General features: G+C 64.5%; 42 protein-coding genes and 1 riboswitch (2 of these 43 running past the window's edge). Of the genes, 14 read left to right on the forward strand and 28 right to left on the reverse strand.

Annotation, left to right across the window (positions count from 1 at the left end; all coding sequences use genetic code 11):
* Positions 1-499 carry the 5' portion of a sulfite exporter TauE/SafE family protein gene (locus CLU91_RS05555; protein ID WP_100873352.1) on the reverse strand. 263 nt of this gene lie to the left of the window's left edge, so the window shows 499 of its 762 coding nt (coding positions 1-499); it begins with the start codon at positions 497-499; its stop codon lies off the left edge, out of view.
* 150 nt (positions 500-649) lie between these two features.
* Between CLU91_RS05555 and CLU91_RS05560 the strand changes: the two genes are divergently transcribed.
* The gene (locus tag CLU91_RS05560) at positions 650-1,579 is read left to right on the forward strand and encodes a LysR family transcriptional regulator (RefSeq protein ID WP_100873353.1); all 930 of its coding nucleotides are present in this window, start codon (positions 650-652) and stop codon (positions 1,577-1,579) included.
* Positions 1,580-1,621: 42 nt separating this feature from the next.
* Here the strand turns inward: CLU91_RS05560 and CLU91_RS05565 are convergent, their stop codons facing one another.
* Entirely contained in the window at positions 1,622-4,057 is a 2,436-nt protein-coding gene (locus CLU91_RS05565; protein WP_100873354.1) for a DNA internalization-related competence protein ComEC/Rec2, read from the reverse strand.
* A gap of 367 nt (positions 4,058-4,424) precedes the next feature.
* Here CLU91_RS05565 and CLU91_RS05570 point away from each other — a divergent pair, with 367 nt between their 5' ends.
* Positions 4,425-6,413, forward strand: a complete 1,989-nt coding sequence (locus CLU91_RS05570; RefSeq protein ID WP_100873355.1) for a helicase-related protein — start codon at positions 4,425-4,427, stop codon at positions 6,411-6,413.
* A gap of 3 nt (positions 6,414-6,416) precedes the next feature.
* Here the strand turns inward: CLU91_RS05570 and CLU91_RS05575 are convergent, their stop codons facing one another.
* The 7 genes from CLU91_RS05575 to CLU91_RS05605 form a co-directional block, all read right to left on the reverse strand.
* A complete protein-coding gene (locus CLU91_RS05575; RefSeq protein WP_100873356.1) occupies positions 6,417-6,890 on the reverse strand; it encodes a T6SS effector amidase Tae4 family protein in 474 nt (157 codons plus the stop codon).
* 1 nt (position 6,891) lies between these two features.
* A complete protein-coding gene (locus tag CLU91_RS05580) occupies positions 6,892-7,278 on the reverse strand; it encodes a Rap1a/Tai family immunity protein (RefSeq protein WP_157814613.1) in 387 nt (128 codons plus the stop codon).
* Positions 7,279-7,485: 207 nt separating this feature from the next.
* Positions 7,486-8,718 (reverse strand): PQQ-dependent sugar dehydrogenase, encoded by a 1,233-nt coding sequence (locus CLU91_RS05585; protein WP_100873358.1) that lies wholly within the window; start codon positions 8,716-8,718, stop codon positions 7,486-7,488.
* A gap of 7 nt (positions 8,719-8,725) precedes the next feature.
* Positions 8,726-9,523 carry a TatD family hydrolase gene (locus CLU91_RS05590; protein ID WP_100873359.1) on the reverse strand — a complete coding sequence of 266 codons (798 nt, stop codon included), beginning with the start codon at positions 9,521-9,523 and terminating at the stop codon, positions 8,726-8,728.
* 9 nt (positions 9,524-9,532) lie between these two features.
* Positions 9,533-10,258: a lipoprotein-releasing ABC transporter ATP-binding protein LolD gene (lolD, locus tag CLU91_RS05595; protein ID WP_034788536.1), complete on the reverse strand. Its 726-nt coding sequence runs from the start codon at positions 10,256-10,258 to the stop codon at positions 9,533-9,535.
* A 16-nt stretch (positions 10,259-10,274) separates the two neighbouring features.
* The gene (locus CLU91_RS05600; RefSeq protein ID WP_100873360.1) at positions 10,275-11,534 is read right to left on the reverse strand and encodes a lipoprotein-releasing ABC transporter permease subunit; all 1,260 of its coding nucleotides are present in this window, start codon (positions 11,532-11,534) and stop codon (positions 10,275-10,277) included.
* Between the two features lie 117 nt (positions 11,535-11,651).
* Positions 11,652-12,929, reverse strand: coding sequence for a lipoprotein-releasing ABC transporter permease subunit (locus tag CLU91_RS05605; RefSeq protein WP_100876595.1), 1,278 nt, complete (start codon positions 12,927-12,929; stop codon positions 11,652-11,654).
* Positions 12,930-13,089: 160 nt separating this feature from the next.
* On the opposite strand from CLU91_RS05605, the gene CLU91_RS05610 reads away from it, so the two are divergent.
* The 6 genes from CLU91_RS05610 (at position 13,090) to CLU91_RS05635 (ending at position 20,867) form a co-directional block, all read left to right on the forward strand.
* Positions 13,090-14,142 (forward strand): hypothetical protein, encoded by a 1,053-nt coding sequence (locus CLU91_RS05610; protein WP_100873361.1) that lies wholly within the window; start codon positions 13,090-13,092, stop codon positions 14,140-14,142.
* On the forward strand, positions 14,139-15,839 hold the full coding sequence (gene recJ / locus CLU91_RS05615; RefSeq protein WP_100873362.1) for a single-stranded-DNA-specific exonuclease RecJ: 1,701 nt from the start codon (positions 14,139-14,141) through the stop codon (positions 15,837-15,839). The genes CLU91_RS05610 and recJ overlap by 4 nt, the downstream gene beginning before the upstream one ends.
* A 588-nt stretch (positions 15,840-16,427) precedes the next feature.
* Positions 16,428-16,514: riboswitch (cyclic di-GMP riboswitch) on the forward strand.
* Positions 16,515-16,596: 82 nt separating this feature from the next.
* Complete coding sequence (locus CLU91_RS05620; RefSeq protein ID WP_100873363.1) at positions 16,597-19,221, forward strand: S53 family peptidase; 2,625 nt, start codon at positions 16,597-16,599, stop codon at positions 19,219-19,221.
* 134 nt (positions 19,222-19,355) lie between these two features.
* Entirely contained in the window at positions 19,356-19,793 is a 438-nt protein-coding gene (locus tag CLU91_RS05625; RefSeq protein ID WP_071076812.1) for an MbcA/ParS/Xre antitoxin family protein, read from the forward strand.
* A gap of 2 nt (positions 19,794-19,795) precedes the next feature.
* A complete protein-coding gene (locus CLU91_RS05630) occupies positions 19,796-20,494 on the forward strand; it encodes an RES family NAD+ phosphorylase (protein ID WP_100873364.1) in 699 nt (232 codons plus the stop codon).
* 52 nt (positions 20,495-20,546) lie between these two features.
* Positions 20,547-20,867: a DUF2288 domain-containing protein gene (locus tag CLU91_RS05635; RefSeq protein ID WP_100873365.1), complete on the forward strand. Its 321-nt coding sequence runs from the start codon at positions 20,547-20,549 to the stop codon at positions 20,865-20,867.
* On the opposite strand, the gene CLU91_RS05640 is transcribed toward CLU91_RS05635, so the two are convergent.
* The 7 genes from CLU91_RS05640 to CLU91_RS05670 all read right to left on the reverse strand — a co-directional run bounded on the left by CLU91_RS05640 (position 20,864) and on the right by CLU91_RS05670 (position 41,538).
* Complete coding sequence (locus CLU91_RS05640) at positions 20,864-23,005, reverse strand: TonB-dependent receptor plug domain-containing protein (RefSeq protein ID WP_100873366.1); 2,142 nt, start codon at positions 23,003-23,005, stop codon at positions 20,864-20,866. The genes CLU91_RS05635 and CLU91_RS05640 overlap by 4 nt on opposite strands.
* A gap of 170 nt (positions 23,006-23,175) precedes the next feature.
* Positions 23,176-34,686, reverse strand: a complete 11,511-nt coding sequence (locus CLU91_RS05645) for a YDG domain-containing protein (RefSeq protein WP_100873367.1) — start codon at positions 34,684-34,686, stop codon at positions 23,176-23,178.
* Positions 34,687-34,730: 44 nt separating this feature from the next.
* The gene (locus CLU91_RS05650; protein WP_100873368.1) at positions 34,731-36,398 is read right to left on the reverse strand and encodes a ShlB/FhaC/HecB family hemolysin secretion/activation protein; all 1,668 of its coding nucleotides are present in this window, start codon (positions 36,396-36,398) and stop codon (positions 34,731-34,733) included.
* Positions 36,399-36,720: 322 nt separating this feature from the next.
* Positions 36,721-37,443, reverse strand: a complete 723-nt coding sequence (locus tag CLU91_RS05655) for an ABC transporter ATP-binding protein (protein WP_100873369.1) — start codon at positions 37,441-37,443, stop codon at positions 36,721-36,723.
* A 10-nt stretch (positions 37,444-37,453) separates the two neighbouring features.
* Positions 37,454-39,397: a branched-chain amino acid ABC transporter ATP-binding protein/permease gene (locus tag CLU91_RS05660; RefSeq protein ID WP_100873370.1), complete on the reverse strand. Its 1,944-nt coding sequence runs from the start codon at positions 39,395-39,397 to the stop codon at positions 37,454-37,456.
* Between the two features lie 7 nt (positions 39,398-39,404).
* Positions 39,405-40,295 carry a branched-chain amino acid ABC transporter permease gene (locus CLU91_RS05665; RefSeq protein ID WP_100873371.1) on the reverse strand — a complete coding sequence of 297 codons (891 nt, stop codon included), beginning with the start codon at positions 40,293-40,295 and terminating at the stop codon, positions 39,405-39,407.
* Positions 40,296-40,380: 85 nt separating this feature from the next.
* Positions 40,381-41,538, reverse strand: coding sequence for an ABC transporter substrate-binding protein (locus CLU91_RS05670; RefSeq protein WP_096235813.1), 1,158 nt, complete (start codon positions 41,536-41,538; stop codon positions 40,381-40,383).
* Between the two features lie 367 nt (positions 41,539-41,905).
* Here CLU91_RS05670 and CLU91_RS05675 point away from each other — a divergent pair, with 367 nt between their 5' ends.
* Together CLU91_RS05675 and CLU91_RS05680 are read left to right on the forward strand one after the other, a co-directional pair.
* On the forward strand, positions 41,906-42,814 hold the full coding sequence (locus CLU91_RS05675) for a hypothetical protein (protein WP_100873372.1): 909 nt from the start codon (positions 41,906-41,908) through the stop codon (positions 42,812-42,814).
* A 24-nt stretch (positions 42,815-42,838) separates the two neighbouring features.
* Positions 42,839-43,261, forward strand: a complete 423-nt coding sequence (locus CLU91_RS05680; protein ID WP_100873373.1) for a hypothetical protein — start codon at positions 42,839-42,841, stop codon at positions 43,259-43,261.
* Here the strand turns inward: CLU91_RS05680 and CLU91_RS05685 are convergent.
* Positions 43,258-43,746 carry a tetratricopeptide repeat protein gene (locus CLU91_RS05685; protein ID WP_100873374.1) on the reverse strand — a complete coding sequence of 163 codons (489 nt, stop codon included), beginning with the start codon at positions 43,744-43,746 and terminating at the stop codon, positions 43,258-43,260. The two genes, CLU91_RS05680 and CLU91_RS05685, sit on opposite strands and share 4 nt — an antisense overlap.
* Positions 43,743-45,776: a bifunctional 2',3'-cyclic-nucleotide 2'-phosphodiesterase/3'-nucleotidase gene (locus tag CLU91_RS05690; RefSeq protein ID WP_100873375.1), complete on the reverse strand. Its 2,034-nt coding sequence runs from the start codon at positions 45,774-45,776 to the stop codon at positions 43,743-43,745. The genes CLU91_RS05685 and CLU91_RS05690 overlap by 4 nt, the downstream gene beginning before the upstream one ends.
* 91 nt (positions 45,777-45,867) lie before the next feature.
* Between CLU91_RS05690 and CLU91_RS28200 the strand changes: the two genes are divergently transcribed.
* From CLU91_RS28200 to lysS, 4 genes are all read left to right on the forward strand, one after another.
* The gene (locus CLU91_RS28200) at positions 45,868-46,062 is read left to right on the forward strand and encodes a hypothetical protein (RefSeq protein WP_198521519.1); all 195 of its coding nucleotides are present in this window, start codon (positions 45,868-45,870) and stop codon (positions 46,060-46,062) included.
* Positions 45,979-47,083 (forward strand): peptide chain release factor 2 gene (prfB, locus tag CLU91_RS05700; RefSeq protein WP_138829122.1). Its coding sequence is split into 2 segments (ribosomal slippage): positions 45,979-46,059 and positions 46,061-47,083, totalling 1,104 coding nucleotides; the frame shifts between segments, so codons are not numbered across the junction. Before CLU91_RS28200 ends, prfB begins: the two co-directional genes overlap by 84 nt.
* A 2-nt stretch (positions 47,084-47,085) precedes the next feature.
* A complete protein-coding gene (locus CLU91_RS05705) occupies positions 47,086-47,787 on the forward strand; it encodes an HAD family hydrolase (RefSeq protein ID WP_100873376.1) in 702 nt (233 codons plus the stop codon).
* Positions 47,788-47,805: 18 nt separating this feature from the next.
* Entirely contained in the window at positions 47,806-49,335 is a 1,530-nt protein-coding gene (lysS, locus tag CLU91_RS05710; RefSeq protein WP_100873377.1) for a lysine--tRNA ligase, read from the forward strand.
* Between the two features lie 72 nt (positions 49,336-49,407).
* Here lysS and CLU91_RS05715 read toward each other — a convergent pair whose 3' ends face one another.
* From CLU91_RS05715 to CLU91_RS05760, 10 genes are all read right to left on the reverse strand, one after another.
* Entirely contained in the window at positions 49,408-50,409 is a 1,002-nt protein-coding gene (locus CLU91_RS05715) for a Gfo/Idh/MocA family protein (protein WP_100873378.1), read from the reverse strand.
* Between the two features lie 12 nt (positions 50,410-50,421).
* Complete coding sequence (locus tag CLU91_RS05720; RefSeq protein ID WP_100873379.1) at positions 50,422-51,447, reverse strand: porin; 1,026 nt, start codon at positions 51,445-51,447, stop codon at positions 50,422-50,424.
* A gap of 35 nt (positions 51,448-51,482) precedes the next feature.
* Positions 51,483-52,442 carry a 2-hydroxyacid dehydrogenase gene (locus tag CLU91_RS05725; protein ID WP_100873380.1) on the reverse strand — a complete coding sequence of 320 codons (960 nt, stop codon included), beginning with the start codon at positions 52,440-52,442 and terminating at the stop codon, positions 51,483-51,485.
* Between the two features lie 20 nt (positions 52,443-52,462).
* Complete coding sequence (locus tag CLU91_RS05730; protein WP_100873381.1) at positions 52,463-53,410, reverse strand: sugar kinase; 948 nt, start codon at positions 53,408-53,410, stop codon at positions 52,463-52,465.
* Entirely contained in the window at positions 53,407-54,153 is a 747-nt protein-coding gene (locus CLU91_RS05735; RefSeq protein ID WP_100873382.1) for a sugar phosphate isomerase/epimerase family protein, read from the reverse strand. The genes CLU91_RS05730 and CLU91_RS05735 overlap by 4 nt, the downstream gene beginning before the upstream one ends.
* Positions 54,150-54,884: an amino acid ABC transporter ATP-binding protein gene (locus CLU91_RS05740; RefSeq protein ID WP_100873383.1), complete on the reverse strand. Its 735-nt coding sequence runs from the start codon at positions 54,882-54,884 to the stop codon at positions 54,150-54,152. Before CLU91_RS05740 ends, CLU91_RS05735 begins: the two co-directional genes overlap by 4 nt.
* The gene (locus tag CLU91_RS05745) at positions 54,871-55,521 is read right to left on the reverse strand and encodes an amino acid ABC transporter permease (RefSeq protein ID WP_100873384.1); all 651 of its coding nucleotides are present in this window, start codon (positions 55,519-55,521) and stop codon (positions 54,871-54,873) included. The genes CLU91_RS05740 and CLU91_RS05745 overlap by 14 nt, the downstream gene beginning before the upstream one ends.
* A gap of 1 nt (position 55,522) precedes the next feature.
* Positions 55,523-56,215: an amino acid ABC transporter permease gene (locus CLU91_RS05750; protein WP_100873385.1), complete on the reverse strand. Its 693-nt coding sequence runs from the start codon at positions 56,213-56,215 to the stop codon at positions 55,523-55,525.
* Between the two features lie 90 nt (positions 56,216-56,305).
* Positions 56,306-57,112 (reverse strand): transporter substrate-binding domain-containing protein, encoded by an 807-nt coding sequence (locus tag CLU91_RS05755; protein WP_100873386.1) that lies wholly within the window; start codon positions 57,110-57,112, stop codon positions 56,306-56,308.
* A 207-nt stretch (positions 57,113-57,319) separates the two neighbouring features.
* A protein-coding gene (locus CLU91_RS05760) for a LacI family DNA-binding transcriptional regulator (protein WP_100873387.1) crosses the window boundary here: on the reverse strand, positions 57,320-57,671 show its 3' end. The gene runs 698 nt beyond the window's last position; 352 of the gene's 1,050 nt are visible here — the last part of the coding sequence; the start codon falls outside the window, past its right edge — the gene reads right to left on this strand; the stop codon is at positions 57,320-57,322.

Here is a 57,671-nt window from a genome sequence, read left to right on the forward strand (position 1 = left end):
CGCGGATGAACAGGAAAATCAAAAAGCTGCCCGTGCCCGGCCCGAACAGGCCGTCATAAAAGCCGATGGCGCCGCCGATGACGATGGCGAGGATGCGTTCGCGCGGACCGATGGGACGCGCTTCACGCGTCGTGCCGAAATCCTTCTTGATGAAGGTGTAGATGGCCATGATGATGATCAACACCAGCACCATGGGGCGCACTACCTGCTGCGGCACATACGACACGGCGGCCGCGCCGATGAAGGACATGACGAAGGCGCTGGCCACGGCGGGCAGCACCAGCAGCCACGGAATGTTGACTTTGCCGATAAACGAGCGGGCGGCAAACGTGGTGCCGCAGGCGGACGCCAGTTTATTCGTGCCCAGCAACGACGTCGAGGCCATGTTCGGCATCAGGTTGAACAGGGCCGGCAGCTGTATCAGCCCGCCCCCGCCCACGGCGGCATCGATCAGGCCGGCAAAGAAGGCAAATAAACACAGCAGCGAGATGGTCAGCATGATAGGCAGTATGGAATGGGCGACAGCGGCAGTATAGGCGCCGTGGATTTTTCCGGATGCAACTTCAAATTGCGGAAAACGCAATCAGGCGTAACGCTTGACGGAATGCACCCAGTACGGTCTACTGGCCTCTTTTGCCGGGAGTCACCGATGTCGATGAAACTGATGTGGGAGATCCGCGCGTTTTGCACCGTGGTCGAAAAGCGCAGCTTCATCCACGCGGCGCGCATGCTGGGACGCTCGCCGTCGGCCGTCACGCGCGCCATCCAGTTCCTCGAAGACGCGATCGGCGCCGAGCTGATCCTGCGCACGCAAAAGCAGTTCACCCTGACGACGGCCGGCGAAACGTATTACGCGTCGGCCAGGCACTTGCTGGAAACGCAGGCCGAGGCGGAAGAGCAATTGGCGGAATTGAGCAACTCGCCGCAAGGCTGGGTGCGCCTGTCGGCGCCGGAAATTCTGTCCCTGGGCTTTCTGCCAAAAGTGGTGGCGCAATTTTCGCGCGACTACCCGAACGTGTCCGTGGACATCCATTTCTCGGACAAATCGATCGATCCCATCCAGGAAAAGCTGGACTTCGCCATCCGCGGCGCCTTCCCCCAGTCCAGCGAGCTGATCGGCTATCCGCTGTGGAACTACCGCCGCTACATGTACGCCTCGCCCGACTACATAGCCCGCATGGGTGCGCCCGACGAACCGGAAGAGCTGGCCGGCCACGACATCATCATGCACTCGGCCCCCCGCATCCTGCGCGACTGGCATTTCGTCTCGGCTACGCGCAACGTGCGCTACCAGGTGCAGCCGCGCTTTCGCTTCACCTCGGGCATCGCCACATTTCAAGCGGCCCTGGAAGGCGCCGGCATCGTGCGCCTGGCCAGCTGGCTGGCCGAACCTGCCGTGGCTGCCGGCACCTTGCGCCGGGTCTGCACGGCATACCGGCTGACCTCGTCAAAGGAGCTGGACCCGAGCATCCATGCCGTGTATGGCACGTCGAAGATGGCCAAGGGGGCAAGGTTGTTTCTGGAATATGTGCGGCAGCGGGGGGGGGAGATACCGGATGAGCGGGTAATTAGCATCTGACAGGGTCTGCTGGACGCGTTCAAACCCCGACTCCACGATGTGTTAGCGCCCCTGCCAATACCGCGGCCGGCTGTCCCGATACCGCGTCACAGCTATCCCCTCCCCAAACTCCAGCACCACCGCCCCCGTCACATCCGTGCGCAACCGCGCAATGCCCATCTCGCCATAGCGTGCATACACTTGCGCCTTCGGATGTTTATAGCGATTCCTGTGTCCGACCTGGAAAATCGCCAGGGCAGGATGGACAGCGTTTAGAAATGCCGGTGTCGACGAGGTGCCGCTGCCGTGGTGCGGCGCCAGCAGCACGTCGGCGGCCAGTTCGCCCTCCAGCGAGCGCGCCAGCAATTGCGCCTCCTGCGCCGCCTCGATGTCGCCAGCCAGCAAGATTGCATGCTTGTCGGCCGTGATCTTCACGGTGCAGCTGCGGGCGTTCGGCGTCAAGCTGATGTTCGTGTGGCTGGCGGGCAATGGATGCAGCATGGCGAAGTGCACGCCTTCCCAGGTCCAGTTCTGGCCCGCTATGCAGTGCAGATACGGACGCCGGGCTTGCCGCCGGGCCTCGACGGCCGGGTGGCCGTCGAACAGGGACGAAGCCAGCCAGCCCACGTCTATATTTTCCAGCAAGGATACGGCGCCACCCGCGTGATCGAGGTCGCTGTGGGAAATGATCACGCCGTCGAGCTTGCTGATACCCCGTGCGCGCAGATACGGCACGATGACACGGCTGGCGCCGTCGGAATCGAGACTGTAGGCGGGCCCCGTGTCGTACAGCAGTCGGTGATCGTGGGTTTCCACCAGCACGGCCATGCCTTGTCCCACATCAAAGGCCGTGATCCACATCTGGCCAGGTGGCGGGCTGGACGGCAATGCCGTCAGCAGCGGCAGCCAGCCCAGCATACCGGCCCAGCGCTGCGGCCATCCGCGCGGCGCCAGCAGCCAGGCCGTGCCGAACAATGCCCAGCAAAAACTCCACATTGGGGGCGCGGGCGCCGTCCACACGGCAAAGCGGCGCGCACCGAGCCAGTCCAGCACCTGCGCCAGCATCTGCACGATGGCATGCGCCAGCAGCAACAACCAGTCGCACAGGGGCGCCGGCAGCAGGCTGCCCGCCAACGACAAAGGCGTGACGAGCAGACTGATGATGGGGATGGCCAGCGCATTGGCCACGGGGCTGACCAAGGACACTTGCGAGAACAGCAGCATCGTCAACGGCACCAGCCCCACCGTCACCACGTATTGCGTGCGCGCCCCCAGCGCCACGGCCGCGCGCAGGCGACGCCAGCGTCCGGCCTGCGGCGGCAGCGGTGCCGTGGTGCGGCCCGCCGTCGCGTACAGCATGGTGGCGACGGCACCGAACGATAGCCAGAAACCGGGCCACAGCACGGCCCACGGGTCGAGCAGCACGACCACACCGAGCGCCAGGCACAGGATATGGCCGATGCTGGTGATGCGTCCCATCCACAAGGCCAGCGCCACCACCAGCAACATATATAAAGTGCGCTGCGCGGGCACGCCGAAGCCGGCCAGCAGCACGTACAAGAACGCGGCCAGCGCGCCGGCCAGCGCCGCCACCTTTTGCGCCGGCAAGCGCAAGGGCAGTTGCCAATCGGTAAAAAACGAGCGCCGCCACAGCGCGCCTGCGCCCAGCGCGAACAGGCCCGCGATCATCGTAATGTGCAAACCCGAGATGGAAATCAAATGGCTCACGCCCGTGCGGTTGAACACTTGCCAGTCCGACTGGGGAATGGCGCGCTGGTCGCCCACCACCAGCGCCACGATCACGCCCGCATACTGCTTGCCGTCCAGGCTGCGCAAGATACGTGCGCGCAAGGCCGCGCGGCTGGCCTCCACCACGTTGCCAAAGCCCGGCACGAAGGCAGCCAGGCGCACGTTCGGCGTATCGGCGCGCGGCTGCGGCCGCACATAGCCCGTGGCGCGCACGCCCTGCTCCAGCAGCCACGCTTCATAGTCAAAGCCCATGGGGTTCGCATTGCCGTGCGGACGCTGCAGCCGCACCGTGAGGCGCCAGCGCTCGCCCGGCTGCACGTCGCCGACATCGTTCGTCACTGCATCGCGAAAGCCCGCGTACCAGGACAGGGCGATCAAGGGCGGTACCTTCGCCCCAAACGCCTTTTCCACTGCAAAGTTAAAACGCACGCCCTGCTCGAAGCGGTACGGCAGGCTGGCGATGGTGCCCGTGACAACAATGTCCTGCCCTTCATCGGCCAGCGCCAGTTGCGGCGCCATGGCGGCCTGGGCCAGCCAGGCGGCCCAGTAAAAGCCGAGACCCGCGCCAGCGGCAAGCGCAACAATGGAACGCCAGCCGGAGCGCCAGCGCGCGTGGCGGCGCAGCGCCAGACTAACCGTGAACCCCAAGCCAGCGATCAGCCACAGCAGCACGCCGGCATGGGGCGGCAAGCTGGCCTGCGTTTGCAACCAGGCGGCGCCAGCGGCAAAGCCGAGTATCAGGGTGCGCATGGGAGCGTGACGTTTGCCGGATGTGATAGGGGCTTAAGTACTATGCCCCTGCCCTGCCCTAACCATCTGATCTTGCGCAACGGTGCGTTGAAAAACGATAGCTGGCACCTAAGTACCCCCAATATATTATTGTGATTGCTGATTTCCATAACCGGCGCTGTGCGGTGTTGCACGCAGCTAGCAGTGCTCGCACTGCGTCACTGCAGGCGCCTTGCACAGCATCCGCTTCTGTTCTTCATGAATTCACAATAACTCCCGAGGATTACTTAGTTTTCACCATGCACCAGCATGCATAAAACCTGGCCACCACCGCCCGCCCCCATCGACGGTATAATCGGCCTCGCTTACTTCAACACCCAGGCACGACATGACTTCCTCCGCACTTCCTCCCGACACCTCCACCGACATTTCCGACAGCAGCGAAGACAATAACGACGCCACCCTGGTCGCGGAACTGGGGGAACTGGCCGAGCATATCCGCCTCGTCAAGATGGAAGGCCGCGTCTTCGTGCGCTTTTCCGGCGTGGTCAAGGCCGGGCATCTGGTGGTGCCGTATGCGCTGGTACCAAGCCAAGGCGTGCTGGCGCGGCCGGCCAAGTGGCGCAAGATGGACCGCGAGGCCAAGCTGGCCCTCGTGCGCGAACGGGCTGGCGCGGCCGTCTTCGAGGAGCTGCGCCAGCACGTGATGGATTTCGTCGCCGATATCGCGGGTCTGAGCGAGGACGTGGACACGGACCCGATGGTTTTCCTGCACACCTTGGCCGACATGCAGACGTCGGAGCCGGCCGGCATGGTCTTCGACCGCATCCGCCAGCGCTTCCATCACGCCATCGAGCGCCAGCAGGAAGAACAGCATGCGGCGCGCACGCGCCAGAGCATCAACCTGGCCGAGTATCCGGCTTCGTTCGAGATGGCGCGCCGCCTGCCGCGCCGCTTCATCGCGCTGCTCGGTCCCACGAATTCCGGCAAGACGCACCGCGCGATGGAAGCGCTGGCCAAGGCAAAAAGCGGCATCTACCTGGCGCCCTTGCGCCTGCTGGCCCTGGAAAACTATGAACGCCTGCAGGAAGCCGCGCCGCATGGAAAACCCTTGGCCGTGAGCCTGATCACGGGCGAGGAACGCCGGGTCGTTGACGGCGCCACGCACGTGGCCAGCACGGTGGAAATGCTGGACACGAAAACCGTCGTGGAAGTGGCCGTCATCGATGAAATCCAGATGCTGGCCGACCCCGACCGGGGCGCCGCGTGGACGGCGGCCGTCTGCGGCGCGCCCGCCCACACCGTGTATCTGGTGGGAGCGCCCGAAGCGCGGCGCGCCATCGAGGCGCTGGCCGAACGCCTGGACTGCCCGCTGGAAGTACACGTATTAAAACGCATGGCGCCCCTGTCGATGGAGGCTACGGCCGTGCGCAAGGTGCGCAACCTGCGCCGCGGCGACGCCGTCATCGCCTTTTCGCGCCGCGAAGTGCTGATGTGGCGCGACATGATCACGGAAACGGGCCTGTCGGTGGCCACCGTGTATGGCAATCTGTCGCCCGAAGTGCGGCGCGCGCAGGCGCAGCGCTTCCGCGACGGCACGGCCGATATCGTCGTCGGCACGGATGCGCTGGCGATGGGCCTGAACATGCCGATCGCGCGCATCGTCATGACCACCTGCGTCAAATACAACGGCCGCGAAGAAGAAGAGATTTCGGCCGCCCTGGCGCGCCAGATCGCCGGGCGCGCGGGCCGCTATGGCGTGCATGAAGAGGGCCTGGTGGCCGGCTACGACAACGAAACGCATGAAGTGATGCGCGCCCTGCTGAAGGAAAAGCTGCACCCGCTGAACACGAGCGGCTTTGCCGTGGCGCCCTCGCTTGAGCATCTGCACCGCATTTCGTCGGTGACGGGCGAGCTGTCGCTGTCTAAACTGCTGCGCCGCTTCATCCACAACATCGACGTGCCGGACGGCTTCTTCTTCCCCCGCATCACGGAAGACCAGAAGGAGCGCGCCGTCTGGCTCGACACCCTGCCCCTGTCCGTGGCCGACAAGTTCACCCTGTCGCTGGTGCCGATATCGAGCAAGGTGCCGTCCTTGCAGACGGCGTGGGAACACTGGGCGAAGAATCTGTCGCAGGGAAAAACCAGCACCTTGCGCCAGCACGCGTATGGCGGCGGCACGCAGAATTTGCAGCAGGTGGAAGACACTTGCCGCTACTATTCAGCGTATGCGTGGCTCAGCTATCGCCTGCCGGAGTTCTTCCCCGACATCGCCGTGGCGCAAAACCTGTCGCGCGACGCGTCGGAACGGGTCGACTCCATCCTGCGCGCGCATAATGCGGCTTCGCGCGGACGCTCCAGCAAGAAGTTCAAATAGGCGTCAACGGATTTCCCAGAACCACACTTCGGCGCAATCCCAGTAGCATTCGGAACCGCACACCTTCACGCCGATGGATGGCAACAGGATGTCGATATGCCCGCCCGCGCCACCCAGGTAACCGGGAATGCGGAAAAAGGCGACGAGGCCCTTGCGCTGGCCGATGCCGGCAATCGCCGCATCGCGGCTGAATTTCTCGGGCGGGCCAAACATCGAGGGACTGGCCAGCATATGCGCCAGCTTGGCCTGTCCCGGTTCGATCAGCGCCCCCTTGAACGGCCCCTTGCGGATCGCCATGCGGCCCTTGACCTTGACGCCGGCCTTGATCAGGGCCAGGCTGACGCGGATGGCGCAGGTATTGGCAAAGCTGTCCTTGCCGATCAAGTCTTCCCAGCCGATTTCGCCGAACAGGGCCGCCTGGTCGACGGCGGCCACGCTCGGATAATTCTCGCGCAGCTTGATGAATGCAGGTTTCACGTCAGCCTCCTGGTGGTGTGGTGGAACAGGGGAAACGCCGCGCCAGGATGGCGATGATCAGGGTGGAAGCGCCACCCTGGCGCGCCCGCGCGGGCAGCTTTTTCAGTTCGGCGACGATGTGCGCGTCGATTTCCACCGTTTTCAGGCGGCCCGTGTCGCACCACAGCCGCCCCTGCGCCGCATCGGCCACGCCGGCCAGATAGCCTTTGGCGTAGCGCTGATCGAGCAGGAAGACAGCATCGGCCATCGCTCCCTTGGCCGGCCCTTGCTGGTAATACGCGATCAGCCGGTCGGCACTCAGGCGCGGCGCCGGAGCATAGGCGGCGCCCTGCCCTTGTACGCTGGGCAGGCACAAACTCAATACAATGAAAAGGAAGGGGACATGCATGGCCAGCCATGGTCAGTGAGGGAGGTCTGGCTGATTGTAGAAGAATGCGCCAGCCCCGCACTGAGCGAGGTCAAGCGTAGGTCGGGTAGGTCAGGTAGGTCGGGTTAGGCCAAAGGCCGTAACCCGACAACACCAGCCAACAATGATGTCGGATTACGCGCGGCGTTGCCCCGCAAATCCGACCTACACGTACAAAACCCGTGAAAGTTACGGTTTGCCCGGCGCCGCATAATGCAGCTTCAGCACCAGCCCATTATGGTCATCGGCCATGTAGATATCGCCATCCTGGCCCTGCTTCACGTCGACGGGCGCGCCCCTGCCCTGCTTGCCCTTGCGCTCCCAGTTGCCGATCAGCTCGACGGACTTGCCCAGCGGCGCGCCGGCCTTGTCGGGCAGCAGCGCCACCAGGCGGTGGCCGTTGCTGCGGTAGCCGTGGTAGCCGATGATCAGGCTATTCTTGTACAGCTCCGGGAAGCGGCTGGCCGTGTAAAACGTCATGCCCAGCGGCGCGGCGTGGCCGGGCAGCAAACGCTGCGGCGCCGCGTACTTGGCGGCGCAAGCCGTCTTCGGATATTCGGGGCTGGCGACATTGTCGTCATAGCAGTACGGCCAGCCGTAATGCCGGTCGGCCTGGATCAAATTCAGTTCTTCGTGCGGCAGGTTTTCGTCGCTTTTCAGCTGTGGCATGGCGGCCTGGATGGCGTCGCGCGCGTTTTCCGCCTGCCACAGCTCGCCCGTGGTCGGATGAAAGGCCAGCGCCATCGAATTGCGCAAGCCGCGCGCATGCGTGCGCCAGACCGTCACCGTGCCGGCCGGCCACTCCATCTTGTATTCGCGGATGGCGCCCAGCGCTTCCGGTCCCTCCGCAGAGGCGCATGGTTTGCTCGCATCGGGCGCCTTGCCGTCGTTCTCGCAATGGTCGGTGCTCGAACCCACGTTCACATACAGGTCGCCCTTGGGGCTGAAACGCATATTCGTCAGCAGGTGTAAACCGAGGCCCGGCAGGCGCGGCGTCTTGGCCGTGCCGCCGATGATGTCGGTGATGGCGCGGGCGGGATCGCGCAGGTCGAAGCGGAAGATGCGCCCCACTTCGCCCACGTAGACCATGCCGTCCGGTCCCTGCACGATGCCGTTCGGGCGATCTAGCTTGTCGAGCAACAGCTTGCGCTCGTAAGCGGCGCCGGCCGCCTTGCGCTGCAACAGCCACAATTTACCCTGCTTCGGCGCCCATCCCGCCATATCCGTGACGAGGATGTCGCCGTTCGTCAGCGGCAGCACGCCACGCGGAAATTTCAGGCCGTCGGCCAGCACGGCCACGCAAAAGCCGGCCGGCGTAGTGACGTCGAGGCGCGGCAAGCCGTCGCACCGGGCGCTGGTCGCAGCCATAACGGGAGCGAAGGCAGCGGACAGGCAGGCGGCCAGGATGATCTTGTTGTTCATTGTGGTCTCATTCCATCAAGGGTAATCGGGGCAGTACGGCGCGCGCGTTGGCGCTGGTGGCAGCGGCCACTTGTGCACTATCCAGGCCGCGCAGCTCGGCCAGCACGGCGCCGATGCGCGGCAATTCTTCGGGGCTGTTGCGGCCCGGGTGGATCCAGCTGGGGGAAATATCGGGCGCATCCGTCTCCAGCACGATGGCAGTCAAAGGCAAATCGGCGGCCATGCGGCGTATCTGCAGCGCGCGGGTAAAGGTCATGGCGCCGCCAAACCCCAGCTTGAAACCGAGGGCTATATAGCCTTGCGCCTGCTGGAAGCTGCCGTTGAATGCATGCGCGATGCCGCCGTTCGGGCGGATCTGGCGCGCGTGCTTGAGGACGATGTCCTGCGAGCGGCGCACGTGGGTCAGCACGGGCAGATCGAAGTCGCGGGCGATCTTCAGCTGCTCGCGCAAAAAATGCTCCTGTTTGGCGCGCATGGCCGGTTCGCACAGCATGGGGAGAAAGAAATCGAGGCCGATCTCGCCGATGGCGACAAAACGCGGGTCATGCATCGCCAGCGCCACGGCTTCGCGCAGGGCGATCAAATCGTCCTCGGTGGCGTGCGGCACGTAGATCGGGTGGATACCGAGCGCATAGCAGGCATTGGGCGCTGCTGCCGCCAGGTCGCGCACGATGGCAAAATTGGCCCGTTCGACGGCGGGAATGACGATCATGCCCACGCCTTGCGCACCCGCGCGCGCAGCCACCTGCAGCGATTCATCGCCGAATTCATGCGCGTCGAGGTGGCAATGCGTGTCGATCCACATGGCGATTCCTTAGTATTGGTACGGCTGCAGCCCTTCGTCCGTCAGGCGCAGCACGCGGTCGCAGCGCTTGGCCAGTTCGATATCGTGCGTGACGATGACAAAAGCCGTGCCCAGGGTGCGCGACAGTTCCAGCATCAGGTCGAAAATCTGTTCGGCCGTGGCGTGATCGAGGTTGCCCGTCGGTTCATCGGCCAGCACGCAGGCCGGCTGCGTGACGAGGGCGCGAGCCAGGGCCACGCGCTGGCGCTCGCCGCCCGACAATTCACCAGGCGTGTGCGTGACCCGCTTGGCCAGGTTCACGCGCGTGAGTATCTGCTGCGCCAGCTCGGTGGCGGGCGCGCGCTTCATGCGCCGTATCATCAAGGGCATGGCGACGTTGTCCAGCGCGGAAAACTCGGGCAGCAAGTGGTGGAACTGGTAGACGAAGCCCAGCGAAGCATTGCGCAAGTCGCCGCGCGCCTTTTCGCTGAGATTGGCGAAGTCCTTGCCCAGCAGGGTCACCTTGCCGCTGGTGGGCGTATCGAGGCCGCCCAGCAAGTGCAGCAGGGTCGATTTGCCGGAGCCGGAAGCGCCGACGATGGCGACGCGCTCGCCGCGGTGGACGTCGATGTCGATGCCGGCCAGCACCTGCACCTTGTAGCTGCCCTGCGTGAAAGTCTTGCCCAGGCCGCGGCAGGAAAGGACGGCGGAATCGGCGGAAGCGCCGTTGGAGGCAGGTTTGTTCAGATCGGTCATGGTAGTCGTCAGTGGTTTATTCATAGCGCAGGGCTTCCGCAGGTTTCACGCGGGCAGCCCACCAGCTTGGGTACAGGGTCGCCAAAAAGGCGAGGATCACGGCCAGCACGCCAATCTTGGTGACGTCGGGCCAGCGCAGGTCGGACGGCACGGTGCTGATGAAATAGATGTCCTTCGAGAGGAACTGCACGCCCAGCAAATGCTCGATGAAGGGCACGATGACGTCGATATTCATCGCCACCAGCACGCCGCCGCCGACTCCCAACATCGTGCCCAGGATACCCACCAGCGCGCCCTGGATCATGAAGATCTTCATGATGGAGCGAGGGGAAGCACCCAGCGTGCGCAAAATCGCGATATCGGCCTGCTTGTCCGTCACCGTCATCACCAGGGTCGACACCAGGTTGAAGGCGGCCACGGCGATGATCAGGGTCAGGATGATGAACATCATGCGTTTTTCCGTCTGCACGGCAGCGAACCAGTTGGCATTCAATTTCGACCAGTCGCGCAGCCACAGGTCGCCCGGCATGGTCTTTTTCAGTTCCGCCGCCACTTGCGGCGCCTGGTTCATGTCGGCCAGGCGCAAACGCAGGCCGGAGGGACCATCGAGGCGCAGCAAGCGCTGGCCGTCTTCGATGTTGATGAAGGCCAGACCCGCGTCGAATTCATTGTGGCCCGCCTGGAAGATGCCGCTGACGGTGAAGCTGCGCATGCGCGGCAGCACGCCGGCCGGCGTGACCTGGCCCTGCGCCAGCATCAGGGTGACTTTTTCGCCGAGGTTGACGCGCAAGGCGCGCGCCAGTTCGATGCCCAGCACGATATTGAAGGTGCCCGGCTGCAGCGCCTTGAAGCTGCCCATGCGCGTCTGGCCGGCCACGTCGGAGACGTTCGGCTCTTCCTCGGGCAGCACGCCGCGCACGATGGCGGGGCGCAGCGCATCGTCGCGCAGCAGCATGCCCTGCGTTTCCACGAACGGCGCGGCGCCTTTCACGGCAGGATTTTTAAAAGCCTGCGCCGCTTCCGCGCGCCAGTCCGGCATGCTGCCGCTGTTGTCGAACACTTCCACGTGGGCCAGCACGGACAGCATGCGGTCCGTCACTTCCTTCTGGAAGCCGTTCATCACGGACAGTACGACGATCAGCGCCGCCACGCCCAGGCCGATGCCAGCCATGGAAATGAGCGAAATAAAAGAGATAAAACTGTTGCGGCCACTGCGCTTGCCGGCCCGCGTGTAGCGCAAGCCGACCAGCCATTCGAAGGGAAGATTTTTTAACATGCTTGTGAAGTGATTGATTCTTGTGTAAGCGACATGCCACCGTGCTGACCCAATGGCGAAGTGCCGGGGTCGGACCCTGAGGGTCCGACCCCAGGTTCTGCCTTGGGGCTGATTTTCTTATTCATAGCGCAGCGCCTCGGCCGGCTTGACACGCGCGGCGCGCCAGCTCGGGTAGATCGTCGCCACCAGCGCCAGGCCAAAGGCGATCAGGCCGATCTGCGCCACGTCCAGCCAGTGCACGTCGGACGGCACGGCGCTGATCTGGTAGATTTCCTTGGAGATGAAGTGCAGGCCGAAGATGCCTTCGATGAAGGGCACGATGACGCCCACGTTCAGCGCCAGCACGACGCCGCCGATGACGCCCAAAGCACTCCCCAGCAAGCCGACCAGCGCGCCCTGGATCATGAAAATCTTCATGATGGAAAACGGCGACGCGCCCAGGGTGCGCAAAATGGCGATATCGGCCTGCTTGTCGGTGACCGACATCACCAGGGTCGAGACGAGGTTGAACGCGGCCACGGCGATGATCATGCTGAGGATGATGAACATCATGTTCTTCTGGCTTTGCACCAGCGCATACCAGCTGGCACTGGCGCGCGACCAGTCGCGCATCCACAGCTGGCCCGGCATCGAGGCCTTGAGTTCGCGCGCCACCTGCGGCGCCTTATTCATGTCGTGCAGGCGCAAACGCAGGCCGGACGGGCCGTCGAGCTGCAGCAACTGCTCCGCATCAGCCATGTTGACGAAGGCCAGGCTGCCATCGAGTTCATTGTGGCCCGCCTCGAAGATGCCAGATACCTTGAGCGCGCGCATGCGCGGCATGACGATGCCAGTGGCCGGGTCGCCCGCCTTTGGCTCGCGTTCCAGCATCAGGGTCACGTTCTGCCCCACCTTTACGTCGAGCGCCTTGGCCAGGTCGATGCCCAGCACGATGTTGTATGAACCTGGCGTGAGATCCTTGAAACTGCCCTGTTTCATCTGGGAGGACACGCTGGAGACGGTGGCTTCCTGCTGCGGCAGCACGCCGCGCACGATGGACGGGCGCATGGTTTCGTCGTTGAGCAGCATGCCCTGGGTTTCCACGAACGGCGACACGGCTTTGACTTGCGGATTTGCGTAGGCGGCGCGCTCCTGCGCCTGCCAGTTCGGCATGGAACCGCTGGTGTCGAACACCTCGACGTGGGCCAGCACCGACATCAAGCGGTCGGTGACTTCCTTCTGGAAGCCGTTCATGACGGAGAGGACGACGATCAGGGCGGCCACGCCCAGGCCGATGCCGGCCACGGAAATGAGGGAAATGAAGGAAATGAAGCTGTTGCGGCCACTGCGTTTCCCGGCACGCGTATAGCGCACGCCGACCTGCCACTCGAAAGGAAATTGTTTGATGATGCTCATGCGCTCCCGCGACAACGTGATATGCGAGCGCGCAGTGTGCCACACAAATGGTATTTCATGCGCGAAACACATCACCGTGGCGCCATTTTTCCGCACCCGGCGGCTAGGGAAAAACCGCGGGAACTACTCCTCCAGCGCCACAATCGCCTACAATCTCGGGATGAATCAACTTACCCTCGTCCTGCCCTTCGCCTTGCCCAATGCCGAGCTGGCTGCCGACCTGCTCAAGGTCTTGCAGGCGCCCGCCCTGGCGGCCCTGCTGTCGCGCACATCCGTTTGCAATTTAGAAACTTTTGACAACGCCAACCGCCTGCTGCCGCACGAAGCGTGGCTGGCGCATGCCTTGACCCTGTCGCCTGCGCCCAACGGCGAGGCGGCGCAATCGGCCTTTGCGGCCCAGGCCATGCGCGGCTACGGCCTGGCGCCGGAACCGGGCGCGCGCTACTTCCTGCTGCATCCGGCCCACCTGGCCATCGCCCGCAGCCATATCAGCCTGGAAGACTTGCGCCAGCTCAAGCTGAGCGAGGATGACGGGCGCGCCCTGTTCGACATTGCGGCCCCGTATTTCGACGAAATTGGCCAGCCCCTGTCGTATGGCGACGCGGGCACCTGGTTCATGCGCGCCGATGGCTGGAGCGACTTGCAGTGCGCCTCGCCGGACGCCGCCACCACGCAAGACCTGTCCGTCTGGATGCCGGAAGGCGAGCACGCGCGCGCCGCGCGCTGCCTGCAAAATGAAGTGCAGATGCTGTGGCATGAACACCCTGTCAACGCGGCGCGCGAGGAGCGGGGCTTGAAAGCCATCAATTCCTTCTGGATCTGGGGCGCCAGCCTGGCCAACGCTGAAGCTGCGCGCTGCGCGGCCAGCCTGCATACCAGCGACGCAGCGGGCTGGCTGGCCGCACTGGCGGAACCGGCGCAGCGCGATGCCAGTCCAAACAGTGTGCTGGCAAGCGGACAGGATGCGATCGTCGTGCTGGGCGGCCTGACCGAAGCGGCGCAAGCCCAGGAATGGGGCATGTGGCTGCAGCAGTTGCAAGCGCTGGAAGCGCACTGGTTCGCGCCCCTGCTGGCGGCCGTCAAGGATGGCCGCCTGGGCCAGCTGCGCCTGGTGCTGAGCCACCGCGACGCCTGGCTGGACTGCACCACCAGCAAGCATGCGCAGCGCAAATTCTGGCGCGCGATTACCCTGAACAAGTTGAAAGCATCATGACCCGTACCCGCATCGCCACCCGTCCCTGCCCTTACCGCGAATCCGAATTGCTGCGCCAGGGCGGCATCCACCCCGTGCTGGCCCGCCTGTATGCTTCGCGCGGCTTGACGGACGCGGCAGAACTGTCGAGCGAACTGGCGGCCCTGATGCCGCCGTCCGGCTTGCTGCACATCGGCGCGGCCGGCATCTTCCTGGCCGACGCCATTGCCGCCAAGAAACGCATGGTCATCGTGGCCGACTACGATTGCGATGGCGCCACCGCCTGCGCCGTGGCCATCCGCGGCTTGCGCGCCATGGGCGCCGACGTCGATTTCATCGTGCCCAACCGTTTTGAATACGGCTACGGCCTGACGCCGGAAATCGTCGAATTGACGGCCCGCGAAAAGTCGCCCGACATCATCATCACCGTCGACAACGGCATCGCCAGCATCGATGGCGTGGCCGAAGCGAACCGGCGCGGCATCGAGGTGCTCGTCACGGACCACCATTTGCCGGCCGACACCCTGCCCGACGCGGCCGTCATCGTCAACCCGAACCAGCCCGCCTGCGGTTTCCCCAGCAAGAACCTGGCTGGCGTGGGCGTGGTGTTCTACGTGTTGCTGGCCCTGCGCGCAGAAATGCGCCGGCGCGGTGTATTCGATGCGCAGACGCAGCCCAAGCTCGACAACCTGCTCGACCTGGTGGCGCTGGGCACGGTGGCCGACGTGGTGCGCCTCGATACGAACAACCGTATCCTCGTCGCGCAAGGTCTCAAACGCATGCGCAAGGGCAATATGCACGCGGGCGTGGCGGCGCTGTTTCGCGTGGCGGGCCGCGAAGCGCGCAGCGCCACGCCGTTCGACCTGGGCTTTGCCCTGGGACCGCGCCTGAATGCGGCCGGGCGCCTGCAAGATATGTCGCTGGGCATCGAATGCCTGATCACGGACGACGAAGGCCGCGCCTGGGCGCTGGCGCAGCAACTGAACGACATCAACCTGAAGCGCCGCGAAATCGAGGCGGACATGCAGGATACGGCCCTGCTGCACCTCGACGCTTTCGAGCCGGCCAACAGCAGCACCATCAGCGTGTTTGATGAATCGTGGCACCAGGGCGTGATCGGCATCGTCGCCTCGCGCCTGAAGGAAAAGTTTTATCGCCCGACCATCACGTTTGCGCCCGGCGCGGACGGCTGGATCAAGGGCTCGGGCCGCTCCATCCCCGGTTTTCACTTGCGCGACGCGCTCGACCTGGTGTCGAAACGGGCGCCCAGCCTGATCGACAAGTTCGGCGGCCACGCCATGGCGGCCGGCCTGACCATCCGCGCCGACGCCTTCGACGCGTTTTCCCAGGCCTTCGAGGCCGTGGGCCAGGCATGGCTCAGCCAGCAACAGTTGGAGCGCGTCGTGGAAACGGACGGCCCACTGGAAGACGCCTACTACACGACGGCTTTCATCGAGCTGATGGATGGCCAGGTGTGGGGCCAGGGCTTCGCCCCGCCCGTCTTCTGCGATGAATTCCGCGTCGTCAGCCAGCGCATCTTGAAAGAACGCCACTTGAAACTGCTGCTGGAAAAGAACGGCGTGCGTTTTGATGCCATCTGGTTCGGGCATACGGACGCCTTGGGCGAACGCACGCGGGTGGCGTTCCGGCTTGATGCGAATGAATACAATGGCACCACGAAAGTTCAACTCATGGTAGAGCACGCCGAACCTGTGTAGTGACACCTGACAGTACCTACTGCGCGTCGGTATAGGCTGCCTGCGATGCTCACCGTACTAGAAGTACGGTTGCGCTTCTCGACCGCCTCTCCCTTCCGCTCGCTACGGTACTGTCAGGCGTTGCGACGTTTGTGGTCTTATTGCTGTATCTCATGCTTACCTGGAACAATGTCGCATCAAACCACTGCGGAAGCTGGAACCAGCCTCCACGCTACCTGAAAGCGGCACCATGCTGACCAACCTGAACCACTTCACGCTGCCCGTGCGCGGCCTGCCGCGCAGCGCCATATCCAGGCATGGTGTTCGCGGCTGACGTTTGAAAACAGCATATTCGATAAATTCGTTAAATTCATTAAATCAACAGAAAAACCAAGCGCCGTAGTTGTGAAAAAACACTGTCACGCCTCGATACCCCTCTGATAACCTTGCCTATAAGGCTTAATCAAGCTGGCAAGATTGCCTCCGGCAATAGGCAAATTCGCCACATATCATTGCAATAATGAACATATTCATTAAAAATAGTTAACACTTATTTGGCAAATTCACTAGAATTGATAACGCATCAGGGAATCCCCAATGATGCGTGATCAGTTTTGAGGGCAAACCCGTCGAAAGGCGGGGACGCAAAGCCACCGGCCTACCGCGCGCAAGCGCCACGGCAGCGGGGCTGCCAATGCAGGGCCGGGACCGCCAGCGCGCGGCACCCTGCCAAATGCATTGTCGAGATGTGGCCCTCGCCAACTCGGAGAGTTTCGCCATGAAAAAAAACATTCCCCCGCATTCCCGTCACGGGCGCCTGCTGCTGGGCGCCACTGCGGCCATCCTGCTGGGCGCTTGCGGCCCGGGCCAGGAGACATCGGCACCGCCCGCCGCCATTGCCACGGCGGCAACCCAATTCACTGTCGACGTGCCCGTCATCCCCGCCGCCGTCGGCGCGCTGGTGGCGCAGCCGATGTTCCATGCCGCCCCCGCCCTGCTCGATGCGCCTGACGGGCGCGACAGCGGCAACAGCAGCGGCTCGGCCCACTGGCGCCCGCACATGCAGCGGGTACCCGATGCCATGACGGAGATGTCCACGCGGCGCCTGACGGCGCAGAGAATCGCCGCCGCGCAACAGGCGGCGCAAAACATCGCGCCATTGCTCGATGGCGGCGGCGCGAGCGACACCGCCGCACCGATGGCCGGCAGCAGCGTGGTGGCCACCTACTCGCCCGCGCAAATCCGCGCCGCCTACGACTTGCCCGCGCTGCCGGCGGCAGGCACGGCGCTGACGCCGGCCCAGGCGGCACAGCTGGGCGCGGGGCAGACGATCTATATCGTCGACGCCATGCACAACCCGAACGCAGCGGCCGAACTGGCCATCTTCAACCAGAAATTCGGCTTGCCCGCCTGCACCACCAAGGCCATCGCCACGAATGCCACCCTGCCCTTGCCGCCCGCGCCGGCCAGCGGCTGTGAATTTTCTGTTGTCTACAACACGCCATCGAGCACGATGACGACCACCGCGCCCGCCTATAACTCGGGCTGGGCCATGGAAATCGCGCTCGACGTGCAGTGGGCGCATGCCACGGCGCCGCTGGCGCGCATCGTGCTGATCGAGGCGCCCGACGCTTCCATCAACAGCCTGCTGGGCGCCGTGCGCCTGGCCAACCTGATGGGGCCTGGCGTCGTGTCGATGAGCTTTGGCGCCGCCGAAGGCAGCTGGACAGCTTCCGTCGACAGCGCCTTCACGGGCAAGAACATGACGTATCTGGCCGCCACGGGCGACTCGGGCAGCGGCGTGTCCTGGCCGTCCGTGTCACCGAACGTGCTGGCCGTGGGCGGCACCACGCTCAGCTACAGCGGCAGCGGCGCGCGCAGTGAATCGGCCTGGTCGGGCACGGGCGGCGGCATCAGCGCCTATACGGCACTGCCCTCCTACCAGAGCGCCAGCAACGTGCCGGGCATGACGGGCTTGCTGCGCCGCAATGTGGCCGACGTGGCCTTCAATGCCGACCCCGCCACCGGCCAGTACACGGCCGTGATGGCACAGGGCAGCAGCACCGCCAGCTGGCTCAGCATCGGCGGCACCAGCCTATCCACGCCACAGTGGGCCGGCCTGGTCGCCATCGCCAACGCCAGCCGCGCGCTGCAGGCGAAGACGGCGCTCGGCTTGCCGCACAGCATACTGTACGGCCAGATCGCCACCGTACCCGGCACCTTTGCCAGCAGCTTTGCCGACATCACGCGCGGCAGTAACGGCACTTGCGGCGTGTGCACGGCCAGGGTCGGCTACGACCCGCTGGGCGGCCTGGGCACGCCCAACGTGAAAAGCCTGCTGGCCAGCCTGTCGGGCACGCAGATCGCGCCAACAGCCCCCGTGGTGGCGCCGGCCAGCATCAGCGGCGCGGCCGGCAAGCCGCTGTCGTTCACCGTCTCGGCCAGCGCAAGCAACCCCCTCAGCTACAGCATGCTGGGCGCGCCGGCCGGCATGAGCATCGCCGCCACGGGCGTGGTCAGCTGGGCCAACCCCATCGCCGGCACGTATGCCGTGACCATGGTCGCCAGGGATAGCGTCAGCGGCCTCAGTGGCCAGGGCGTGTACGCCATCGTGATCACCCCCGTCGCGCCGCCCGTCGTCGGCACCGGCGCCATCACGGGCAAGGTAGGCACGGCACTGGCGTTCAACGTCAGCGTCTCCGCCCCCAATCCCGTCAGCTACACGCTCGCCGGCGCACCGACCGGCATGAGCATCAGCAGCGCAGGCCTGGTGAGCTGGGCCGCGCCGCTGGCGGGCACCTATGCCGTCACCGTCACGGCCAAGGACAGCAAGACCGGCTTGAGCGGCAAAGGCCTCTACACGGTGGCGATCGCCGCCCCGCTGCCGCCCGTGGTGACAGTGTCCAGCGTCAACGGCAAGCCCGGCGTGGCCCTGTCGTTTACGGCAACGACGGTGGCGCCCAACGCCGTCACCTACAGCCTGTCGGGCGCGCCGTCGGGCATGAGCATCAGTGCGGCCGGCATCGTCAGCTGGGCCAGCCCCGTGCTGGGCACGTATAGCGTGACGATCATCGCCAAGGATAGCAAGACCGGCCTGTCGGGCCAGGCCGTGGCGACGGTGAAAATCGCCGCCGCCGGGCCCACCATCACGGCCGCCGCGATGACGGGCGTGGCAGGCAGGGCCATGAGCGGCAGCATCGTGCTCACGGCGCCAGGGGCGACCTCGCTGCGGATCTCGATCGACGGCGCGCCGCTGGGCATGCAGTTTTCCATGAGCGGCCTGACCATCACGGCCTATTGGCCGCAACCGGTGGCCGGCAGCTATACGCTGAAGGTGGTGGCGCTGGACAATAACGGCTTGACGGCGCAACTGACCGTGCCGGTGATCGTCACGGCAAGATAAACCAGCACGGCTTGCCAATGGGGCGTAGCGGGACACCTGTCCTGCTGCGCCCCTTTTGCATGTGCGCGCACCTTGCAATGAATCCCGAAACGGAGTATAAATAGTCCATAAACAGAGTTTTTTGAGGAAATACCATGAATCTCGCCTACGCCTACCCCAAGAGCCGCTTCGAGCCGGCCGTGCTCGTCGACCTGAATGCCAAAGCCGAGCGCGAGCGATTGTCGCAGGCCGCACTGAAAGGGTTTTTCAAGCTGGCCGCCGCCTGGAAGCTGCGCGATGACGATGCGCGCGAGTTGCTGGGCGGCCTGTCCAGCAGCGCCTGGTACGAGTGGAAAAAGCACCCGGACCGCGTGCTGGAAGTGGACCGCATCACGCGCATTTCGTATTTGCTGGGCATCTACAAGGCCTTGCACATCCTGTACGGCGACAAGCTGGCCGACGAATGGGTGAGTTTGCCCAACAAAAACCCGATCTTCGGCGGCCGCACACCGCTGTCGCAGATGCTGGCCGGCGGCTTGCTGGCCATGCAGACGGTGCGCAAGCTGCTCGACGCGCGCCGCGGAGGACTGTAATCGTGCCTGCCACCGCCCATGACCACCTGCCGCCGCTGGCCGCCCTGCGCCAGATCGACACCTGCCGGTTGATACCCTCGCGCTTCGCCGACATGGAAGACTCCGTGCTGGCGCCGCTGGCGGAGGACGACGATCACCTGCGCGAACTGTTCGAACTCGATAACGCGACCAACGCCCGCCTGGTGGCCGAATATGGCGGCACGCCAGGAATTGGCGTGGACGAGCTGGTTTTTGGCGTGCCACACTTTCGCATCATCAATGCCGCCTACACCTACGCCCGCCCGGAAGGGGCGCGTTTCAACGATGGCGAGCGGGGCGCCTGGTATTGCGCCTTCGACATGAAAACGGCGCTGGCCGAGATCATTTTCCACAAGACCGTGGAATACCAGGAAATCGACCATTTCGACGACAGCGTCAGCTACCAGTCGCTGCTGGCCGATTTTTCCGCCAGCTTCCACGACCTGCGCGGCCAGCAGCGCTACCAGGCTTGCCTCGATCCGGCCAGCTACATCGCCTCGCAAGACCTGGCCGCCATCCTGCTCGAAGCCGGCTCCATGGGCGTCATCTTCCCCAGCGTCCGGCACGCCAGCGGCACCAACCTGGCCTGCTTTCGCCCTGCCCTGGTGGGCAATGTTCGCAAAGGTGGCGCCTATCGGTTAACATGGCAGGGTACGCCGACGCCGCGCGTGGAAGCCCTGTAAGGCCAGCGGGCCGCGCGCAACGGCACCCGACTCACCAAACATTGATACTCGCATGCAAACCAATCCTGAAAAAGACACCGAACTGCGCCTCAAAGTGAACAGCGAAACGGCCCGCCTGGCCTGGAGCGAACTGGAAAAGCACTTCGCCCAGGGCAGCGTCGTCTGGGTCGCCAATGAGCTCGACCTGGTCGAAGTGGCCGTGCGCATTTCGCACGACGACAAGTCCACCATCACGCAATGGATGGTCGATGGCAAAGTGGCCAAGGTGTCGGACCAGCAGGCGCTGGACTGGCAAGCGTCCGATGCGGCCCTGTGGGCCGTCGTCGTCAGTCCGTTCATATTAGTCCAGCAGGAAAAGCCGACGCAGCACTAGAGACTGCGCTCGAACAGCAGGCGCAGCGAGGCGCTGCCATCCAGGCGCGTCACGCTGTCGCTGCGGCCCGCATCATCGACATACGATTGCCCTTGCAGCTGTCGCTGGCGCAGCACATTGGCCGCCGCCAGGCGCACCCGCGTTTTCGCGTCCGGCTGCCACAGCGCATACGCGTCCAGGGTGCGCCGCACGCCCGCCTGGCTGCTGGCGTGCGCATCGAGCCGCGCCAGGCCGCCCGTCTGCACGTGCAGATTGCCACCCAGGCTGATCCTCGGCGAGCACCGGTAATCGAGTCCCAGGTTGAGCGTGGCCGGCACCTGGCTGGCCAGGCGGTTGCCGGGACCCGGCACTGCGGCCACGCTGGACCAGTTGCGCCCCGCATTGGCGCGCACGTCGATATCGGGCGCCTGCACCCACCAGGTCCGCACGGGGAACTTCACATCCAGCTCGACGCCGCGCACCGTGGCCGTGCCATGGTTGAACGGGCTGGCCGTCCAGATGCCATCGCGCTGGAACAGGCGCTGCACGGTGACGTCGCTGATGCGCCGCGCGTATGCCGACACGCTGGCTACGCCGCTCTTGCCGAAATAGCTCTCCCAGGCCGCATCGAGTCCCCATGCCAGTTCCGGGCGCAGCCCGGGATTGCCCTGGAAATCGGGATTATTGGCGCTGTTGCCATTGTTGATGGTGTAGCGGCGCGGCACCAGGTTGCGCGTGGTGGGCGCCTTGTAGGTGCGCGCCAGCGCCAGCCGCAGCTGGTCGCGTTCCTGCTGCGGCGGTTTCCACAGCAGCTGCGCCACGGGACTCCAGACGCTGGCCCGCGTGCGCACTTCGCTCAGGGTGCGGCCTTCGGTCGCCGTCTGCAAGCCTTCCCAGCGCACGCCCGCATACATTTGCAGGCGCGGCGTCACATCCCATTCATCCTGCGCATACAGGGCCAGGCGCCGCACGTCGGCCGTGTAGTCTTCATCGAGCGCATACGGCGCGCCACCGGCAAGATACGTGTCGCGCTGGCGGCGCGATTCGCTGCGGCGTATCAGGCTGCCATCCCAGCCCGCGCTCAGCGCATGCCCGCCGCCCAGCCGGCCCAGGTATTTGCCGCTGCTGTTGACGCTGTCGTCGATGGCATCGGACACGACGCCGCGCAGCAGCAAAGGAGCGCCACCGGCCGCCGCGCCAAGGAAGACGTAATCCGTATCGCGCCGGTTGTGGTTGACGCTTAGTCTGGCCGTCAGCTTGCCCGCCGCCCCCAGCGGGTGCGTCCAGTTCACGTCGTTGCGCGCCGAAAACACGCTGGCCTGCGACGTGGCGCCATTGCGCGGATACGCCGTGGGCATGCCCAGCAAGGCCGTTTCGCTGGCCTCGCCGTCAAATCCCGTGCGATACCAGTCCAGCAGGCTTTGCCAGATGATGGTATCGCCATTGTCCAGGGTCCATTGCAGACGCGGCGTCAGGCTGGCCTTGTTGACGGACGAGGCGTTGCGCGTGCGCGTTTCGCGGCGCGCCAGCAGCGTGCCGGCCGGATCGGACATTGTTTCAGTCGTCCTTCCCGCCACGTCATCGGCCGTGCGCTCCAGCGCGCCCGTCAGCGCATAGGCGAAACCGGGCAGCTTGTTTGCCACGCGCAAGGACGCGGCAGGCTGCCAGCGGCCGTCCTGCCGGCCCGCGCCCAACTTCCATTCGCGCTCGGCGCCGCTGGCGCCCTTGCGCAAGACGACGTTGATGCTGCCGGCGACGGCTTGCATGCTGTATTCGGCCGTCGCGCTGCGTAAAATCTCAATGCGCTCGATCATCTCGGGCGCGATCGATTCGATGGAAAATCCCGGTGGCGCGGGGTCGCCGTTGATCAGCATTTGCGTGTAGCCGGCGCCCAGGCCGTGCATGCGCACCTCGCCGCCGACGACGGAGACACCGGGCTGGCGTTTCAGGACCGCCGCCAGGCTGCCGTCGCCATATTGCGCCAGGTCGTCGCGGCTGACGATGATCTTCGCGGCCGTTTCGTCGCGCCGCTGCTGCATGCCGCTGGCGGCCGAAATGGCAACTTGCTGCAGCGGCGCATCCCCGGCGCAGGCGGCGGCGGGCAAAAGCAGGAAAAAAAGCGGGGATAAAAACGGAAAATACTGGCTGGCGCTGCGCATGATGCCTTTTCTACACTGCGGCTAAGGAAGCGCGCAGTGTAGAGGATTTGACAATACGCAGCAAGCGGCTTTCAGTGCCCTCCCCGGTAAAACGCGATGAACCAAAAAAAATGCCGCTTCGCCTACATCACGAAGCGGCACTTCCACTGGCAAGCCCGGTTAATGCATGCTTACTGGCTTTCGATGCTGGTGTTGCCAGCCGCCGACGGCAGTCGCAGGCCCGTATCGACCACACTCAGACGCAAGCCCGGCAAGACATTGCTGTTCACCGATGCCGTCGTCAGCACCACCGGCGTGCTGCCCTGCTGCGGCTGGCCGCGCTCCGCCGCCACCTGCACCGCGTCTTCCTTGCTGGTCACGGTTTCGCCTTTCGCCACGACATCGGCCTGCACCATATTGCCCTGCGATGGCGCCACATTGACCGCCGCGATCACGCTGGCCACCGCGGCTTGCAGCGCTTCGGTCGGCTTGACGGTCAGCACGCCAGGCGTGTACGTCAACGCATAGTTGGTCGACGTCTGGCCGGCCGCCGACACCAGATAGCTGCCCGCTGGCGTAGCGATGGTGGCCGGCGTGCTGAACGCCAGATTGCCGCTGACCTCGTTCGCCAGCGTGTCGTTGCCCAGCAAGCCCGTGTAGCTGGCCGTGAAGGCGGGATTGACATTGCCTTGGTCTTTCTCGGCATTGCCCACCTTCACCCCCAGTTCCGCCTGCGTGATGCTGGCCGTGGTGGTCGCCGTGGCGTTGACCGTGTAATTGCCGGCGTCCGTACCGCCGAGGGCAATGCCGTTCACAGTCACCGTTTTGCTGGCGCCGGCGTTCTTGTCGGCAAAGCTGGCGCCGCTGTTACTGATGCTCAGCACGTCGCCGGCGATGCGGTTGTCCGCCAAAGTCACGCTGGCGTTGGTGGTGGTGTCATACACGCGCGACGCGGCGCCCGTGGCGCGCACCAGCAGGCTGGCTGGCGTAATGCTGGCCGTCAAACCGGTCGGATCGCTGACCGTGTAGTTGCTGGCCAGGCCGGTGATGGTGTCGACCAGGCTCGTGCCCGTCACCGTCACGGCTTTGCCATTGGCCGCGTTCTTGTCGCTGAACAAGGCTGTTTGACCCGCAATGCCCAGGCTTTCACCGGCCACCAGGCCGCTCAACACCCCACCGGACAGGCTGGCGACTGTATTGCCGTCGTAGACTTTATTGCCAGCCAGTTGGCCGCTTACCATCAAGGCCTTGGCCGTGATGCTGGCCGTCAAGCCGCTCGGGTTGCTGACCGTATAGTTGCTGGCCAGGCCGCTGGCGGTATCGACCAGGGTCGTGCCGCTGACCGTCACGGCTTTGCCATTGGCCGCGTTCTTGTCGGCAAACGTCGCCGTCTGGCCAGCCAAGCCCAGGCTTTCGCCCGCCACCAGGCCCGCCAGCACGCCACCGGACAGGCTGGCTTGTACATTGCCGTCGTAGACTTTATTGCTGGCCAGCTGGCCAGCCACCGTCAAGGCTTTCGCTGTAATGCTGGCCGTCAAGCCGGTCGGGTTGCTGACCGTGTAGTTGCTGGCCAGGCCGCTGGCGGTATCGACCAGGCTCGTTCCCGTCACCGTCACGGCTTTGCCATTGGCCGCGTTCTTGTCGCTGAACACGGCAGTCTGACCAGCAATGTCCAGGCTTTCGCCCGCCACCAGGCCACTCAACACACCACCGGACAGGCTGGCTTGTGCATTGCCGTCGTAGACTTTATTGCCGGCCAGCTGACCCACCACCGTCAAGGCTTTCGCTGTGATGCTGGCCGTCAAGCCGGTCGGATTGCTGACCGTATAGTTGCTGGCCAGGCCGCTGGCGGTATCGACCAGGGTCGTCCCGCTGACCGTCACGGCTTTGCCATTGGCCGCGTTCTTGTCGCTGAACACGGCGCTCTGGCCGCCAAAGCCCAGGGTTTCGCCGGCCACCAGGCCACTCAACACACCACCGGACAGGCTGGCTTGTGCATTGCCGTCGTAGACCTTGTTGACCGCCAGCTGGCCCGCCACCGTCAAGGCCTTGGCCGTGATGCTGGCCGTTAAGCCGCTCGGGTTGCTGACCGTGTAGTTGCTGGCCAGGCCGGTGATGGTGTCAACCAGGGTTGTTCCCGTCACCGTCACGGCTTTGCCACTGGCCGCATTCTTGTCGCTGAACACGGCAGTCTGACCCGCAATGTCCAATGCCTCACCCGCCACCAGGCCGCTCAACACCCCACCGGACAGGCTGGCGACTGTATTGCCGTCGTAGACTTTATTGCCAGCCAGTTGGCCGCTTACCATCAAGGCCTTGGCCGTGATGCTGGCCGTCAAGCCGCTCGGGTTGCTGACCGTGTAGTTGCTGGCCAGGCCGCTGGCAGTATCGACCAGGCTCGTGCCCGTCACAGTCACGGCTTTGCCATTGGCCGCGTTCTTGTCGCTGAACACGGCAGTCTGACCAGCAATGCCCAGGCTTTCGCCGGCCACCAGGCCACTCAACACACCACCGGACAGGCTGGCTTGTGCATTGCCGTCGTAGACCTTGTTGCTGGCCAACTGACCGCTTACCGTCAAGGCCTTGGCCGTGATGCTGGCCGTCAAGCCGGTCGGGTTGCTGACCGTGTAGTTGCTGGCCAGGCCGGTGATGGTATCAACCAGGCTCGTGCCCGTCACCGTCACGGCTTTGCCATTGGCCGCATTCTTGTCGCTGAACACGGCTGTTTGACCCGCAAAGCCCAGGCTTTCACCCGCCACCAGGCCGCTCAAGGCGCCACCGGACAGGCTGGCTTGTGTATTGCCGTCGTAGACTTTATTGCCAGCCAACTGACCGCTTACCGTCAAGGCCTTGGCTGTAATGCTGGCCGTTAAGCCGCTCGGGTTGCTGACCGTGTAGTTGCTGGCCAGGCCGCCGTTGCTGCCATTGGACAAGGCGCCGCCGGTGACGCTGACAGCCTTGCCGCTGCCGGCATTCTTATCCGCAAACGCACCGGCCATGGCCCCCAGGCCGACCGTTTCCGAGCCCACCAGTCCGCTCAGAGTGCCGCCCGTGATGGTGGCATCGAGCCCGCCGTCATAGGTTTTGTCGGCCGCCAGCGCGCCGGTGACGCTCAACGCTTTTTGCGTGATGGAACCCGTCACAGTGCTCGGATTGCTGACCGTGTAATTGCTGGCCCGGCCCGTGCCGTCAAGCAGACTGATGCCCGATACCGTCACGGCCTTGCCGTTGCCGGCGTTCTTGTCGGCGAACACGCCGCTGCCGCCAGACAACACCAGTGTTTCACCGCTGACCAGCCCGCTAAAACTGCCGCCAGCCAGGATAGCGGCCGTGGTGCCGTCATAGGCGCGCGTGCCGGCCGTCATGCCCGATACCGTCAGCGCTTTCGGCGTGATATTGGCGATCAGGCCGGTCGGGTTGCTGATCGTGTAGTTGGCCGCCAGGCCGCCATTGCCGCCGTTGACCAGGGTCGAACCGGTCGCCGTCACCGTCTTGCCGGTGCCGGCGTCCCTGGTATCGAAGGCGGCGCTCAAACCCGTCACGCCCAGGGTTTCCGTGCCGACCAGGCCGCTGATCGAGCCGACCGACAAGGTCGCCTTGGTGCTGCCGTCATAGACCTTGTTGACGGCCGACATGCTGGTAATCGTCAGCGCCTTCGGCGTGATGGCGCCGGTGCCGGTCGCGGTGCTGCTGGCCAGCGCGTAGTTGGCCGCGTCCGTGCCGCCCAGAGTCAGGAAGGAGATCGTCACGGCCTTGCCGACGCCCGCGTTCTTGTCGCTGAAGGCCGCCTTGGTGGCGCCGATGGCCAGGCTGTCGCCGCTCACCATGCCATTGAAAGTGGCCGTGGCCGTAGCGAAGGTGACGGAAGTACCACCGTCATAGACCTTGCTGTCGGCCACCACATTGGTCACCGAGCTGATGGTGGCCTGGCTGATATTGGCCGTCACGCCAGTCGGGTTGCCGACCGTGTAGTTGCTGGCCAGCCCGGTGCCGTCGGCCAGCGTCGCGCCGCTGACGGTGATCGCCTTGCCGGTGCCGGCGTTCTTGTCGCCGAAGGCGCCCGACAGGCCAGACAGGCCCAGGGTTTCACCGCCGACCAGGCCGTTCAGGCTGCCACCGGTCACGCTTGCCTTGGTCGTGCCGTCATACACCTTGTTGGCGGCCGCCACGCCGGTCACGCTCAAGGCTTTTTGCGCGATGCTGGCGATCAGGCCGCTGGCAGGGCCGACCGAGTAATTGCTGGCCAGGCCGCCGTTGCTGCCGTTGGACAAGGTGCCGCCGGTGATGCTGACGGCCTTGCCGCTGCCGGCGTTCTTGTCCGCAAACGCACCGGCCAGGCTTGCCAGGCCGACCGTTTCCGAACCGACAAAGCCGCTCAGGCTGCCGCCCGTGATGCTCGCATCGAGCCCGCCGTCATAGGTTTTGTCGGCCGCCAGCGCGCCGGTGACCGTCAGCACTTTTTGTGTGATGGACCCCTTCACATTGGTCGGGTTGGTCACGCTGTAATTGCTGGCCAGGCCCGTGCCGTCAGCCAGGCTGACGCCAGACACCGTCACGGCCTTGCCGTTGCCGGCGTTCTTGTCAACGAACACACCGGTGCCGCCCGACAAGACCAACGTTTCGCCGCTGATTACGCCGCTCAGGCTGCCGCCGGCCAGGGTCGCGCTCGTGTTGCCGTCATACACGCGCGTACCGGCCGTCATGCCCGACACCGTCAACGCTTTCGGCGTGATATTGGCCGTGAAACCGGTCGGGTTGGCCATCGTGTAGTTGCTAGCCAGGCCGCCGTTGCCGCCGTTGACCAGGGTCGTGCCAGTGGCCGTCACCGCCTTGCCGGTGCCGGCGTTCTTGTCGTCGAAGGTGACCGTCAAGCCCGTCACGCCCAGGGTTTCCGAGCCGACCAGGCCACCGATTGAGCCGCCCGTCACGCTGGCCTTGGTGTTGCCGTCATAGATCTTGTTGACAGCCGACATGCCGATGATGGTCAGGGCCTTCGGCGTGATGGCGCCGGTGCCCGTGCCGGTGGTGGCTGTCAGATTGTAGTTACCCGCATCGGTCCCGCCCAGGCTCAGGCCGCTGGCATTGACAACCTTGCCGCTGCCGGCGTTCTTGTCGATGAAGTTGGCCGAGGTCGCGCTGACGCTCAAGCTGTCGCCATTGACCATGCCGGCAAACGTGGCGCCGGCGTTGCTGACGGTGGCCGTATCTGTGGCGTCATACGTCTTGCCGGCGGCCGTGATGCCGGTCACGGCGGTGATCAGCGCCTGCGTGATGGTACCCGTGCCCGTGCCGGTGGTGGCCGTCAGATTGTAGTTACCCGCATCGGTCCCGCCCAGGGTCAAGCCGCTGGCATTGACAACCTTGCCGCTGCCGGCGTTCTTGTCGATGAAGTTGGCCGAGGTGGCGCTGACGTTCAAGCTGTCGCCATTGACCATGCCCGCAAACGTGGCGCCGGCATTGCTGACGGTGGCCGTATCCGTGCCGTCATACGTCTTGCCGGCGGCCGTGATGCCGCTCACGCTGGCAATTTGCGCCTGCGTGATGGTACCCGTGCCCGTGCCGGTGGTGGCCGTCAGATTGTAGTTGCCGGCGTCCGTGCCGCCCAGGGTCATGCCGCCGGCATTGACAACCTTGCCGCTGCCGGCGTTCTTGTCGGCGAAGGTGGCGGTGGTCGCGTTGACCGTCAGGCTGTCACCGCTTTTTTTGCCGCCGAACGTGGCGCCGGCCGCATTGACGATGGCGTTCAGGCCACCGTCGTAGACCTTGCTGTCGACCACGATATTGGTGACCGCGGAAATGGTGGCCTTGGTAATATTGGCCGTCACGCCGGTCGGGTTGCTGATCGTGTAGTTGCTGGCCAGGCCGCCGTTGCTGCCGACGGTCATGACCGCGCCGGTGATGGTGACGGCCTTGCCGGTGCCGACGTTCTTATCAAGAAACACGCCGACCATGCCGCCCACGCCGACGCCTTCCGCACCGACCAGGCCGTCGAGAATCACGGTACCGCCCAGGCTGACCGCGGTACCGCCGGTGTAGGCCCGGTTGGTGGCCGTGATACCGGTGATCGTCAGCGCTTTTTTGGTGATATCGCCGGTCACGCCGGTCGGATTGGCCAGCGAATAATTACTGGCCAGGCCGCTGCCGTCGACCAGCGTGGTGCCGGTCACGGTTACGACCTTGCCGGTGCCCGCGTTCTTGTCGGCAAACACGCCACTCTGGCCCGAGAAGCTCACGGTTTCGCCCACCACCAGGCCATCCAGGGTGCCGCCGGTCAGAGTGGCCTTGGTATTACCGTCATACGCTTTGGCGCTGGCGGCCAGGCCGCTCAACGTCAGCGCTTTTTGCGTAATGCTGGCGGTGCTCGCCAACGACACGCCGACCGTGTAATTGCTGGCCAGGCCGCCGCCAGTGCCATCGGACAGGGCGCCGCCGGTTACCGTCACGGCCTTGCTTGCGCCCGCGTTCTTGTCGCCAAAGACGCCGGTCAGGCTGGACAGGCCCAGCGTTTCCCCGCTGACCAAGCCGTCCAGGGCACCGCCGTTCACGGTGGCCGCCGTGCTGCCATCGTAGACCTTGTCGGCCGCCGTCGCGCCGGTCACCGTCAGCGCTTTTTGCGTGATGTTGCCGGTCGCGTCAGTGGCGTTGCTGACCGTATAGTTGCTGGCCAGGCCAGAACCATTGCCCAGGGTGGCGCCGGTCACGGTCACGGCCTTGCCGTTGCCCGCGTTCTGGTCGCTGAAGGTACCGCTCTGGCCGGACAGGTTCAGGGTTTCGCCGGTCACCAGGCCATTCAGGGTCCCGCCCGAAATGGTGGCCTTGGTGTTGCCGTCATAGCTCTTGCTGGCGACGTTCACGCCGCTGACCGTCAGGGCTTTTTGCGTAATATCGGCCAACAGGCCCGTCACGCTGCCGACCGTGTAGTTACTGGCCAGGCCACCGTTGCTGCCGTCTGACAAGGTACCACCACTGACCGTCACGGCCTTGCTGGTGCCGGCGTTCTTGTCGCCGAACGCACCGGACAGCGCGCCCAGGCCCACCGTTTCGCTGCCGATCATGCCGCTCAAGGCACCGCCGGAAATGGTGGCCGCCGTGTTGCCGTCATAGACCTTGTTGCCAGCCGTCGCACCGGTCACCGTCAACGCTTTTGGCGTGATACTGGACGTCAGGGTGGTATCGGCGAGCGTGTAGTTGGACGCCAGCCCGCCGCTGCCATTGCCCAGGGTGGTGTGAATGGTGACTACCTTGTTATTGCCGGCGTTCTTGTCGGCATACGTGGCGATAGAGCCTGATGTCAGCGTTTCGCCGCCCACATAGCCGGTAACGCTGCCCTTGTTGATGGAGGCCGTCGTGTTGCCATCGTACTCTTTGCTGGGATCCAACGCCAGGTTAACCCAGGTCAGCGTCTTGGCCGTGATGGTGCCGGTAATGCCGGTCGGCGCGGTGACCGTATAGTTGCTGGCCAGGCCTCCGTTGCTGCCATTGGAAAGCGAACCGACCGTCACCGTCACCGCCTTGCCGGCGCCGACGTTCTTGTTGGAGAATACGCCGATCGACGTGCCCAGGCCCAACGTTTCGCTGCCGATCAGACCACTCAAGGTACCGCCGGTCAGGGTGGCGCCTATACCGGCGTCGTATTCCCTGGTGGTCGCGGCCAGGCCGGTGACGGCCAATGCTTTCGGCGTAATGGTGCCGGTCAGGCCGGTGGCCGTGACAATATAGTTGCCACCGGCGCTGCCGGTGGTGATCGCCGTCACGGCCTTGCCGGTGCCCGCATCCTTGGTATCGAAGGTACCGGTGTTGACCGCGATGTTGACGTTATCCTGCGACAGCACGCCGACCAGCGAGCCGCCGGAAACCGTGGCGGCGGTGGTGCCGTCATAGTCGCGGGCGGTCACCGTGGCACCGGTCAGGGTCACGGCCTTTTTGTCGATGGTCAGGGTCGCCGCGTTGGAGCTGATGGCGTAACCACGCTGGCCGGAGTACAGGCCGCCGGCCGTGATGGCGTAGGTGCCGGCGTTGACGGCGCTGCCCGCCGCGCCGTAGTTCAGCGAACCGGACAGCGAGACGTTCGGGTTCGAATACGTGAAGCTTGGCGCCGCAAAGTTGGCGGTGCCGTCATAGGTCTTGCTGGCGTTCGAGGCAAACGTCACCTGCAGCGGCGTCATGAAGGCGCGCAGCAAGGGGTAGGTATTTGTGTCGTAGACGATCCACGTGCTGGCCAGGTCCCACGCTGCGCCGCTGTAGGTGGCCAGCAGCTTCATTTGCGCCGTGGTCAAGCCAGTGCCGGTGCCGGTGGCGCTGGTGGCCTGGCCCGTGGTGGTGGTATCCCAGAAATTGCCAGTGGCGGTGCCGCCACTATTTGCGCCGACCAGGCCACCCACGCTGGCGGTGCCGGAGACGGCGCCGGTGGCGTAGTTATTGGTCAAGGTGCCGGAGTTCAGGCCGACCAGGCCGCCTACATCGGTCCCGCCGCTCACCGCGCCGGAGGCATAGCTGTTGCTGACAGTGCCGCTATTGCTGCCGACTAGGCCGCCGACGTCGGTCGAACCGGTCACACTCATGGTGCTGTAATTGCCACTGACAAGGCCGGCATTGTTGCCGACCAGCGCGCCGGTGTTATCCCTGCCGGTGATGCTGCCGCCTTCCAGGCCGACATTGCGCACGATCGCGGAGCTAGACGTCGCGCCGAACAGACCAGCGTAATCCGTGCCGGGACGATTGACGACCAGGCCGGAAATGACATGGCCGGCGCCGTCGATGGTACCGGTGAACCTGGCGCCGGTGCTGGTACCGACCGGCACGAAGGTGCCGCCATTCCAGACATCGCCGCCGGTGCCGGTGCTGGCGGCGTTGATATCCTGCTTCAGCGTGTAGTTGCCGGCCAGGTTCATGGCCATCAGCTGCAACTGGTGCGACGAGTAGATATTGGTGCTGTACTCGGCCGACAGCATCGGCCCGGTGCCGCCTGTCGCGTTGCCTGCGCCGTTGAGCGTGCCGTCGGTATTGACCATGACCCAGTTATTGCCGGTCGAGCCGGTTGTGGTCGTGAAAACAAAGGCCGAGAAATTTTTGGCAACTTGCATTTCAGACGATGTCAGGCCAGTGATCGAAGGGGTAGTGGTGCCGCCATTTGTACCGACACCTAGCGCCGCAGGGTTCACGGTCAAGTTGTAATACCCGCCGGTGATCGAGGGACTCGTGCCGGCAGCGATGGTGCCGATCAGGCCGCCCAGGCTTCCGGAGCCGCCGGAAAACAGGCCTACCGCGCCGGACGAATAGGCATTCTGGGTCAAGCCAGCGCTGGTATTGGTGCCAATCAGGCCGCCCACCGCAGTAACGCCCGTCACCGAGCCGGTCGCGTAACTGTTTCTGATAATGCCTGAGTTTCCGCCAACCAGGCCACCAAATCCGGTGCCGGTGCCGCTACGGCTGCTCACCGCGCCGGTCGAGTAGCTATTGAGGATCTGGCTGGACGCCACATTGCTGCCAACCAGGCCGCCAGTCAGGCTATTGCTCGTCACGGCACCGGTATTGTAGCTGTTGGTGATGACTCCGGTAGCACGATTATGGGATGTCAGCCCCCCTGTATTGGTGGTTCCTGTCACATTGCCGCTATTGAAACTGTTGGTGATCGCGCCCAGATTGTTGCCAACCAGGCCCCCTGCGGTGTACGCGCCGATCACTTCGCCAGCGTTGTAGCTGTTGATGACGGTGCTGGTTTTGGTGGTATTGCCCACCAGCCCCCCCATCCAAAAGTCATAGTTCCCCACGACGCTGACCTTGCTGGTGTTGTAGCTGTCACTGATGGTGCCACTGTTGAGCCCGACAAGGCCGGCGCCGATGGCACCGGTCGTGACGGTCACCGAACCGCCGCTGGCATACGCATTGCTGATGGTGCCACTGTTGATGGCGGCCAGCGCGGCGATATTGCCTTGTGTACTGGCGATATTGGCGGAGATGACAGGCGCGACCAGGCCGATATTGCGTATGCTGCCACTGCTGGAGCCGAACAGGCCTGCGACGCCGGCGGCAGAGGTGGTCGAACTGTTCAAGCCGGTAATGACGTGGCCGAGGCCGTCGAACTTGCCGGAGAATGCGGTGCCGGTGGTGCCGATCGGCGTGAAACCGTTGGCGCCCCAGACCGCCGTGTTCGCCGTGACGCTGGCATCGATATTGGCGCCCAGCACGAAGTTGCCGCTCAGCGCATTTTTCAAGCCCTGCAAATCGGTGCCGCTGACGCTGGTGGCCGCGCCCAGGCTGTTGATGACCGTGTAGGCCGTCGCCGTGCCGTCGCTGCCCAGCTTGGTGCTGAAGTTCAGCCCCGATGGCAGGTCGATCTCGGCCTTGACATTGTAAGTGGACAGGTTGCTTGCCGCGACCGCCTGTTGCCCGTATTCCAGCGCCAGGCTGGCCGTGCCGGAGCCGCGCAGCGGCTGGTTGATGTTGATATTGTTTTGCGCCGTCATCTTCAGCTGGTTGGCCGACCATGAAATCGTGTCGTTGACGTTGATGTCGCCCAGCGTGCCGCTGCCGCCCGAGACGCTCTGAATGTGGACACTGTTGCTCTTGAGCGCATTGCTAAAAAACGCGCCGGTCTGGTCGCCGCCGGACGCCGCGATGGTGTAGTCGGTCGGGTCGATCAGCCAGGTGCCGGTCAGGCCGTTGCTGGAGGCCGTCGTGACCTTCAACGCGTCATCGAGTTTCACATGCGCAGCCGAGGTGTCAATAAAACCGCCGTTACCACCGCCAGGCGCGCTGGCGTCCAGCGTGCCGCCCGCGTTCACCGTACCGCTCTGCATGTCGCCCAGCAGCTTGATGGTGCCGCCGCGCGTGTCTATCGTATGCGCCTCGATCACGCCCGTGTTGTTGACCACGGTTTTCAGCAAGTCGCCGGCCGCCTGCGCCGTCAATACGACGCTGCCGCCGTCAGCCTTGATCATGCCGCCATTGCTGACCAAAGCGCCCACGGCGCCCGCGTTGACGGCGACATTGAGCAAGCCATCGCCCGCCACGTCCAGCGTGATGGCCCGGCCCGCCGCCAGGGCAACCGAGCCCAGGCGTGCCTGGATCGTGCCCTCGTTCGACACGTTGGCGCCCAGCAAGGCCACATAGCCGCCCGGCGCGCTGATCGAGCCCTGGTTCAGCACCTTGCCGGCACCGTTACCGCTAAATTGGTACTTGCCGGCCATGAAGTCGGCGTTGTTGATATCCAGGGTGGACGCTACCAGGCCGGCCGTGTTGACCGAGGCGCCCTGGCCGAACAGCACGCCGTTCGGGTTGACGATAAAGACCTTGCCGTTGGCCGACAAGTTGCCCAGGATGGTCGTGCCATCGCTGCCCAGCACGCGGTTCAGGGCTACCGCATTGCTGTTCGGCTGCACGAATTGCACCGACTCACCCTTGTTGATATTGAAATTGGCCCAGTTGATGACGGCATTCTGGCTGCCCTGCCGGATCACCGTGGCACCCGGTGCGCCCGTGATGCTGGCCTGGCCCGCCACCACCGTGCCGCCCGCCGGCCCGGCCAGCGCCAGAGAGCCATAGCCGAGCATCAGCGCCGCCGCCATGCTGGTCAAGGCGAAATGCGCCCCGCCCCCGCTGCATCCTGGCATCGAGCGCTTGCCGGCGGATTTGACGTTTTCGGACACGGCGGCGTAAGCGCCCGTGGCCTGGTTCCAGATGGAGCGGTAGATGCGGTTCATGGCGGTGTCCTGATTTTTTAACTTATTAATTAACTTGCATTAATTTAGAAATACTTGACGGCTTGCAGCCAGAAACGGCCTGCCGCATCCGGTGCCGAGGTCGCCTTGGCATTGCCCAGCTTGTGTGCGTAATACGCTTTCAGGACGAGCGCATTGGCGCCCGTCCACGTCACGCCCACGCCGGCGCCGCTCAGGGTGCGGCGGTTCTCGCCGGCGCTCCAGGCGTTGCGGTTCAGCTTGACGCTGCCCGTGTCGGCAAAGGCCAGCAGCTGCAGCTGGCCGGGCAAGGAAGTCAACGCCGGGAAGGCCGTGAGGTTCTGGCGCAGTTCCAGATTCAGCACGTAGCCCTGGTCGCCATACGCCTCGCCGCCCGGATAGGCGCGCACGCCGCCCACGCCGCCGATGCCCATCTTTTCCGAGACGTCGAGATTTTTCGACGCCGCCTGGCCGCTGACGGTGCCGAACAAGCTCGTCTCGCCGCCCAGGCTTTGCACGCGCGCCGCATTGAAAGCGAGCTTGTTGAAGTGGCCGTTACTCTTCACCGTCAGCTGGTCGATCAGGCGCGCCACCGGCGTTGCGATATCGATCTTGCCGGTGGTGTAGGTCAGCGAATACGTGCTCGCGCCACCGCCGCCCCAGCCATCCTTGGCGTCGCCGTTCAGGTTCAGCATCCACACCCTGGCCGTCTTGTCGTTGACCGTGCCCGTCGATTCCGTGCGGTCCTGGAAGGTCTTGTCGTCGTAGCTGAGCTGCGCATACAGGTTGCTGCTGCGCGAGCGGATCAGCGGATAACTGCCATACGCGCTGGCGATCTTCGCCGTGCCCTTGGCGTCGAGCACGGCAAATTCCTTGCCCAGCTTGTAATCCATATACGTGTAGGCGCCGCCCAGGCGCAGCAGCCCCGCCTGCCCCTGATACGCCAGGCGGCCGTAGTTCAGGCCGTCGGCCGAGGTGAAGGCGCGTAGCGTGGCCACGTCGCCGATGCCGGCCAGTTCATTGATGTTCAAGGTGGCGCCGATGCGGTTGCGGCCCGTGTAGCGGTTGCCCTGGTTATCGACGTCGATGCTGCCGTTGAAACGCGATCCCGGCTGCACCTCGACGATCAGGTCGGACGCGCCCAGGGAGGCCCCCGGCGCCAGGGTCGAGCTGACCTGCACGCCCGGCAAGTCCGACAACAGCAGCAAGCGCCGCTCCAGCGGCGGCGTAGAAATCACTTGCCCGTCGAGACCGGCCAATATCGTGCCGGCCAGGCCGTCGGACAGCTTGCTCTGGTTGCGCAACTGCACTTGCCCATACTGGCCTGGCAGCACGCTGATGTGCACCACGCCATCGTGGATATCCTGCGCCGGCAGATACGCCTGCGCGAGGAAATAGCCACGCTGCTGGTAATAGCTGGCAATTTTTGACGCCATGGCGCGCAGCTCGCCCAGGGTCAGCTCGCTGCCCGGCACGAAACCCGTGCTGGCGATCAGTTCGCTCTCGGTAAAGACGGGCGGCGCCGTCACCTGCAGGCGCTGTACCGTGATGCGCGTGGTATCGCCCACCGCGGTGGCCGGTACATTACCCTGCTGCACGCGGATGGCCGGCGGCGCCTTCGGCAACTGGGGCGCGACGGGAATCTGCTGCAGCTGGCTGCCAGCGCTGGGGGGATCGACGGCGTACGCGTTCTGGATCAACAGCAGCAGGGTCAGGGGCAGTAATTTGGCGCGCAAAAGAATCCTCTCGATCACATCATCAGCAGTGGGCGGAAAAGTTGCCACATATTAATTTAATAGTTCCTATACTGTAACAGTTCCGTTCTACAACTTGACCATCTTTATTCTTTATATTGAGAAAGTGCACATCGATTCGGTTTCCTGGCGAGTTTGGCGCGCCAAATGTGCACAATGTACAAACCGCGCGTCGATCACGCAGTTTCCCGTCGATTTGACGGCAAGCGGTCTTGTAGAGCCGCCTGCGTTGGCGGCAGCGGCAACAGCGGCCCGGCGCGAGCGGGCCGCTGCGGTGAGCTGGAAATACGCGTCAACCGTCCTTTCAATGCCCTCCCCCCAGATACGCGGCGATCACCTTCGGATCGGTCTTCAGACTTTCGGCCGGGCCGTGCACGGAGATGCTGCCGTTTTCCAGCACGTAGCCGTAATCGGCCACGTTCAGGGCGGCGGCGGCGAATTGCTCCACCAGCAGCATGGTCACGCCTTCGGCTTTCAGGCGCGTGATGATGCGGAAGACCTCTTCCACCAAAATCGGCGCCAGGCCCATCGACGGTTCGTCGAGCAGGATCACTTCCGGATTCAGCATCACGGCGCGCGCCATGGCCAGCATCTGCTGCTCGCCGCCCGAGAGCGTTCCGGCCAGCTGGTCGCGCCGCTCCTTCAGTCGGGGGAACAGTTCCAGCGCCTTGTCCAGGTCGCCCTTGATGTCGCCTTTCGGACGCGAACGTGTAAAGCGGGGAAAGGCGCCCAGCAGCAGGTTATCCGTCACCGACATCGAGGCGAACACGCGCCGCCCTTCCGGCGAATGGGCCAGGCCGGCGCGCGCGATCTTGTGCGAGTCGAGGCCCGTGACGTCCTTGCCGCCCAGGGTGACGGAACCGGATTTGGGTTTGAGCATGCCGGAAATGGCGCGCATGGTGGTGGTCTTGCCGGCGCCGTTCGAGCCGATCAGGGTCACCAGCTTGCCCTTCGGGACGTCAAGCGAAATGCCGTGCAGGACTTCGACTTTGCCGTAGGCGGCGTGCAGATTATGAATGGTCAGCATGGTCTTCCTCTCAGTGCGCCGCGGGGCTCAGGGTCTCGGCGCTGCCGCCCAGATAAGCTTCGATCACTTTCGGATCGCTCTGCACAAGCGCGGGTGCGCCTTCGGCGATCTTCTGGCCGAAGTCCAGCACCGTCACCACGTCCGACAGGGCCATCACCACGTCCATGTGGTGCTCGATCAGGATGATGGTGATGCCGTGGTCGCGGATCTTGCGGATGATGGCCATCAGCTCCTTGATGTCGGGCGCCGTCAGGCCGGCCGCCGGTTCGTCGAGCAGCAGTAACCGCGGGTTGAGGCCCAGCGCGCGGCCGATCTCCAGCAGCCGCTGCTTGCCATACGGCAGATTGCGCGCCTCTTCGTTGGCCAGGTCGGCCAGGCCGACGAATTCGAGGATGCTGGCGGCCCGCTCGCGCGCCAGGCGCTCTTCGCGCTTGTAGCGCGGCGTATGCAGCATCACGTCCAGCATGTTGGACTTGAAGGTGTTGTGCAAGCCCACCAGCACGTTTTCGGTGGCCGTCATCTCGCCGAACAGCTGCACGTTCTGGAAGGTGCGCGCCACGCCGCCCAGCGCGATTTCGGACGGCGTGCGGCCGGAAATGACGGCGCCGGCAAATTCGACCTTGCCCGCCGTCGGCTTGTAGATCCCCGTCAGCACGTTCATCATCGTGCTCTTGCCGGAGCCGTTCGGCCCGATCAAGCCGTGCACCGAGCCTTGCGTGACGTTCAAGTCCACCTGGTTCAGCGCTTTCAGGCCGCCGAATTGCATCAGGGCCTGGTCCACGCGCAGCAGCGTTTCGCCGCGCTGGCCACCCTGGGCGTGGTCAAAAGGCGCCACGCCGTGCGAGGCGACCGCCTGCACATGGCGCCGGCCCTTGCCCACAAAACTCATCAGGAAGCCGACGATGCCGTCCTGCAGGTAGTACACGACAAACAAGGTCATCAGGCCGAAGATGGTCAGGCGCCAGTCGATCATATTATCCAGTTTATAGGAATACGCGGCCAGGCCGATGGTGGCGACCAGCGGCACGAGCACGCCGCGCACGGTGGAACGCTTCTTGGCCAGCATGAAGGCCGAGCCGATCACGCCCAGCACGGCGGCGGCCACGGCGATCTTGCGGAACAATTCGATGTCCGCCAGCAGGCTGGGCAGCATGACGACGATCAGCGCGCCGATCAAGGCACCCGAGCGCGTCTTGCGCCCGCCCATGATGACGGCCAGCAGGAACAGAATGGTCAGCTCGAAGTTGTAGGTATTGGGCGAGATATACTCTTCCGAATACGCATACAGGCTGCCGGCCAGGCCCGCGAAGCCGGCGCTGATGACGAAGGCATACACTTTATAGCGATACACGGACACGCCCATGCAGTCCGAAGCGATGGGGCTGTCGCGCAAGGCTTCGAACGCGCGGCCCAGATTCGACTTCAGGATGCGGTGCACCACCACCAGCGAGATCACCATCAGCGCGGCGACCATGTAGTAGTACTCGACTTCCGTCAGTTTGTGGCCGAACAGGACGGGCTTGTGGATCTTGATGCCCATCGGGCCTTCCGTCAGGAAGCTCATTTCATTGATCAGGATTTGTATGATGGTGCCGAAGGCGAGCGTGACCATGGCGAGGTACGGCCCCGTCACGCGCAGGGCCGGCAAGGCGAGGATGGCGCCAAACAGGGCCGCGCCTACGATGCTGGCGGGAATGGCCAGCCAAAACGACAGGCCCAGCTTGAACACCAGCACGCCCGTGGCATACGAGCCGATGCCGAACAGGCCCGCGTGGCCCAGCGACACCTGCCCCGTGTAGCCGACGACGATGTCGAGGCCGAACAGCAGGATGGCGTAGATCAGGATGGTCTCGGCCAGGTGGATGTAATACGGATTCGGGATGACGATCGGGAACAGCACGAGCGCGGCCAGGCCCGCCGCGCTGAGCGCCAGCATGGTGAATTTCTTGTTCATGTGATCCTCAGACTTTCTTGATCGCGGCTTTGCCGAACAGGCCGGACGGCTTGACGGCCAGCACCAGCAGCAAGAGCAGCAGGCCTGGCACTTCCTTGTAGCCGGTGGAAATGTAATAGCCGGTGGTGGTCTCGGCGATGCCCAGGATCAGGCCGCCGACGATGGCGCCCACGCCCGAGGTCAGCCCGCCGATGATGGCCACTGCAAACGCTTTCAAGCCCAGCGAGGCGCCCATGGTGGCGCCGGTCAGGGTCAAAGGCGCCACCAGCACGCCCGCAAAGGCGGCCGTGGCCGACGACAGCGCATACGAAAAGGTGATCACCATGCCCGTATTGATGCCCATCAGGCCGGCCGCGTCGCGGTCGTTCGCCGTCGCCACCACGGCCTTGCCGTAGATCGACTTGCGGTTGAACAGCTCGACGGCCAGCATGATGGCCAGCGCGCCGACGATGACGGCTACCTGCATCGGCTGCACATTGGCGCCCAAGACCTTGAACGGCGCGGCGCTGAGCGGCGACGGGAAGGTCAGGTCGTCCTTGCCCCAGATGTTTTCCGCCACGTTTTTAAAGATGATGGCCAGCGCGATGGTCGACATGATCCAGCCGAATTCGGACTTGATCTTGATGGCGGGCCGCACGCCTATCCATTCGACGAACACGCCCTGCAAGGCGCCGAAGGCGATGACGATGGGGACCATCAGCAAATAGCTCATGTAAGGGCCGCCGTGGATGGTGCCCACCAGGGACAGGCCCACCAGCGCGCCCAGCATCAGGGACTCGCCCTGGCCGAAATTGAGGGTGCCGGAAGTGGCAAAGGTCAGCTGATAGCCGAAGGCGATGACGGCATAGATCATGCCCAGCGCGACGCCGCTGAAGACAAGCTGCAGGAAGATTTCCATGGTATTCCCCGGAAGACGAAAGATGAAAAAATGGCCAGTCCTGATTCCTCAAGGCTGGCCATTGCGCGGCGAATGTCCGCAGGGATTACTTGGCGAGGACGACCTTGCCGTCCTTGACTTCGCCAAACACGGTCAGCTCGGCCGTGATCGCTTCATGGTTGGTCTTGCTGAACGGTTTGTTGTAGGTCGTGACGGCGCCTTCGACCTTGTCCGTCAGGTTTTCCAGCGCGGCGCGCACTTTCGGGCCATCGGTGCCGCCCGCCTGCTTGAAGGCCGCAGCCAGCAGGTAGATGGAATCGTAGCCTTGCGCAGCCGAAACGGCCGACGGCATGCGGCCGCCCGATGGCTTGTAGGCAGCCACATAGGCGTCGATGAAGGCCTTGCGCTTCGGCGTGCTGGCATCCTGGATGAAGGTTTGCGGCATGCGCGTGCCGTTGCCGTTCTTGCCCGCGTTGTCGATGAAGTTACCCATGGCCAGGGTCCAGCTGCCGATCAGCGGCACTTTCCAGCCCAGTTTTTCCATGCCGTTGGCGATCTGCGCCAGTTCCGGGCCGATGCCGTAGGTCAGCACCACTTCCGCGCCGGCCTGCTTGGCTTTCAGCAACTGGGCCGTCATGTCGACGTCCTTGATGTTGTATTTTTCAATGGCGACGGGCTTGACGCCTTTCTTTTCCAGCGCCTTTTCCAGGTCTTCGCGGCCCAGCTGGCCATAGTTGGTCGAGTCGGCGAGGATCGCCACTTTCTTGAACTTGCGGTTCTCGATGGCCTCATGCACGATCATGCCGGACTGGATGGTGTCATTGGCCGCATTGCGGAAGATGTAGTTTTCCGGCTGGTCGGCGAACTGCTTGGTGACGATGGAGCCCGTCGCCACATTGTTCATGACGGGAATCTTCGCTTCCTGGTAGAAGCGCTGCGAAGCCAGCGCTACGCCCGTGTTGATATAGCCGACGGTGGCGGCGACTTTTTCCTTGTTGATCAGTTCTTGGGCGATTTGCACGCCGCGCTCGTTCTTCGCTTCGTCATCGCGCTCGATCAGCAGCAAGGAACGGCCCAGCACGCCGCCTTTGGCATTGATTTCAGCGACAGCCAGCTTGACGCCGTCGCGCATCGACACGCCCATCGGCGCAGAACCGCCCGTGAACGGTCCGGACACGCCGATCTTGATGGGGTCGGCTGCGACTGCCGCCTGCGAGAAACCCAAAACCAAACTTGCCACAAGCAATTTCTGTTTCAAATTCATTGTCATCTCCTCTGTTACAACGTTTTTAGTGCCACTTATTTTTATTGTCGTACGCTGGATAACCGCCCCATCGATAAATCATTGTAGGTGAGTAAACATGCACCAGCAACAACTACATATGACGCATCGCAACATGCAGAAAACACCGAATTGCTGGCCCGATGTCAGTCTTTTGTAAGGAAAATATGGCGCAAATTGGAACACACCGCAGCATTCGACAACAGTGCTGCCACCGATGCGGGCCGGCCGGATGCCGTCAACAGCATGCTGATCTGGCGCAATACTGCTACTGCCCAGCATGCTAACGTCGGCCATGCCAGCGCGTGCGCGCCGGACCCATCAGCCGCTCCTACCGCATGGAGGCCATATGCAGCGCCCTTCGAACTCATCCATTTTTTCCCTGCTACTTGGCGCCAGCGCCAGCTTGCTGCTGGCCGGCTGCGCCACCGACCTGGCGCCCGTGCGCACCTTTGCCGAACAGACGCAAAAGATGTCGCAGCACTTCGAACCCATGCTGGCGGGCGGCGTCCACAGCTGCATGGACAAGGCCATGCGCAAGCGCTTGATTCTGGCCGAGCGTTTCGATGCGCAAGCCAGTGAACAGGCGGCGCGCGCCGATTGCGCCGCCATCGCGCAGGCCAGCGCGTCAGTCGCCAGCCTGAACGACATCCTGCTGCGCTATGCCAGCACCCTGGCGGCGCTGGCCGATGACAAGCTGCCCGTCTACAAGGACGAATTGGGGGGACTGGGCGATGCGCTGGGCGGCCTGGCGCAGCCGGGTGGTGGCGCGCCCCTGCTCGATGCTGGCAAGCTGTCCAAGGTCGTCAAATTGAGCGAGCACCTGAGCCGCCTGGCCACGCAGCGCCTGCAGAAATCGGCCTTGCGCGAATTGCTCGACGAGCAGGAAGCCGTCGATATCGTCAGCAATGCGCTCAAGGAGTATGCGCAGCGCAGCTACCGCGCCGGACTGCAGGATGAATTGCGCGACCTCGACCTGTTGCGCGGCGCCGTCGACAAGGCCGCGCCGCGCGAACCGCTGGCCGCCAACTACATCCGCACGCGCTTGCACCTGGAAGGGCGGCAATTGCAGGAACGGGAAAAGATCGTCGCCGCATATGTCGCCGCCGTCGACGCGCTGCAAGCGAGCGTGGCCGCGCTGCGGGCCAATCTCGATCGCCTGCAGGCGCCCGAACTGGAACGGCAACTGGCGCAGTTTTCACGCGACGTCGCCACGCTGCAGCAGCAAGCGGCGTTCTATGCCCCGACCCGCTGGTAAATGGCAGGCACACCGGAGACTCCCATGGCCCCACTGACCGAACTGACCGAACTGACAAAAGACCAAAGCTACGCCATCGCCGACAGCCTGGCGCAGGCATCAAGCCTGGTGCTGGAATTGCGCATCCGCGAACGCGAGGCGCTGGCGCCGGACGAGCGCGCGCTGCTGGAACAATATGAAAACCACCTGGACCAGATGGTGTCCCTGTTTCGCGCGTACGGCATCTACCTGACGGCCGCAGGCGCCGAGCAGGCGCGCGGCGATATCGAGGGCGCCATCGCCAAGGGCAAGCTGCAGCTCAAGCGCATCGCCGACGTGAAAGCGGCCATCGCTGCGGCGGCCAGACTGGTCGACCTGGGCGCGGCCATCCTGTCGCGCGACCCGTTCGCCATCGGCGAAGCGGCGGCCAGCCTGCGGAGCAAGCCAAAGAAGGACGAGAAGACCTAAGGTTCCGGCGGGCGGTGTCCCATCGCGTGCGTGGCCATCTTCAGGTACAGATTGCCCTGCTCCTCATTGTGCGCATAGCCCATCTGCCCTTCGCTCAGGGCCACGGATTTCTGCTGCAGCGCTTCCGGGTAGCCGAGGTCGCAGGCGGCGTCGAGCCAGTAGCGCGCCCTGACCTCGTCGCTCGTCAGCAGCATGTTCGCCACGATGAACATGGCCGGCGCCACGCCGCGTTGCGCGGCCAGCTCCAGCCAGCGCAGCGCGGCGGCGCCGTCCTGCGGCCCGCCCATGCCGTTTTTCAGCATCAGGCCAAGATAGTACGCTGCGGGACCGCTGCCCTGCCCAGCCGCCTGTTCGAACAGCGCGCGCGCCTGCGGCTGGGACGCTGTCCCTGCGCGCATCAGCACCTTGGCCCGGGCGGTGACATCGGGCGCGGCCACCACGGGCGACGCCAGCGCGGCGGCCAGCAGCAAGTTTGCCAGCATCATTTCGACAGGTCGAGCTGGTACAGGGCAAAGCCCTTGCCCGCGCCATCGTCAAGCTTCAGCTGCGTGACGTTGCCGATGCCGGCCGCTTTGGCCAGCTCGATCACGCCCGGCGCGGAATGGAACACCACGGGGCCTTTCGTCGCGGCCTTGGCGAAGCGCCAGCTGCGCGCCGAGCCGTTTTTCGCGCGCGTCAGGTTCTTTTCCTTGGTCACGTAGGCGATCAGCAGTTCGCGGTTGTTGTCGGGCGAGGCCACCACCGTCTTGCTGCCATCGAGGCCAGGGAAGTTGCCGCCGCCGCTGGCGCGGTAGTTATTTGTCGCGATGAGGAACTCCTGCGCCGCGTCCACAGGTTTACCTTTGTAGCTCAGCGCCTGGATGCGCTGGCCGGGCTGTTGCGTGACGTCGATCTGGTAGCGCACGTCGGCGCTGGTAATGGCGTCGAAGTTGTAGCTCGGGTGCGCCGCGTTGACCAGTTCCTGCGCTTCGAGCTTGTTCGGGTCGATGGTATTGAAGCGCCGCGCCGACTGTTCCAGCCAGGCTTTCAGTTCCGCGCCATTCATCTTCACGCCGTACAGCGCGTTCGGATACAAATACAGATCGGCAGCGTTATTGAGCGCCACATTGCCCGCCTTGACGTCCGTGTAGTCGGACACGCCGGCCGAGCCGCTCTTGAACGGCGACGACATCGACAGCACGGGCAAGTGCGCAAACTGCGGCAGGTTCGCCTTCACATACGCGGCCAGGTAGGCCGCTTGCGCCTGATTCACTACCTCGATGGCGCTCACGTCGCCCACGTCGGCGAAATACGTCGACATGCGGAAGTCCGTGGCGCCGACCGGCGTCTGCACGTAGGCAATCGTCGCCGCGTGTTCCTCGGCCACCAGCCTGGCGATGGCAGGATCGGGCTGCACGTAACTCTTGTCCGCGTTCTGGATGCCGCGCGCTTCCACCGTCGTGGCGCTCTTGTCGACGACCCACTGCTTGCCGTCGTGGCGCAGGCGCAAACCGATCACGCCCAGGTGCTTGCCCCACAAATTGGCCATCACGGTGGGCACGCCGTTGACCAGCCCCTTGACCTTGTCGACGCCGGGCAAATTAAACTGCGGCACCGTGCTGGCCGCGTTCGGGAACAGCTGGTGCGAATGGCCGATCAGCATGGCGTCCACGCCCGGCACTTGCGACAGGTAGTAATTGCCGTTTTCCATGGTGGGCGAATACGGGCTGTCATCGAGGCCGCCGTGCGAAATGGCCACTACCAGTTCGGCGCCTTTGGCGCGCATCTCGGGGATGAATTTTTCCGCCGTCTCGCGCACGCCCTGCGTGTAGACGCGCCCTTCCAGCCAGCGCTTGTCCCAGGCCATGATGGTGGGCGGTGCAAAGCTGATGATGCCCACCTTCACGGTGGAGGTGATTGCCTTGCCATCGGGGCCGGTCGCCGTGATCTGCTTGTTAATGATGTGGTATGGCGCAAACAGGGGCTGGCCCGTCTTGACGCTGTAGACGTTGGCCAGCACTTGCGGGAAGGCGGGGCCGGCGCAGCGCGGTCTGGCAGAGTCCACGCTGTCGACGTCAAACTGGTTGCCCGTGACCTGGCTCAGGAACGCCAGGCCGTAGTTGAATTCATGGTTGCCGATGCCGCCGCCGTCCACCTTCAGCAAATTCATGGCCTTGTAGATGGCCAGGGTCTGGTCGCAGGCCAGCGGTTTTACCAATGCCTGGTAGTCGGCCAGCGCCGTGCCCTGGATGGTGTCGCCGTTATCGAGCAAGAGGTTGTTCGGAAATTGCGCGCGCGCCTGGACGATCAGGGCCGCCGTGCGTTCCAGGCCGATCGACGGTTCCGCCTGCAGCTTGTAGTAATCATAACTGAGCACATTCGCGTGCAAGTCCGTCGTCTCCAGCAGGGCCAGGGTGGCCGTGCTGCCTGCTGGCATGGCGGCCATCGCGCGGACCGGTTCGTGGGCGGCGGGCGGCAAGGCGCCGCAGCCGGCCAGCAGCAGCGGTAACAGGGCGAGACGGGGAGATTGAAGCATGATGTATTCCTGTGGAAAGACAATATCGCCAGCATCATACGCAGCACGCCAGCCATCTTCAAGGCAAAAATATTGTCGCAAATATAGCAAAATGACGATTTTATTGCCCCGTGCGGCATCGATTCGGCGCCGCCGGCATCAGAAACGCGCCGCGCTCGCGTATAATTCAAGGTTTGATTTCACCATAGAAGACCAGAACATTATGGAAGCCGAACGCATCAATATCATCTCCGCCCTGCTCAACGACCTGACGGTCCGCGAAGCCGAACTTCGGAGGTATCTTTGACTTCACTGTCAAGTCGGAGAAACTAGAGCAAGTCAACGAAGAGCTGGAAGATCCCACCGTCTGGAACGATCCCAAGCGCGCCCAGGACCTCGGTAAAGAGAAGAAGGCGCTGGAAGCGATCGTCTTCACCCTGGCCAAGGCCGATGCCGACCTGCGCGACACCCGCGACCTGTTCGACATGGCGCGCGAAGAAGGCGATGACGACACGCTCGAAGCGATCGAGCAGGACGTGCAGGAAATCCGCAAGGTCATCGAAAGCATGGAATTTCGCCGGATGTTCAACAATCCGATGGACCCGAACAACTGCTTCATCGACATCCAGGCCGGTGCCGGCGGTACGGAAGCCCAGGACTGGGCGTCGATGCTGCTGCGCCAGTACCTGCGCTATTGCGAACGCAAGGGTTTTAAAGTTGAAATCCTCGAGCAGTCCGACGGCGAGGTAGCCGGCATCAAGACGGCCACCCTGAAGGTCGAGGGCGATCACGCCTACGGCTTCCTGCGCACGGAAACGGGCGTGCACCGCCTGGTGCGCAAGTCGCCATTCGACTCGGCCAACGGCCGCCACACCTCGTTTACGTCGCTGTTCGTGTATCCCGAAGTCGACGATTCGATCGAGATCGACGTCAACCCGGCCGATATCCGCGTCGATACCTACCGCGCGTCGGGCGCCGGCGGTCAGCACATCAACAAGACCGACTCCGCCGTCCGCATGACCCATGCGCCGACCGGCATCGTGGTGCAGTGCCAGAACGACCGTTCGCAGCACCGCAACCGCGCCGAAGCGATGGAAATGCTGAAAGCGAAACTGTACGAGCATGAACTGCGCAAGCGCATGAGCGAGCAGCAAAAGCTGGAAGACTCGAAGACGGACGTGGGCTGGGGTCACCAGATCCGCTCCTACGTGCTGGACCAGTCCCGCATCAAGGACTTGCGCACCGGTTTCGAGACGGGCAATACCAAGGGCGTGCTCGATGGCGACATCGACGAGTTCATTTCCGCCTCGCTCAAGCAAGGCGTGTAAGGATGAACGCATCCGCTCCGGCATTGACGCAGCGCGCCTTCCTGTTCGACATGGATGGCACGATCGTCGACAACATGGCCTTCCACACGACATCGTGGCTGGCGTTCTTTGAACGTCACGGCCATGCGCTGGATGCGGATGCCTTTTTCCGCGACACGGCAGGACGGCAGGGACATGAAATCATCGCCCAATACCTGGGCGCGGATGCCGACCACGTCACCCTGCTGGCTGAAAAGGAAGTCGTCTACCGCGAACTGTATGGCCCGCACCTGGCGACGGTGCCTGGCTTCGACCAGCTGATCGCCAGCGCGCGCCAGGCTGGCGTGGGACTGGTGGTGGGCACGGCCGCGCCGGCCGAGAACATCGCGTTCACGCTCGACGGCCTGGACCTGCGCCACCGCTTCGACGCCATCGTCGGCGCCGCCGACGTGGAACGGGGCAAGCCGCATCCGGACGTTTTCCTGAAAGGCGCGCTGCTGGCCGGCGCGCTGCCGCACAACTGCATCGTCTTTGAAGACGCGCCCCTGGGCGTGGAAGCGGCGCGCCGTGCCGGCATGCGCGTCGTGGTACTCACCACCACCCTGCCAGCCGAAGCGTTTGCCGCGTTCGACAACATCATTGCCATCGTGCCGGATTTCTCCGCACTCGACGTCGACGCACTGTTTGCCAGCGTGGCGCCAGCGCTGGCGCCACATCACCAATAATCACCAACGAAGAACACCATGACTACGGATATCCAAGAACAAGCCGCCGCCCCCGATGAAAACAAGATCATCGCCGAGCGCCGCGTCAAGCTGGCAGCACTGCGCGAACAAGGCATCGCCTTCCCGAACGATTTCCGCCCCGAGCACAAGGCGGCCGATCTGCACGCGCAATACGGCAGCAAGACGCGCGAAGAGCTGGAAGCCGAACCTGTCACCGTGGTGCTGGCCGGCCGCATGATGCTCAAGCGCGAAGCGGGCAAGAAAGCCGCTTTCGCCACCCTGCAAGACGCTTCCGGCCCGAAAGCCGATGGCCGCATCCAGATCTACGCCACGCTCGATCTCACCGGCGAAGCGGCCATGGCCGCCCTGCACCACTATGACCTGGGCGATATCCTGGGCGTGACGGGCACGCTGTTCAAGACCAAGACGGACGAACTGACCATCAAGGTCACCGAACTGCGTTTGATCACCAAGTCGCTGCGCCCGCTGCCAGACAAATTCCACGGCCTGGCCGATCAGGAAACCAAGTACCGCCAGCGCTACGTCGACCTGATCATGAACGAAGAGACGCGCCGCACCTTCAAGGCGCGTACCGCCGCCATCTCGTCGATCCGCCGCTTCATGGAAAAGAACGAGTTCATGGAAGTGGAAACGCCGATGCTGCACACGATCCCGGGCGGCGCGGCGGCCAAGCCATTCGTCACGCACCACAATGCGCTCGACATGGAAATGTATCTGCGCATCGCGCCCGAGCTGTACCTGAAGCGCCTGGTCGTGGGCGGCTTCGACCGCGTGTTCGAGATCAACCGCAACTTCCGCAACGAAGGCGTGTCGATCCGCCACAATCCGGAATTTACGATGATGGAATTCTACGCGGCCTATACCGACTACAAATGGCTGATGGATTTCACGGAAGCCGTCATCCGCCAGGCCGCCATCGACGCGCACGGCACCGCCACCCTGACCTACGGCGGCCGCGAACTGGATCTGGCAAAACCGTTCCACCGCCTGACCATCGTCGAAGCGATCAACAAGTACGCGCCGGGCTACACGCCGGAGCAGTTGAACGATGCGGACTTCATCAAGGAAGAGCTGAAGAAATTCGGCGTCAAGCCGTTCGCCACGGCCGGCCTGGGCGCGCTGCAACTGGCGCTGTTCGAAGAGACGGCGGAAGCGCAGCTGTGGGAACCGACCTACATCATCGACTACCCTGTTGAAGTGTCGCCACTGGCGCGCGCTTCCGACACGGTGGCCGGCATCACCGAACGTTTTGAATTGTTCATGGTGGGCCGCGAAATTGCCAACGGCTTCTCCGAGTTGAACGATGCGGAAGACCAGTCGGCCCGCTTCCTGGCGCAAGTGGCCGCCAAGGACGCCGGCGATGAAGAGGCGATGTTCTACGACGCCGACTACATCCGCGCGCTGGAATACGGCATGCCGCCAGCCGGCGGCTGCGGCATCGGCATCGACCGCCTGATGATGATCATCACGGATTCGCCGAACATCCGCGACGTCCTGTTGTTCCCGCATTTACGCCGCGAAGAGTAATCACGGACGCAAGCCGATAAAAAGCCGCCTGATCTTGCGATCAGGCGGCTTTTTTACTGATGCAGCCTGCTATCAGCCGGCCAGGGTCACGCGCTGGTGGCTGCGGCTGGCCTGCTGCGCCGCCAGCGCCGTGGCCAGCGCGCGCATGCCGTCGTCGCCGGTGGCGGCCGGCTGCCCTTCGCCGCGCATGGCGCGCTGGAAGGCGCGCACCGAGCGCACGTACAGGTTTTCATGCTCGACAGGGATGTCGATGCTGCCGCCGTCGCGCGTCAGGCTGATGCTGCCAACGGGGCGCTGCGTCATCACGCCGGTGGCGAAGATGGTGCCCTTCGTGCCGATGATTTCCACGCCGGACAGCGAATGCGGCGCGTTGAACGCGTCGTGCACCTGCACCAGGGTGCCGTTGTCGAACTCGATGACGGCCATCAGTCCCTCTTCCAGCCCGGCCACCGTCATGCCGCCGCTGGTGGCGCAGGCGGTGACGTGGCGCGGCTCCGCGTCGAGCAGGAAGCGCAGGGTGTCGACGTCGTGCACGAACATGTCGAGCGTGACGCCACCCGACTCCGGCGCGTCCAGGCGCCAGCCGCGCAGGTGCTGCGGCAGGTTGTTCGCGTGCAGCACGCGGCCATACAGGGGCTGGCCGATCTCGCCCGCGCGTATCAGCTCGCGCACCTTGCCGTGGCTGGCCGCGTTGCGCAGGTGGTGGTTAATCCCCAGCACCACGCCCGCTTCGGCGCAGCCATCGACCATGCGGCGGGCGTCCTCCAGGTTCAGCGCCAGCGGCTTTTCGCACAGCACGTGCTTGCCGGCGCGCGCCGCCTGCAAGGTCTGCGCCATGTGCCACTCGTTGGTGGTGCTGATGTACACGGCGTCCGCGCCCGGATGCGCGAGCGCCGCGTCGAGGTCCGTGTAGCTGGCGGCGATGCCGAATTGTTCGGCAAAGGCGGCGCCGCGCGCGGCGTCCCGGCTGACCACGGCCAGCACTTCGGCATCGCCCTGCTGGCGAATCGCGTCGACCATCCATTCGCGCGCCACGGTGCTGGCGCCGACCAAAATCCATCCGGTTTTCTTCATTCGATTTTCCCCTTAAAAAGTGTGGCGCAGGCCCAGGTTCCAGGCCTGGTTGCCGCTGCCGTTGTCGGTGGCGTTGCCCACCAGGTAGGCGGCGCCGTTGCGGTTGTCGATGTGCGCGTAAGCCGCGTACAAGGTGCTGCGTTTCGACAGCGCGTACGTGTAGCCGATGCCGATCTGGGAAGCGTCGCCGTTGGCGGCACGCCGGTCGTCGCGCCGCACGTACGAGAACAGGATGCGGTGCGGGCCCACCGGCACGGTGGCGCCCAGCATCAGGTCCGCGCTGTCGACCGTGGTGGCGGCGCCAGCCGTGCTCTTGCTGACGGCGACGGCGCCATGCGCCTTGACGACGCCGAAGTCCCAGGTGGCGCCCAGCACCGTGTTGCGCGCCGTCCCCGCCACCAGCGCGGCGGACAGGGTATTGGCGTCCTGGTGCGCCATGCGCACATACAGCGGCCCGCTGGCATAGGTGGCCGCCGCGCCCGCGTAGCGTTTGGCCGACGCATCGCCCGGTACTTCGCCGAAGCCGTACGCCAGTTCGCCGGAAAGGCCGCCGCGCACGGGCGAGCTGTAGGTGACGCTGTTGTCGACCCGGCTGATGTAGCCGGCCGTGAAGACGTTGCTCATCCTGCCCGCAAACCCCAGGTAAAACGGGTCCAGCGCGCCCAGGCTGCTGTCGATGAAGGTGTACTGGCGGCCCAGCCGCAGCGTGCCCGCAGGGCCGGCGAGGCCGACGAAGGCCTGGCGTCCGAACAGCAGGCCGCCCTGGGCGGACGCGCCCGTGTCGGCCAGGATGCCCGCATCCATCGTAAAGATTGCCGTCATGCCGCCGCCCAGGTCTTCGCTGCCCTTGAAACCGAGCCGCGAGCCGTTGGCGATGCCGCTCGTCACCTTGAGCACCCTGCCCCCTAGGCCGCCGCTCTCGGATACCACGCCCATATCCGCGATGCCGTACATGGTCACGTTCGACTGCGCGCTACACAGGCCGCCGCAAGCGCCTGCGCCGATGATGATGATTGCCCTTGCTACCTTGTTCTTCATGTCTTGCCCTGTCTGTCTTTTTATGGATACTGTTCTTAGCCGACCAGGTAGCGCGGACGCTCGCCGCGCAAGCCAGCCAGCAGGTTGTCCACCGCCTGCTGCGCCATGGCGTAGCGCGTTTCGTGCGTGGCCGAGCCGATGTGCGGCAACGCCACCACATTGGCCATGCCGGGCAGCGGATTGTCCCGCGCCAGCGGTTCGTGCTCGAACACGTCGAGACCGGCGCCGTGGATGGCACCCTGCTGCAGCGCCTCGATCAGCGCCGCCTCGTCGACGATGCGCCCGCGCGAACCGTTGATGAAGATGGCGCCGGGGCGCATCAGCGCGAACTCGCGCCGGCCCATCATGCGTTCCGTCTGCGCCGTCAGCGGCAGCACCACGCAGACGAAGTCGGAGCCGGCCAGCAAGTCGTCGAGCGCCACCTGGCGCGCGCCCAGCGCCGCCTCCACCTCGGGCACCGCTTCGCCATTCACGTACAGCACCTGCATGCCGAAACCGAGCGCGGCGCGGCGGGCCACGGCGCGGCCGATGCGGCCCATGCCCAACATGCCGATGGTCTTGCCGTGCACGTTGACGCCGTACTGGCTTTCGCCCACGCTGCGCGTCCAGCGCCCCGCCTTGACGAATTCGGCCAGTTCGACGACCCTGCGCGCACTGGCGAGTATCAGTGCGAAGATCGTGTCGGCCGTCGTTTCCGTCAGCACGTCCGGCGTATTGGCCAGCAAGATGCCCCGTTCGCGCAGGTAATCGACGTCGAACTGGTCGACGCCCACGGAAATAGTGGAAATGATGCGCAGGTCGACGGCCGGCTCCAGCAATTCGCGGTCCAGGCGCACGCTGGCGCCCAGCAAGCCGTGCGCGCCGCGGATGGCGTCGGCGAACGCGGCGCGGTTGCCCGCATCGATGGCCTCGAAGTACGTCACCTCGCATTCGGCGCGCAAGCGCGCCAGCAGCGGTTCGGCCAGCTTTTTATAGACAAGCACATGTTTTTTCACGGGTTTTTCTCCTGTTCGGTTCAAGATGGGACCAGCGCGTCGAGCTGGGCGCGGGTGGGCAAGCCTTCCATGTCGCCGGCCACCTGGATGGCGAAGGCGCCGACCCGGTTGCCGCGCCCTACCGCCTGCGCCAGCGGCAAGCCTTCCAGCAAGGCGCTGACCAGGCCGGCCGCAAAGCCGTCGCCGGCGCCCACCGTGTCGACCACGTTGGCCACGCGCTCGCCCGCCACCATGCCGCTGTCGCCCTCGGCCGTGCGGTAATAGGCGCCCTCGGCCCCCAGCTTGACGACCACCAGGCGCGCGCCCTGCTGCAGATAAAAGCCGGCGACGTCGTGCGGCAAGTCGTGGCCGGTGAGGATTTTTCCTTCCCCCAGGCCGGGCAGCACCCAGTCCGCCTTGGCGGCGAGGCGGTTGATCTGCTCGACCATGACGGCTTGCGACGGCCACAGCGAGGGCCGCAGGTTCGGATCGAACGACACGCTGCGGCCGTTGGCGCGCATGAAATCGAGCGCCTGGCCGGCAAACGCCAGGCTGGTCTCGGACAGCGCCGCGGCCACGCCCGTGGCGTGCAAATGGCGCGCGGACAGGAAATAGGCGGGGTCGAAGTGCTCGGGCGCCAGCCGGCTGGCGGCAGAACCCTTGCGGAAGTATTCGACCAGCGGATCGGCGCCGTTCTCGGCCTTTTCCTTGAGCAGGAAGCCGCTGGACTGGCCGGCGACGGCGACGACCCGGCTGCAATCGACGCCCTCGGCCTGCACGCTGGCGCGGATGAAGCGGCCAAACGAGTCGTCGCCCACGCGGCTCAGCCAGCCGACTTTCAAGCCCAGGCGCGCCAGGCCGATGGCGACATTCGTCTCGGCGCCGGCCAGGCGGCGCGTAAAGTGCGCCACGGCGGCCAGGTCGCCCGTTTGCTCGGCAACGAACATCGCCATCGCCTCGCCATAGGTAACGACGTCGAGTTTCATCATGCGGCCTCCAGGATTTGAATGTAGCGGGTCGTTTCAGCCACCAGGTCGGCGCCCTCGAGCGGGAATTCGATGGCCCGCTGCACACCGGGCGCAAAGTGCGCGAAGACGGCGCGCCAGGCGGGATCGGCTTCAGAGACGGCGCAGGCGGACAGCCGGCCCCCGTCATCAAGAACGGCCTTGCAATGCACATAGCGCACGTACGGCGCCAGCAGGCGCGCCGCCTGCTGCGCATCCTCGCCCACCCAGCGCCAGTTGCCGATGTCGAAGGTCAGCCCCACCGGCAGATCAAGTTCGCGCGCCGCCGCCAGGAAGCGCGCCATGGGCGCCAGTTTGCCGCCGTGGGCCGTCTGATCGTTTTCCACCAGCAGCGCCACGGGTGCGGCCTCCAGCTGCGCCTTCAAGGCCGGCAAGTCCGGCGCGGCCGGGTAATGGCCCAGCGACACCTTCAGGTAGCGCGCCCCCAGGCGCGCCGCCTCGTCCAGCATCTGCTGCAGCAGTGCGTGCCGCAGCAATCCGTCCGCGCCCCACAATTCGATGGGCGTGGAATACACCGAGTACAGGCCGCGCGCAGCCACGGCCGCGCCCATGCGCGCCAGGTCAGGCACGTCGGAAGTAAACAGTTCGCGGCGGATCTCGATTCCGGCACCGCCCGCATCGGCCACCACGTCGATGAAATGGCTTTGCCCCAGCTGCCTGACCCTGCTTGCGCCGTAGGCCGACGCCGCCACCAGGACGGGGCTCACTTGATCGCTCCCGCGCCGACGAACTGGCGCGCTTCGGGCGTTTGCGGGTTGCTGAAAAACGCTTCCGACGGCCCGCTCTCCCACACCAATCCCTGGTGCATGAAGACGGTGACGTCGGCCATGCGCCGCGCGAACTCCATCTCGTGCGTCACCAGCAGCATGGTCATGCCCGCCTGCGCCAGCTCCTCCATCACCTTCAGCACTTCCTGCGTCAGTTCCGGGTCGAGCGCCGACGTCACTTCGTCGAACAGCATCACCTGCGGTTCCATCGCCAGCGAACGGGCGATCGCCACGCGCTGCTGCTGGCCGCCCGACAGCTGCTCGGGATAGGCTTCGCGCTTGTGCTCCAGGCCCACCTGCTTGAGCACGCGCAGCGCCGTGGCGCGGCCCTGGGCATCGGGCACCTTCTTGACGATGCGCGGCGCCAGCATGACGTTTTCTTCCACGGTCAGGTGGGGGAACAGGTTGTAGCTCTGGAAGACCATGCCGACGTCCTTGCGCAAGTCGAGCAGGCGTTCCTGGCGCGCCGTCAGCGTATGGCCGGCCACGACGATGCTGCCGCTGTCGATGGTTTCCAGGCCGTTGATACAGCGCAGCATGGTGCTTTTCCCCGAGCCGCTGCGGCCGATCACGGCGATCACCTGGCCCCGCTCGACGGCGAACGAGACGCCCTTGAGCACGTGATTGGCGCCGAAGCTCTTGCTGATATTGTCGATTTCAACGATGGGCATGGAATTTCCTTTCCAGTGAATGGCTGTAGCGCGACAGCGGATAGCACAGCGCGAAGTAGATCAGGGCGACGATGGGGAAGACGATGAAAGGCAGGAAGGTCGCATTGCTGACCAGTTGCCCTGCGCGCGTCAGTTCCACCACGCCGATGATCGAGGTGATCGACGTGTTCTTGATGATCTGCACCATGAAGCCCACCGTCGGCGGCAGCGAATGGCGCAGCGCCTGCGGCAGGATGACGTAGCGCAGCTGCTGGTAGCGGTTCAGCGCCAGCGCGGCCGATGCTTCCCACTGCTGCCGCTGCACGCCTTCGATGCAGCCGCGCCAGATCTCGCCCAGGTAGGCGCTGGCAAAGATCGTCATCGCCGCGCCGGCCGCGATGAGCGGCGACAGCTTGTAGCCGAACAGCGCCAACCCGTAATAGGTCAGGAACAGCACGATCAGCACGGGCGTGCCCTGGACCAGCTGGATGTACAGGGCGCTGATGAAACGCAGGAACGGACTGCGCGCCGTGCGCAGCAGCGCCACCGCGAAGCCGGCGATGCCGCCCGTGACGAAGACGATCAGCGACAGGCCGATGGTCCAGCGCGTGGCCTCGAGCAGAAATTGCAGGTTATCCCAGGAAAAATCACTGATCATGTCATGCTCCCATGCGCACCGCGCCCAGACGGCGGCGGCGTTTGAAGACGATCTGGCCCAGCACCCAGAAGCTGAAGCGGAACAGCAGGGCCAGCAGGATGTACAGCACCATCACGACGATGTAGATCTCGAAGCTGCGGAAGGTTTCCGAGTCGAGCAGGTGGGCGGCGGCGGTCAGCTCTTCGGCAGAAATGGCCGACACGACGCTTGAGGCCAGCATCATCAAGGTGAACTGGCTGGCCAGCGCCGGATACACTTTTTCCAGCGCCGGCAGCAGCACCACGTGGCGCATCACCTGCCAGCGCGTCATGCCCAGGGCTTGGGCCGCTTCCAGCTGCGACGGATGCACGGCGCCGATGCCGGCCCGCACGATCTCGGCCGCATAAGCGCCGAGGTTGACCGTCATGGCGACGAGCGCGGCGCCGTTCGCGTCCAGCTGCAAGCCCAGCGACGGCAAGCCGAAGTAGATGATGAACAGCTGCACCAGGAACGGCGTGCTGCGGATGATCTCGACATAGGCGCGCACCACGGCGCGGGCATAGGCGGGACCGTTCTTCAGGATGACGGCGGCGCACACGCCCACCGCCAGCCCCAGCACCATCGCCAAGGCGCTCAGGCGTATCGTCAATGCCGCGCCCCACAGCAGGCGGTCCAGCGATTGCATGACGAGTTCAAAATGAAATTCATACGGCATACTCAACTCCTTGTCTGCGTGCGCATCCCCGGCGGCGCCACCATGGCGGCGCGCCGTGCGGACGGGCACTTTCCTATGCGGCTGGCGGTATCAAAAGGTCGGCAGCGCCGGCAGCGGCGCGCCGCTCCACTTGCGCGCGATGGCGTCGAGTTCGCCGTTCAGCTTGACGTAATAGATGAAGTTGTTGAGCCACTGGTGCAGCTCGAAATCGCCGCGGCGCACGGCCATCGAGTTCGGTTGCAGCGAGTAGGCGAAGCGGACCTCGATCTTGCCGGCGCCGCGCGTCTTGATGATGTCGAGCGCCATCGTGCTGGGAATCGAGACTGCATCGACCTGCTTGCTGAGCAAAGCCTGGGTGACGGTGGCGTCATCCTCGAAACGCACGATGGCCGTGCCAGCCGGTGCCATGCGGCTCAGCGCCGTGTCATTGGTGGTGCCGCGCGTCATGCCCACCTTCTTCCCCTTCAAGTCGGCCAGGGCCTTGAATTTGCCGCCGACGGGCGCGACGATGGCCAGCTCGAACGCGCTGTAGGGCATGGTGAACATCAGAGTCTTGGCCCGTTCCGGCGTGGGCGCCAGGGTCGCCACGAGGAAGTCGACCTTGCCCGATTCCAGCGACGGCACGCGCGACGGCGCCGTCAGGGGCACGACTTCCACGGGCAGGTTCAGGTATTTGCCGATCAGGTTGGCCACGTCGACGTCATAGCCGACGGGCGCGCCCTTGGCGTCGATGCTGCCGAACGGCGGCGTGCCGCTGACGACGCCGATGGTCAGCTTGCCCTTCTTGATCAAGTCGCCAAGCGTCTGGGCGCCGGCGTCGGCCGCCGCGCCGAGGGCGCACGTTGCTGCCAGTGCGCAGGCCACGAATTTCGCGTAAAACAGTGTCGTCATCTTCATGCTCAGTCTCCTGTGATCCCGGTACCGGCCTCGTCGAGGCACTTCCGGGAATATTGTCAAATGGACGATTTATTTCGTCTCTTGCCCTTTTCCACCTTTACTACGCTTGACTACGCTTGACTACCCACGCCCCTTTCCAGTGTGAATACAATCTATGAAACCGGTTCCATAACCTTTCCAAAAAAAAGGGCAAGGCCCTCTTCCCCGTCAGTCGCCGCCGCGGGTGGAGTTGCGCACAATCAGCTTGCCAGGCAACAGCACTTCGCGCGGCGGGCATTGCTCGCCCTGCAGGCGCGACAGCATGCACGTCATCGCCGAAAAGCCGATTTCATAGGTCTGCTGCTCTATCGTGCTCAGGCCCGCCAGCGGCGACCACGGCAATTCGTCAAAACCCAGCAAGCCCACGTCCTGCGGCATGCGCAAGGCGAGGCGCTGCAGCATCAGCGCCAGTTCCAGCGCCACCATGCCGTTCGAGGCCAGCAGCGCCACGCGGCGGCCGCGCCACTGCGCCAGGCACTGCCGCACCTGCGCGTCGATGGAAGGCCGGTCGTCCAGGTCC

Origin of the sequence: Janthinobacterium sp. 64 (genome assembly GCF_002813325.1) — a bacterium.
Classification (GTDB): Bacteria; Pseudomonadota; Gammaproteobacteria; order Burkholderiales; family Burkholderiaceae_D; genus Janthinobacterium.

What these genes read in the sequence shown, in the direction of transcription:
- CLU91_RS05665 (WP_100873371.1), bottom strand. Translation starts at nt 40,295, where the DNA reads ATGGAAATCTTCCTGCAGCTTGTCTTCAGCGGCGTCGCGCTGGGCATG.
- CLU91_RS05590 (WP_100873359.1), bottom strand. Translation starts at nt 9,523, where the DNA reads ATGTGGATCGACACGCATTGCCACCTCGACGCGCATGAATTCGGCGAT.
- CLU91_RS05705 (WP_100873376.1), top strand. Translation starts at nt 47,086, where the DNA reads ATGAACGCATCCGCTCCGGCATTGACGCAGCGCGCCTTCCTGTTCGAC.
- CLU91_RS05745 (WP_100873384.1), bottom strand. Translation starts at nt 55,521, where the DNA reads ATGATCAGTGATTTTTCCTGGGATAACCTGCAATTTCTGCTCGAGGCC.
- CLU91_RS05635 (WP_100873365.1), top strand. Translation starts at nt 20,547, where the DNA reads ATGCAAACCAATCCTGAAAAAGACACCGAACTGCGCCTCAAAGTGAAC.
- CLU91_RS05560 (WP_100873353.1), top strand. Translation starts at nt 650, where the DNA reads ATGTCGATGAAACTGATGTGGGAGATCCGCGCGTTTTGCACCGTGGTC.
- CLU91_RS05565 (WP_100873354.1), bottom strand. Translation starts at nt 4,057, where the DNA reads ATGCGCACCCTGATACTCGGCTTTGCCGCTGGCGCCGCCTGGTTGCAA.
- CLU91_RS05660 (WP_100873370.1), bottom strand. Translation starts at nt 39,397, where the DNA reads ATGAACAAGAAATTCACCATGCTGGCGCTCAGCGCGGCGGGCCTGGCC.
- CLU91_RS05750 (WP_100873385.1), bottom strand. Translation starts at nt 56,215, where the DNA reads ATGCCGTATGAATTTCATTTTGAACTCGTCATGCAATCGCTGGACCGC.
- CLU91_RS05620 (WP_100873363.1), top strand. Translation starts at nt 16,597, where the DNA reads ATGAAAAAAAACATTCCCCCGCATTCCCGTCACGGGCGCCTGCTGCTG.
- lolD (WP_034788536.1), bottom strand. Translation starts at nt 10,258, where the DNA reads ATGACCGATCTGAACAAACCTGCCTCCAACGGCGCTTCCGCCGATTCC.
- CLU91_RS05740 (WP_100873383.1), bottom strand. Translation starts at nt 54,884, where the DNA reads ATGCCCATCGTTGAAATCGACAATATCAGCAAGAGCTTCGGCGCCAAT.
- CLU91_RS05645 (WP_100873367.1), bottom strand. Translation starts at nt 34,686, where the DNA reads ATGAACCGCATCTACCGCTCCATCTGGAACCAGGCCACGGGCGCTTAC.
- CLU91_RS05715 (WP_100873378.1), bottom strand. Translation starts at nt 50,409, where the DNA reads ATGAAGAAAACCGGATGGATTTTGGTCGGCGCCAGCACCGTGGCGCGC.
- CLU91_RS05640 (WP_100873366.1), bottom strand. Translation starts at nt 23,005, where the DNA reads ATGCGCAGCGCCAGCCAGTATTTTCCGTTTTTATCCCCGCTTTTTTTC.
- CLU91_RS05685 (WP_100873374.1), bottom strand. Translation starts at nt 43,746, where the DNA reads ATGATGCTGGCAAACTTGCTGCTGGCCGCCGCGCTGGCGTCGCCCGTG.
- CLU91_RS28200 (WP_198521519.1), top strand. Translation starts at nt 45,868, where the DNA reads ATGACGATTTTATTGCCCCGTGCGGCATCGATTCGGCGCCGCCGGCAT.
- CLU91_RS05580 (WP_157814613.1), bottom strand. Translation starts at nt 7,278, where the DNA reads ATGCATGTCCCCTTCCTTTTCATTGTATTGAGTTTGTGCCTGCCCAGC.
- CLU91_RS05755 (WP_100873386.1), bottom strand. Translation starts at nt 57,112, where the DNA reads ATGAAGATGACGACACTGTTTTACGCGAAATTCGTGGCCTGCGCACTG.
- CLU91_RS05720 (WP_100873379.1), bottom strand. Translation starts at nt 51,447, where the DNA reads ATGAAGAACAAGGTAGCAAGGGCAATCATCATCATCGGCGCAGGCGCT.
- CLU91_RS05730 (WP_100873381.1), bottom strand. Translation starts at nt 53,410, where the DNA reads ATGATGAAACTCGACGTCGTTACCTATGGCGAGGCGATGGCGATGTTC.
- CLU91_RS05690 (WP_100873375.1), bottom strand. Translation starts at nt 45,776, where the DNA reads ATGCTTCAATCTCCCCGTCTCGCCCTGTTACCGCTGCTGCTGGCCGGC.
- CLU91_RS05585 (WP_100873358.1), bottom strand. Translation starts at nt 8,718, where the DNA reads ATGAACAACAAGATCATCCTGGCCGCCTGCCTGTCCGCTGCCTTCGCT.
- CLU91_RS05600 (WP_100873360.1), bottom strand. Translation starts at nt 11,534, where the DNA reads ATGTTAAAAAATCTTCCCTTCGAATGGCTGGTCGGCTTGCGCTACACG.
- CLU91_RS05670 (WP_096235813.1), bottom strand. Translation starts at nt 41,538, where the DNA reads ATGAATTTGAAACAGAAATTGCTTGTGGCAAGTTTGGTTTTGGGTTTC.
- CLU91_RS05675 (WP_100873372.1), top strand. Translation starts at nt 41,906, where the DNA reads ATGCAGCGCCCTTCGAACTCATCCATTTTTTCCCTGCTACTTGGCGCC.
- recJ (WP_100873362.1), top strand. Translation starts at nt 14,139, where the DNA reads ATGACCCGTACCCGCATCGCCACCCGTCCCTGCCCTTACCGCGAATCC.
- CLU91_RS05605 (WP_100876595.1), bottom strand. Translation starts at nt 12,929, where the DNA reads ATGAGCATCATCAAACAATTTCCTTTCGAGTGGCAGGTCGGCGTGCGC.
- CLU91_RS05625 (WP_071076812.1), top strand. Translation starts at nt 19,356, where the DNA reads ATGAATCTCGCCTACGCCTACCCCAAGAGCCGCTTCGAGCCGGCCGTG.
- CLU91_RS05655 (WP_100873369.1), bottom strand. Translation starts at nt 37,443, where the DNA reads ATGCTGACCATTCATAATCTGCACGCCGCCTACGGCAAAGTCGAAGTC.
- CLU91_RS05570 (WP_100873355.1), top strand. Translation starts at nt 4,425, where the DNA reads ATGACTTCCTCCGCACTTCCTCCCGACACCTCCACCGACATTTCCGAC.
- lysS (WP_100873377.1), top strand. Translation starts at nt 47,806, where the DNA reads ATGACTACGGATATCCAAGAACAAGCCGCCGCCCCCGATGAAAACAAG.
- CLU91_RS05610 (WP_100873361.1), top strand. Translation starts at nt 13,090, where the DNA reads ATGAATCAACTTACCCTCGTCCTGCCCTTCGCCTTGCCCAATGCCGAG.
- CLU91_RS05680 (WP_100873373.1), top strand. Translation starts at nt 42,839, where the DNA reads ATGGCCCCACTGACCGAACTGACCGAACTGACAAAAGACCAAAGCTAC.